Source organism: Streptomyces sp. CB02366, assembly GCF_001905905.1.
Taxonomy (GTDB): Bacteria; Actinomycetota; Actinomycetes; order Streptomycetales; family Streptomycetaceae; genus Streptomyces.
Genome location: NZ_LIVT01000003.1, coordinates 516244 through 573217, shown reverse-complemented (window position 1 = coordinate 573217; position 56974 = coordinate 516244). Strand labels below are relative to the sequence as shown.

49 protein-coding genes (2 of these 49 running past the window's edge) are annotated in these 56974 nt (G+C 72.7%); 29 read left to right on the top strand and 20 right to left on the bottom strand.

All coding sequences use genetic code 11. The features are described 5' to 3' along the window. Both AMK24_RS11075 and AMK24_RS35405 read right to left on the bottom strand, forming a co-directional pair. Positions 1-214, bottom strand: partial view of a helix-turn-helix domain-containing protein gene (locus AMK24_RS11075; RefSeq protein WP_242435128.1) — the 5' portion only. Its footprint begins 8 nt before the window's first position; 214 of the gene's 222 nt are visible here — the first part of the coding sequence; the start codon lies at positions 212-214; its stop codon lies off the left edge, out of view. Further along, the gene (locus AMK24_RS35405; RefSeq protein ID WP_073768771.1) at positions 150-425 is read right to left on the bottom strand and encodes a helix-turn-helix domain-containing protein; all 276 of its coding nucleotides are present in this window, start codon (positions 423-425) and stop codon (positions 150-152) included. The genes AMK24_RS11075 and AMK24_RS35405 overlap by 65 nt, the downstream gene beginning before the upstream one ends. 206 nt (positions 426-631) lie before the next feature. Here AMK24_RS35405 and AMK24_RS11065 point away from each other — a divergent pair, with 206 nt between their 5' ends. The 3 genes from AMK24_RS11065 (at position 632) to AMK24_RS11055 (ending at position 3018) form a co-directional block, all read left to right on the top strand. Next, a complete protein-coding gene (locus AMK24_RS11065; protein WP_073767573.1) occupies positions 632-1090 on the top strand; it encodes a helix-turn-helix transcriptional regulator in 459 nt (152 codons plus the stop codon). Positions 1091-1357: 267 nt separating this feature from the next. Further along, entirely contained in the window at positions 1358-2686 is a 1329-nt protein-coding gene (locus tag AMK24_RS11060) for a tyrosine-type recombinase/integrase (RefSeq protein ID WP_073767571.1), read from the top strand. Positions 2687-2823: 137 nt separating this feature from the next. Continuing rightward, positions 2824-3018 carry a CsbD family protein gene (locus tag AMK24_RS11055; RefSeq protein WP_073767569.1) on the top strand — a complete coding sequence of 65 codons (195 nt, stop codon included), beginning with the start codon at positions 2824-2826 and terminating at the stop codon, positions 3016-3018. Between the two features lie 737 nt (positions 3019-3755). Here AMK24_RS11055 and AMK24_RS34680 read toward each other — a convergent pair. From AMK24_RS34680 to AMK24_RS11035, 3 genes are all read right to left on the bottom strand, one after another. Then, positions 3756-3929, bottom strand: a complete 174-nt coding sequence (locus AMK24_RS34680) for an SDR family oxidoreductase (protein ID WP_242435127.1) — start codon at positions 3927-3929, stop codon at positions 3756-3758. A gap of 246 nt (positions 3930-4175) precedes the next feature. After that, a complete protein-coding gene (locus AMK24_RS11040; protein WP_073767563.1) occupies positions 4176-5090 on the bottom strand; it encodes a DNA-formamidopyrimidine glycosylase family protein in 915 nt (304 codons plus the stop codon). Positions 5091-5158: 68 nt separating this feature from the next. Next, positions 5159-9835 carry an Lhr family ATP-dependent helicase gene (locus tag AMK24_RS11035; protein ID WP_073767561.1) on the bottom strand — a complete coding sequence of 1559 codons (4677 nt, stop codon included), beginning with the start codon at positions 9833-9835 and terminating at the stop codon, positions 5159-5161. Positions 9836-9937: 102 nt separating this feature from the next. On the opposite strand from AMK24_RS11035, the gene AMK24_RS11030 reads away from it, so the two are divergent. From AMK24_RS11030 to AMK24_RS11020, 3 genes are all read left to right on the top strand, one after another. Then, positions 9938-10786 (top strand): AraC family transcriptional regulator, encoded by an 849-nt coding sequence (locus AMK24_RS11030; RefSeq protein ID WP_073767559.1) that lies wholly within the window; start codon positions 9938-9940, stop codon positions 10784-10786. Positions 10787-10888: 102 nt separating this feature from the next. Next, a complete protein-coding gene (locus AMK24_RS11025) occupies positions 10889-11740 on the top strand; it encodes an AzlC family ABC transporter permease (RefSeq protein WP_073767557.1) in 852 nt (283 codons plus the stop codon). Continuing rightward, on the top strand, positions 11737-12042 hold the full coding sequence (locus AMK24_RS11020; protein ID WP_073767555.1) for an AzlD domain-containing protein: 306 nt from the start codon (positions 11737-11739) through the stop codon (positions 12040-12042). Before AMK24_RS11025 ends, AMK24_RS11020 begins: the two co-directional genes overlap by 4 nt. A 62-nt stretch (positions 12043-12104) precedes the next feature. Here AMK24_RS11020 and AMK24_RS11015 read toward each other — a convergent pair whose 3' ends face one another. Next, the gene (locus tag AMK24_RS11015; RefSeq protein ID WP_073767553.1) at positions 12105-13019 is read right to left on the bottom strand and encodes a hypothetical protein; all 915 of its coding nucleotides are present in this window, start codon (positions 13017-13019) and stop codon (positions 12105-12107) included. A 79-nt stretch (positions 13020-13098) separates the two neighbouring features. Here AMK24_RS11015 and AMK24_RS11010 point away from each other — a divergent pair, with 79 nt between their 5' ends. From AMK24_RS11010 to recX, 4 genes are all read left to right on the top strand, one after another. Continuing rightward, positions 13099-13293, top strand: coding sequence for a DUF3046 domain-containing protein (locus tag AMK24_RS11010; protein ID WP_073768769.1), 195 nt, complete (start codon positions 13099-13101; stop codon positions 13291-13293). A 298-nt stretch (positions 13294-13591) separates the two neighbouring features. Then, positions 13592-14749, top strand: a complete 1158-nt coding sequence (locus AMK24_RS11005) for an AI-2E family transporter (RefSeq protein WP_073767551.1) — start codon at positions 13592-13594, stop codon at positions 14747-14749. A gap of 300 nt (positions 14750-15049) precedes the next feature. Beyond that, positions 15050-16171, top strand: a complete 1122-nt coding sequence (recA, locus tag AMK24_RS11000; RefSeq protein ID WP_073767549.1) for a recombinase RecA — start codon at positions 15050-15052, stop codon at positions 16169-16171. 3 nt (positions 16172-16174) lie between these two features. Beyond that, the gene (recX, locus tag AMK24_RS10995) at positions 16175-16939 is read left to right on the top strand and encodes a recombination regulator RecX (protein ID WP_073767547.1); all 765 of its coding nucleotides are present in this window, start codon (positions 16175-16177) and stop codon (positions 16937-16939) included. Positions 16940-17136: 197 nt separating this feature from the next. On the opposite strand, the gene AMK24_RS10990 is transcribed toward recX, so the two are convergent. The 9 genes from AMK24_RS10990 to AMK24_RS10955 all read right to left on the bottom strand — a co-directional run bounded on the left by AMK24_RS10990 (position 17137) and on the right by AMK24_RS10955 (position 24956). Beyond that, positions 17137-17733: a DUF6197 family protein gene (locus AMK24_RS10990; protein ID WP_073767545.1), complete on the bottom strand. Its 597-nt coding sequence runs from the start codon at positions 17731-17733 to the stop codon at positions 17137-17139. Between the two features lie 194 nt (positions 17734-17927). Continuing rightward, positions 17928-18350, bottom strand: coding sequence for a rhodanese-like domain-containing protein (locus AMK24_RS10985; RefSeq protein WP_073768767.1), 423 nt, complete (start codon positions 18348-18350; stop codon positions 17928-17930). Positions 18351-18550: 200 nt separating this feature from the next. Next, positions 18551-19180, bottom strand: a complete 630-nt coding sequence (locus AMK24_RS10980; protein ID WP_073767543.1) for a cysteine dioxygenase — start codon at positions 19178-19180, stop codon at positions 18551-18553. Positions 19181-19252: 72 nt separating this feature from the next. After that, positions 19253-19339 (bottom strand): putative leader peptide, encoded by an 87-nt coding sequence (locus AMK24_RS35320; RefSeq protein WP_311605579.1) that lies wholly within the window; start codon positions 19337-19339, stop codon positions 19253-19255. A gap of 170 nt (positions 19340-19509) precedes the next feature. Then, on the bottom strand, positions 19510-21261 hold the full coding sequence (locus AMK24_RS10975) for an FAD-dependent monooxygenase (protein WP_073767541.1): 1752 nt from the start codon (positions 21259-21261) through the stop codon (positions 19510-19512). A gap of 166 nt (positions 21262-21427) precedes the next feature. Beyond that, positions 21428-22357: an amino acid ABC transporter permease gene (locus tag AMK24_RS10970; RefSeq protein WP_073767539.1), complete on the bottom strand. Its 930-nt coding sequence runs from the start codon at positions 22355-22357 to the stop codon at positions 21428-21430. Then, positions 22354-23001 (bottom strand): amino acid ABC transporter permease, encoded by a 648-nt coding sequence (locus AMK24_RS10965; protein WP_073767537.1) that lies wholly within the window; start codon positions 22999-23001, stop codon positions 22354-22356. The genes AMK24_RS10970 and AMK24_RS10965 overlap by 4 nt, the downstream gene beginning before the upstream one ends. Before the next feature lie 212 nt (positions 23002-23213). Beyond that, the gene (locus AMK24_RS10960) at positions 23214-24137 is read right to left on the bottom strand and encodes a glutamate ABC transporter substrate-binding protein (protein WP_073767535.1); all 924 of its coding nucleotides are present in this window, start codon (positions 24135-24137) and stop codon (positions 23214-23216) included. Positions 24138-24170: 33 nt separating this feature from the next. Beyond that, positions 24171-24956, bottom strand: a complete 786-nt coding sequence (locus tag AMK24_RS10955) for an amino acid ABC transporter ATP-binding protein (protein ID WP_073767533.1) — start codon at positions 24954-24956, stop codon at positions 24171-24173. A gap of 440 nt (positions 24957-25396) precedes the next feature. On the opposite strand from AMK24_RS10955, the gene AMK24_RS10950 reads away from it, so the two are divergent. Then, positions 25397-26089, top strand: a complete 693-nt coding sequence (locus tag AMK24_RS10950; protein WP_073767531.1) for a response regulator transcription factor — start codon at positions 25397-25399, stop codon at positions 26087-26089. Positions 26090-26107: 18 nt separating this feature from the next. After that, a complete protein-coding gene (locus AMK24_RS10945; RefSeq protein WP_073767529.1) occupies positions 26108-27505 on the top strand; it encodes a sensor histidine kinase in 1398 nt (465 codons plus the stop codon). 39 nt (positions 27506-27544) lie between these two features. On the opposite strand, the gene AMK24_RS10940 is transcribed toward AMK24_RS10945, so the two are convergent. Next, positions 27545-28546 (bottom strand): TAXI family TRAP transporter solute-binding subunit, encoded by a 1002-nt coding sequence (locus tag AMK24_RS10940; protein ID WP_073767527.1) that lies wholly within the window; start codon positions 28544-28546, stop codon positions 27545-27547. A 146-nt stretch (positions 28547-28692) separates the two neighbouring features. Here AMK24_RS10940 and miaB point away from each other — a divergent pair, with 146 nt between their 5' ends. Together miaB and AMK24_RS10930 are read left to right on the top strand one after the other, a co-directional pair. After that, the gene (gene miaB, locus AMK24_RS10935; RefSeq protein WP_073767525.1) at positions 28693-30213 is read left to right on the top strand and encodes a tRNA (N6-isopentenyl adenosine(37)-C2)-methylthiotransferase MiaB; all 1521 of its coding nucleotides are present in this window, start codon (positions 28693-28695) and stop codon (positions 30211-30213) included. A gap of 119 nt (positions 30214-30332) precedes the next feature. Beyond that, the gene (locus AMK24_RS10930) at positions 30333-31073 is read left to right on the top strand and encodes a class III extradiol dioxygenase subunit B-like domain-containing protein (protein WP_073767523.1); all 741 of its coding nucleotides are present in this window, start codon (positions 30333-30335) and stop codon (positions 31071-31073) included. A 63-nt stretch (positions 31074-31136) separates the two neighbouring features. Here the strand turns inward: AMK24_RS10930 and AMK24_RS10925 are convergent, their stop codons facing one another. After that, complete coding sequence (locus tag AMK24_RS10925) at positions 31137-31430, bottom strand: antitoxin (protein WP_073767521.1); 294 nt, start codon at positions 31428-31430, stop codon at positions 31137-31139. 196 nt (positions 31431-31626) lie between these two features. On the opposite strand from AMK24_RS10925, the gene miaA reads away from it, so the two are divergent. From miaA to hflX, 6 genes are all read left to right on the top strand, one after another. Then, positions 31627-32565 (top strand): tRNA (adenosine(37)-N6)-dimethylallyltransferase MiaA, encoded by a 939-nt coding sequence (gene miaA, locus AMK24_RS10920; RefSeq protein WP_073767519.1) that lies wholly within the window; start codon positions 31627-31629, stop codon positions 32563-32565. Between the two features lie 107 nt (positions 32566-32672). After that, a complete protein-coding gene (locus AMK24_RS10915) occupies positions 32673-33125 on the top strand; it encodes a hypothetical protein (RefSeq protein WP_073767517.1) in 453 nt (150 codons plus the stop codon). Positions 33126-33268: 143 nt separating this feature from the next. After that, a complete protein-coding gene (dapF, locus tag AMK24_RS10910; protein WP_073767515.1) occupies positions 33269-34135 on the top strand; it encodes a diaminopimelate epimerase in 867 nt (288 codons plus the stop codon). 170 nt (positions 34136-34305) lie between these two features. Further along, on the top strand, positions 34306-36477 hold the full coding sequence (locus AMK24_RS10905; RefSeq protein WP_073767513.1) for a RelA/SpoT family protein: 2172 nt from the start codon (positions 34306-34308) through the stop codon (positions 36475-36477). A 254-nt stretch (positions 36478-36731) separates the two neighbouring features. After that, positions 36732-38177, top strand: a complete 1446-nt coding sequence (locus AMK24_RS10900) for a M1 family metallopeptidase (RefSeq protein ID WP_073767511.1) — start codon at positions 36732-36734, stop codon at positions 38175-38177. Positions 38178-38308: 131 nt separating this feature from the next. Continuing rightward, a complete protein-coding gene (gene hflX / locus AMK24_RS10895) occupies positions 38309-39829 on the top strand; it encodes a GTPase HflX (RefSeq protein ID WP_073767509.1) in 1521 nt (506 codons plus the stop codon). A 414-nt stretch (positions 39830-40243) separates the two neighbouring features. Here hflX and AMK24_RS10890 read toward each other — a convergent pair whose 3' ends face one another. Then, the gene (locus AMK24_RS10890; RefSeq protein ID WP_073768765.1) at positions 40244-41470 is read right to left on the bottom strand and encodes a trypsin-like serine peptidase; all 1227 of its coding nucleotides are present in this window, start codon (positions 41468-41470) and stop codon (positions 40244-40246) included. A gap of 300 nt (positions 41471-41770) precedes the next feature. Here AMK24_RS10890 and AMK24_RS10885 point away from each other — a divergent pair, with 300 nt between their 5' ends. The 5 genes from AMK24_RS10885 to AMK24_RS10865 all read left to right on the top strand — a co-directional run bounded on the left by AMK24_RS10885 (position 41771) and on the right by AMK24_RS10865 (position 50021). Continuing rightward, entirely contained in the window at positions 41771-43165 is a 1395-nt protein-coding gene (locus AMK24_RS10885) for a diaminobutyrate--2-oxoglutarate transaminase family protein (protein ID WP_073767507.1), read from the top strand. A gap of 28 nt (positions 43166-43193) precedes the next feature. Beyond that, positions 43194-45098 carry an IucA/IucC family protein gene (locus tag AMK24_RS10880; RefSeq protein WP_073767505.1) on the top strand — a complete coding sequence of 635 codons (1905 nt, stop codon included), beginning with the start codon at positions 43194-43196 and terminating at the stop codon, positions 45096-45098. A gap of 82 nt (positions 45099-45180) precedes the next feature. Continuing rightward, positions 45181-45900, top strand: coding sequence for a GNAT family N-acetyltransferase (locus AMK24_RS10875; RefSeq protein ID WP_073767503.1), 720 nt, complete (start codon positions 45181-45183; stop codon positions 45898-45900). 60 nt (positions 45901-45960) lie between these two features. Then, entirely contained in the window at positions 45961-48012 is a 2052-nt protein-coding gene (locus AMK24_RS10870; protein ID WP_073767501.1) for an IucA/IucC family protein, read from the top strand. A 38-nt stretch (positions 48013-48050) separates the two neighbouring features. Further along, complete coding sequence (locus tag AMK24_RS10865) at positions 48051-50021, top strand: ATP-dependent DNA helicase (RefSeq protein ID WP_073767499.1); 1971 nt, start codon at positions 48051-48053, stop codon at positions 50019-50021. Between the two features lie 229 nt (positions 50022-50250). Here AMK24_RS10865 and lexA read toward each other — a convergent pair whose 3' ends face one another. Further along, entirely contained in the window at positions 50251-51048 is a 798-nt protein-coding gene (lexA, locus tag AMK24_RS10860; protein ID WP_073767497.1) for a transcriptional repressor LexA, read from the bottom strand. Positions 51049-51618: 570 nt separating this feature from the next. Between lexA and nrdR the strand changes: the two genes are divergently transcribed. Both nrdR and AMK24_RS10850 read left to right on the top strand, forming a co-directional pair. Beyond that, positions 51619-52131 carry a transcriptional regulator NrdR gene (gene nrdR, locus AMK24_RS10855; RefSeq protein WP_073767495.1) on the top strand — a complete coding sequence of 171 codons (513 nt, stop codon included), beginning with the start codon at positions 51619-51621 and terminating at the stop codon, positions 52129-52131. Between the two features lie 173 nt (positions 52132-52304). After that, on the top strand, positions 52305-55202 hold the full coding sequence (locus tag AMK24_RS10850) for a vitamin B12-dependent ribonucleotide reductase (RefSeq protein ID WP_073767493.1): 2898 nt from the start codon (positions 52305-52307) through the stop codon (positions 55200-55202). Between the two features lie 189 nt (positions 55203-55391). Here AMK24_RS10850 and AMK24_RS10845 read toward each other — a convergent pair whose 3' ends face one another. Next, positions 55392-55928, bottom strand: a complete 537-nt coding sequence (locus AMK24_RS10845) for a TerD family protein (protein ID WP_073767491.1) — start codon at positions 55926-55928, stop codon at positions 55392-55394. Positions 55929-56166: 238 nt separating this feature from the next. Between AMK24_RS10845 and AMK24_RS10840 the strand changes: the two genes are divergently transcribed. Then, entirely contained in the window at positions 56167-56772 is a 606-nt protein-coding gene (locus AMK24_RS10840) for a YdbC family protein (protein WP_073767489.1), read from the top strand. A gap of 29 nt (positions 56773-56801) precedes the next feature. After that, on the top strand, positions 56802-56974 hold the beginning of the coding sequence (locus AMK24_RS10835) for a histidine phosphatase family protein (RefSeq protein WP_073767487.1). Its footprint extends 487 nt past the window's final position; the window shows 173 of its 660 coding nt (coding positions 1-173); it begins with the start codon at positions 56802-56804; its stop codon lies beyond the right edge, outside the window.

Sequence of the window (56974 nt, the reverse complement as noted above, 5' to 3'; positions counted from 1 at the left end):
CCAAGGCGCGCTGCGCCAGCGGGTCCGCCTGCTCCCGGGCCTCCAGCCACGCCAGGACCACGTCCCGGCGGTAGAGGGTGTCCCTGCCGAAGCGCGTCCCCTGCGGGCCGATGCCCCGGTGCCGCATCTGGCGTACGGCGTGCGGCGTCTTACGGATGAGCGCCGCGACTTCCTTCGTCGTCATCAGGTCCGGCGCGGCGGTGGTCCTTGCCACTGTCGTCTCCGTTCGTTTTCGGTTCGAGGTCGCCGATGGTGCACCCCAGTTGGGTGGCGATTCTGGCGAGCGCCTCGGGCTGGGGGTCCGTCTCCCCTCGTTCGATGCGGGAGAGGTGTGATGCAGAGATCCCGGCAGCCTTTGCGAACCGGCGCAGCCCCTGGCCACTCGTTTCGCGTTGCTTCCGGATTCTCGGTCCGTCGGCCTTCATGAGAGAGACGATACGCAACGATGCGCAGGGATGCAAGGGGACGTGTTGAGACGCGTCGAGCCGGGTCACTGTCCGTAGACGCCTGATGGGTTTTCGGTCAATCTCTGGGGTCGGCATCGCGTGCCAGCCAGGGTGGCCTTACTCTGTTGCCGATCGTTGCGCGCCGTTGCGTGCATATGACATACACAGGGAGAGAGGCCACCCCCATGAACCGCGACCCACAGAGCTGGGCCCGGCTCGGCCAAGCCCTCCGAACCGCCCGCGAAGCACGCAGCCTCACGCAAGCCGAACTCGGAGAACTCGCCGGCGTATCCAGCCGCAGCGTCCAGGAAGCAGAAGGCGGCACCGTCCCGAAGAAGCGGATGCCCTACACCATCGCCCGCATCGCCGCCGCGCTCGGCTGGCCCGAAGGTGCGATCGACGCCGTCCTCGACGGGGCCGCGCCGCCAGGCGAAGGGTGGCGCGACGTGCCAGCCGACCAAGGGCACATCGACGCCGAGCACCTAGCCGGGATCATGGCGAACGCGATGGTCCGCGCCACCGAGCACGCCACCGCCGCTGAGATCCGCGCCGCCACCCAGATCGCCGTGGACGAAATGCGCAAGCAAGGGCTCATCCGCGAGACGGATGGCGTGCAACCTTCAACAAAACGGGGGAACTCGTAGTCACCAAGTGGTGACGCGGCATATTCTCCTCTCTCACCCGGAGTCTGCCGCTCCGGAAGAGAACGGGGAACCACATGCCTGAGCCGAAGCCGAACATAATCTCCGCCGCACTTGGCCCGAACGTGGCCGCACTCACCGTCCGCCTCGACGGGCGGCCTACCGCCGTCATCAACACGCTGGCCAGCACCGACCCCCGAATGCGCACCCAAGCCGCACTCCACCTCCTCGGGGCCGGAGTGGACGCCGGCAGCACACTGGGAGCGCTCCATGGGGTACGTCGCTGACCGCTGGCACAAGACCCGCCCGGCCCCGGGCGAGCCCGAGTGCGGGCAGCACAAGGGCATGGTCGCCGCAGCCGTCCACGGGAAGGGCAAGCGCTGGCAGGCCCGGTACGACGACCCGAACGGCAAGGAGATCACCAGCCTCTGGGCGACGAAAGTCGAGGCCGAGCGGGAGATCAACAAGCAGGAGGCGGCGAAGCAGAGCGGCTCCTGGCTGGACCCCAAGGCCGGGCGCGTCACCGTCGAGCGGTTCGCGCTGGACACGTGGCTGCCAGCCCAGTCCATCAACGGGCGCTCCGAGGTCGAGTACCTCGGGGCGCTCCGCCGGTACCTGTTCCCCGAGTGGGGTCAGCGGGAGATCCGGTCCATCAAGCCGTCCGAGGCCGGGGCGTGGCAGAAGCTCCTCATCAGCAAGTACAAGCTGTCCGGCACCTACCCGAACCGGGTCGCCCGGTACGTCCGCGGCGTGTTCCGCCTTGCCGTCATCGACCGCATTATCCCCGTGTCGCCGTTCGAGCAGATCCCCGCGCCCGCCATGGACGAGACCGCGGTCCAGCCGCCCGACATCGCCGAGGTGAGGCAGCTCATCGCCGCCGCCACGATCGACCGGTGGCGCACCATGCTGGAGGTCACCGCGCTGACGGGGCTGCGCTCGGGGGAGATCCGCGGCCTGCGGCTCGCGCGCGTCGACTTCCTGCGGCGCACCATGCTGGTCGACCAGCAGCTCGTGTACGAGCGGGGGAAGGGGCTGTACTTCGATGAGCTGAAGACGGGCGCCGGGCTCCGCACCCTGCCGCTGAACCGCCGGGTGGTCGACGTCCTCGCCGCGTACATCGAGCGGCACCCCGTGCCGGGCGACGGGCCCGGGGCCGGGCTCATCTTCACGATGCCGGCGGCCGGGCTGATCGGAGAGTCGACGATCGACGCCGCCCTGAAGTCGATCTGCAAGAAGGCGAAGGTGCGCCCTCGGCACTGGCACGAGCTGCGCCACCACTACGCCAGCGTCCTCATCGCGGGCGGGGAGAACCCGAAGGTTGTGCAGAAGCGCCTCGGGCACAAGGACGTCATGACCACGCTGCGCACGTACAGCCACCTCTTCGCCGAGGCGGAGGAGCGGACGCGGGACGTTCTGGATGCGGCGTGGGCCGAGCCGGGTGAGACTGGCGGCGCGGCGGAATCTTCTGCAGAACACCGCAGAACGCTGCACAGCGCTGACGATCACGCCAGGGCCAGCAAGGCGGAATCCTCGGAGACGGGCGGAAGGATTCCGGAATCCCGACCGGGTTCCGGGGTAGTAGCCCAGCTCAGAGCGTAGTTCGGCACATCACGCCTGGATGTTCCAAGCGGAAAGCGCCTGACCACCCGACCGGGACGGACGGCCGCACCCGACCGCTTCGGTCGGGGCCCGGCCGACGACCGCGAGGTGTCCGACGAGCGAGAAGGAGCGACATCATGAGCGACGGAGCCATGGACAAGCTGAAGGGCAAGGGCAAGGAAGCGGTCGGCAAGCTGACCGGCGACCACCGCAAGGAGGCCGAGGGCAAGACCGACCAGGCCAAGGGCGGAGCCAAGGACACCGCTGACGGCCTCGGCGAGCGTGCCAAGGGCGTCAAGGACTCCCTTCGCCGGGACGACGACGCCACGTAAGCCGCCCCACGGCTCCCGTAGCCGTCACCCCCGGATGTGAGCGCCCCCGCCGTCATGGCGGGGGCGCTCGTGTCGTGTGCGGGGGCGCTGTGGGGCGGTCGTTCGACCGGGCGTTCTGGATGCACCCCTGCACCCATCAGGGGAAACTGCCGGAAAGGACGTCGGCCGTGGGAGGCAGCGATGATACGGCGATGGATGCCGGCGCTGGTTCTCGGGGGGCTGTGGTGGTGGGCGGTGCTCCGGCTGGTCCTGCGTCCGGATCAGGCTGGCTGGGTGGAGGGGGCGGTGGCGGCGGGCGGCTGGGGACTGAGCCTGTTGCCGGTCCACGTCGCGTCGGTGGGGCCGATGGGGCTGCGGGGGCAGGAAGGCCCGGCGGGGTCGCCGGGGCAGGAGGGTCCGGTGGGGTCGCCGGGCTCCACGGTGCCCGCCGGGGGTGGGCGGTCCGGGGCCGGCCGGTGGTTCAGCGGGGCGTCGGGCGCCGCCCGGTGGCTCCGCCGGGAGGGTGCCGGGCGGTGGCTTGGCAGGGCGTCGGAAGCCCGCCGGCGGTTCACCAGGGCGTGGCGTCGCCGCCGGTCGGCCGGAGGGCCCGGCCGGTCGTGAAGACCGAGGCGGCGGAGGCCGGATGGGGCACCGGGCGGGCGACGCCCTCGGGTCCGCCCGCCCGGCCCGACAGTGAGCCCCGGGCCCTCGTCGCTTCCCCCTAGTCTTCATCCGCCTTCACCCGGTGTCGTTCCGCCTCACCGTGCCGGGGGCATCGGGGTACGGATCCCGCCGGGGGCGACGGCGTTCACTCGTATGGCGTGCGCTCCCGGCTCGGTGGCCGGGGGCTTGGCGCGCTGCACCACGGCGGCCTTCGCGACGCCGTAGCAGAGCCGGCCCGCGCTCGCGGCGTCCACCGCTCCGGAGGCCATCGCGATCAGCGAACCGGTTGTGGAGCGGGCCGCCGGGGAACGGGCCGCTTTCTGGCGGGCGTACAGCTTTTCGGTGAATTCTGGCCCCCAGCACCCGCTTCACGTTCTCGTCCGCCGTCCCCAGCCTGCTGCCGGTATGCATGATCTCGGCCGTGGCGACCAGGATGTCGAGCCGCCCGGCCGCCTCGACCGCCGCCCGGCCCCGCGCGGTCGGTGACGTCGAGGAGAGGGGGACGGCGACGGCCTTCAGGGGGTCGGTCCGGATTGGCAGACGGGACACCAGTAGGTGGGCCGGTCGTCCTGGTCGGCGCGGCGGATCGGAGTGCCGCAGCGCAGGCAGGGGCGGCGACCACGTCCGTACACGTACAACGGCTCCCGCACGCGGACGGGAGGGAGCGCTCGCGGACGGTCGGTGGCGGGGGCGGCCGAGGCCGGGCGCGATGGGGTGCTGGGGCCTGCGGGCGCGCCCGGGGCCGGAGGCGGGAGCCTGCTCGGCGGGGAGCGGAGTTCCGAGGCGATCGTCGTGGTGCGGGTGGGACGGTCGCGGTTGGCGTGCAGCAGGCGTTCGGCGGCGGTGACGAGCCGGGGGAGTACGCCGTCGGGAAGGGAGCCCACGGCGAGCCACGGGGTGACGCGGGCCAGGAAGCACAGCTCGCACTTGTAGACGTTGCCGATGCCCGCCAGGTTGCGCTGGTCCAGCAGGGCCTCGCCGATGGGGCGCTCCGGGGCGGCGAGCAGCCGCTCCAGGGCGAGGGCCGGGTTCCAGTCCGGGCCCAGCAGGTCCGGCCCCAGATGGCCCACGGCCCGGCTCTCCTCGTCGGTCCGCAGCAGCTCCAGCACGGGGAGCCGGTAACCGACCGCCGTGTGCTCCGCGTTGCCGAGGATCGCGCGGATCTGGTGCCCCGGGCCGCCCCGCCACCGTTCGTCCGGGGCGTACACCCGCCAGGCGCCGTCCATCCGGAGGTGGCTGTGGAGGGTCAGCCCGCCCTCGATCCTGGTCAGCAGGTGCTTGCCGCGCGCGACGACGTCCAGAACGGTGCGGCCGGTGAGGTCGGCGGTGGCGAAGCGCGGAACGCGCAGGTCCGACCGGACCAGCACCCGGCCCGCCAGCGCCGTGTGCAATCTGGTGGCCGTCTGCAGGACGGTGTCTCCTTCGGGCATGCCTCCATGATGGGTGCACGGGAGCGGGTGCGCGCCGGTCCGCTCCTCAGGAGGGGCGTCTGTCCGGATCAGGCGCGCAGGCGCAGGCCTTTGGGGGTGGCGAGGAACCCGGCGGCCTCCAGGGCGCGGCCCAGCGGCGAGGTGAGGGAGGAGACGCCGTTCGTCCGCTCCACGGTCACCGTGCCCAGGGCTCCGGCTCGGGCGGAGGCGGCCAGGGCTTCGGCCGCTGCTCGCAGGGCCGGGGAGTCGGGGTCGGACGGCCAGGCCAGGAGGGTCTTGCCGCCGCGCTCCATGTAGAGCGTCAACTCGCCGTCGACGAGGACCACCAGGGCCCCCGCCTTGCGGCCCGGCTTGTGTCCGGCGCCGTCCGGAGACTCGGGCCACGGCAGCGCCGCGCCGTAGGCGTTGGCCGGGTCGGCGGCGGCGAGCACCACGGCCTCGGGCACGGCCTCCGGATCGCGGCGGTCACGAGCCGCGGAGGCCGCCCGCAGCCGGTCCACCGCGCCGTCCATCGCGAACTGGGCGGCCCCCAGCCCCTCGACCACATAACCGCGACGCGCCTGCCCGTTGTCCTCGAAGGCGGCCAGCACGCGGTACGTCGCGGAGAAGCCGCCCTCCACCCCCTCGGCCTGCACCGCGCCGCGGGTCACCACGCCGTGCCGGTCGAGAAGGGTGCGGGCCAGGGCGTGGGCGCGATGGGTGCGCTCCGGCTCGACCGGAGGGAGCAGGGACCAGCGCCCGGAGACGGTCGGCGGGCCGGTACGGGAGGCGGTGCGGGCGTCGGCGGTGAGCGATCCGTAACGCCCGCGCGGAACGCTGCGCCGGGAGCGGTGGGCGGTGGCCCCGGCCGTCCGCCCCGAGCCCAGCAGCGAGCGCAAAGGGGCCAGGGTGTCGTTGGTGAGCCGCCCCGACCAGGCCAGGTCCCACACGGCGTCGGCCAACTGCTGGTCCGTGCAGTCCGGGTGGGTGGTGGCCCGGACCTGATCGGCGATCTGGCGGAAGAAGAGGCCGTATCCGCCGGAGAGCGTGGTGAGGACGGACTCGTGGAGCGCCGACAGCTCCAGAGGATGCGGCGGCGGCAGCAGCAGCGGCGCGCTGTCGGCGAGGTGGAGGGAGACCCAGCCGTCCTTGCCGGGCAGCGCCCCCGCCCCGGCCCAGAGGACCTCGCCGGTGGTCGTCAGCTCGTCGAGCATCGCCGGGGTGTAGCCCATGACCCGGCTCGGCAGAACCAGCTTCTCCAGCGCCGAGGCGGGAACGGGCGCGCCCTGGAGCTGCTCGACGGCGCGGGCCAGCCCGTCGATGCCGCGCAGCCGGTGGGAGCCGAAGTGCTGCCACTGGGGGAGGAAGGAGGCGAGAGCGGCGGGCGGCACCGGCTCCAGCTCCTGGCGGAGGGCCGCCAGCGAACGGCGGCGGAGCCGGCGCAGCACCGTCGCGTCGCACCACTCCTGGCCGATGCCCGCCGGGTGGAACTCGCCCTGGACGGTCCGGCCGGACGCCGAGAGCCGTTGCAGCGCCCCGTCGGTGACGGCGGTACCGAGCCCGAAGCGCTCGGCGGCCCGGGCGGCGGTGAACGGCCCGTGCGTCCGCGCGTACCGGGCCAGGAGGTCTCCGAGCGGATCCTTCACCGGCTCGGTGAACGCTTCCGGAACGCCGACCGGGAGTGCGGTGCCCAGGGCGTCCCGCAGCCGGCCCGCGTCCTCGATCGCCGCCCAGTGGTCGGCGCCGGCGATCCGGACCTGGATCGCCCGGCGGGCCGTGGCCAGCTCCGGGGCCCAGGACGGCTCGGCGCCCCGCTCGGCCAACTCGGCGTCGGTGAGCGGGCCGAGCACCCGCAGCAGGTCGGCCACCCCTTCGACGTCCTTGATCCGCCGGTCCTCGGTGAGCCACTGCAGCTCCCGTTCCAGCTCGGCGAGGACCTCGGGGTCGAGGAGTTCGCGCAGCTCCGCCCGGCCCAGCAGCTCGGCCAGGAGACGGGAGTCCAGCGAGAGGGCGGCGGCGCGCCGTTCGGCGAGCGGCGAGTCGCCTTCGTACAGGAACTGGGCGACGTAACCGAAGAGGAGAGAGCGGGCGAACGGCGAGGGCTCCTGGGTGGTCACCTCGACCAGGCGGACCCGGCGTGCCTCCAGGTCGCCCATCAGCTCCGTGAGCCCGGGGACGTCGAACACGTCCTGGAGGCATTCGCGGACGGCTTCCAGAACGATCGGGAACGAGCCGAACTCCGAGGCGACCTGGAGCAGCTGGGAGGCCCGCTGGCGCTGCTGCCACAGCGGGGTGCGCTTACCGGGGGAGCGCCGGGGCAGCAGCAGGGCGCGTGCGGCGCACTCGCGGAACCGGGAGGCGAACAGGGCCGAGCCGCCCACCTGGTCCGTGACGATCTGCTCGACCTCGCCCCGGTCGAAGACGACGTCGGCGGCGCCCACCGGGGGCTGGTCGCCGTCGTACGTCGCTCCCGGAGCGGGCGGCTCACCGGTCCCGGCGTCCGGGGCGTCGAAGTCGAGCAGGCCCAGCCCCATCATGTCCGCGTCGGGCAACCGCAGCACGATGCCGTCGTCGGCGTGCATGACCTGGGCGTCCATCCCGTACCGCTCACCGAGACGGGCGGAGAGGGCCAGGGCCCAGGGGGCGTGCACCTGGGCGCCGAAGGGGGAGTGCACGACGACCCGCCAGTCGCCCAGCTCGTCCCGGAACCGCTCGACGAGGATCGTGCGGTCGTCCGGCACATGGCCGCAGGCCCGGCGCTGCTCGGCGAGGTAGGCCAGGACGTTGTCCGCCGCCCAGGCGTCGAGTCCGGCGGCGAGCAGCCGCAGCCGGGCGTCCTCGTCCGACAGGCCGCCGATCTCCCGGAGGAAGGCGCCGAGCGCGCGGCCGAGCTCCAGCGGGCGGCCCAGCTGGTCGCCCTTCCAGAACGGCAGCCTGCCCGGGACGCCGGGGGCCGGTGAGACGAGAACCCGGTCCCGGGTGATGTCCTCGATCCGCCAGGACGTGGTGCCCAGGGTGAAGACGTCCCCGACGCGGGACTCGTAGACCATCTCCTCGTCCAGCTCGCCGACCCGGCCGCCGCCCTTCTTCGGATCGGCCCCGGCCAGGAAGACCCCGAAGAGGCCCCGGTCGGGGATGGTGCCGCCCGAGGTGACGGCGAGCCGCTGCGCACCGGGGCGGCCCGTGACCGTGCCCGCCACCCGGTCCCACACGACCCGGGGGCGCAGCTCCGCGAAGGCGTCGGAGGGGTAGCGTCCGGCGAGCATGTCGAGCACACCGGTGAACGCCGACTCGGGGAGCGAGGCGAACGGGGCGGCCCGCCGGGCCAGCGCCAGCAGGTCGTCGGCCTGCCAGCTGTCCAGGGCCACCATGGCGACCAGCTGCTGCGCCAGGACGTCCAACGGGTTGGACGGGATGCGCAGCGCCTCGATGGCCCCTTCGCGCATCCGCTCGGTGACGACGGCGGCCTGCACCAGGTCGCCGCGGTACTTCGGGAAGACCACCCCGGTGGAGACCGCGCCCACCTGGTGCCCGGCCCGGCCCACCCGTTGGAGGCCGGAGGCGACGGAGGGCGGGGACTCGACCTGGACCACCAGGTCGACCGCGCCCATGTCGATGCCCAGCTCCAGGCTGGAGGTGGCGACCACGGCGGGCAGCCGGCCCGCCTTGAGGTCCTCCTCGACCTGCGCCCGCTGCTCCTTGGAGACCGAGCCGTGGTGGGCGCGGGCCAGCAGGGCGGGGGCGCCCCTGCCCGCACCGGACTGGGCCATGACCTCGGCGGGGGCGTGGGCCTCCGGGAGCGCGGGGGCCGGGGCGTCGGCGTCGAACGCGGCGCCGGTCGCCCGCTCGTACGCGATCTCGTTCAACCGGTTGCACAGCCGCTCGGCCAGCCGCCGGGAGTTGGCGAAGACGATGGTGGAGCGGTGCGCCTGGACGAGGTCGGCGATGCGCTCCTCCACATGCGGCCAGATCGACGGCTTGTCCGCCTGCCCGGAGTCGCCGTCCGTGGCGGGGGAGCCGCCCAGCTCGCCCAGGTCCTCGACCGGGACGACGACCGAGAGGTCGAACTCCTTGGCGGACCGGGGCTGGACGATCTCCACCTTGCGCTGCGGCGACAGGAAGCGGGCCACCTCGTCGACCGGCCGGACCGTCGCGGACAGCCCGATGCGCCGGGCGGGACGGGTCAGCAGCTCGTCGAGCCGCTCCAGCGACAGGGCGAGATGGGCGCCGCGCTTCGTCCCGGCGACCGCGTGCACCTCGTCGAGGATCACCGTCTCGACACCGGCCAGCGCGTCCCGGGCGGAGGACGTCAGCATCAGGAACAGCGACTCGGGCGTGGTGATCAGGATGTCCGGCGGCCTGGTCGCCATGGACCGCCGCTCGGCGGCCGGGGTGTCCCCGGACCGGATGCCGACCCGCACCTCGGGCTCCGGCAGGCCGAGGCGCACCGACTCCTGGCGGATGCCGGTCAGCGGGGAGCGGAGGTTGCGCTCGACGTCGACCGCGAGGGCCTTGAGCGGGGAGACGTACAGCACGCGGCAGCGCTTCCTGGCGTCGGCGGGCGGCGGCTCGGCGGCCAGCCGGTCCAAGGAGGCCAGGAACGCGGCCAGCGTCTTGCCGGAACCGGTCGGTGCGACGACCAGCACGTCGCTCCCCTCGCCGATGGCCCGCCAGGCGCCCTCCTGCGCCGCGGTGGGGGCGCTGAAGGCTCCGGCGAACCAGCTGCGGGTCGCGGGCGAGAACGCGTCGAGCGCGGAACCGGTCATGCTCCCCATCGTGCACCCCGCCACTGACAACGGGCCGCCCGACGCCGCCGGCGGGGCCCGCCCGGCCGGGGGCGCACGGCCGGGACCTGCGAGGATGCCCCTATGGCGGGAGTGGACGGCACGGGGGAATGGGCACGGCACTGGCAGTACGCGGCGCTGCCCGGCCTCGATCTGCTGCGCGCCCGGTACGTCCGTCACACCTTCCCCCGGCACAGCCACGAGGGTTACGTCATCGGAGCGGTCACCGGCGGAGTGGAGGACGTGGGCCTGCCGGGCGGCACGATTCAGGCGGTCCCCGGGACCGTCGTCCTGATCAACCCGGAGGTGCCGCACACCGCCCGCTCCGGGGCGCCCGACGGCTGGGCCTACTCCACGCTCTATCCGTCGTACCGGGTGGTCAACGACATCGCGGCCGAGGTGACGTCCCTGCGCGGCACGGCCGGCTTCGTCGAGAGCCGGGTGACCGACCCGCAGGCGTCCCGGCTGATCACCGAGGTGCACCGGGCGGCGGAGGAGGGCAACGCGCTGGCGGCCGACAGCCTGCTGCGCATCGTGGTCGCCCGGCTCCTCGGCCACTGCGGCGGCCCTCTGCCCAGGCCCGCCGCGCACGCCGGGGGTGCGCGGAACGCCGTGCGCGCCCGCGCCGTCCTGGAGGAGCGGATGGCGGCCCCTCCCACGTTGGAGGCGCTCGCCGCCGAACTGGGCACTGGGCCGTTCGCGCTGCTGCGGGCCTTCAAGAAGGAGTTCGGGATGCCGCCCCACACGTGGCTCACCGACGCCCGGGTGCGCAGGGCGCGCCGCTTGCTCGACGCCGGGGTCGCCCCCGCCGAGACCGCGACCGCGGTCGGCTTCACCGATCAGCCGCACCTCAACCGCCATTTCACCCGGATCGTGGGGGTGCCGCCGGGTGCGTACCGACGCGGACGCGCAGTGCCCCGGCCCGGCCGGTGAGCGGCGGGCCGGGGCCGTCGGGAGTACAGGAGGCGTGTCCGCGGCCGGGGGGCGCAAGAACGTACAAGACCTGGTCCGAACGGTCCCCGTAGCGTTCCGGGCGTGGCAGAACAGACAGCACCCCCAGAGGGCACAGGCGCCCCCGGCGCCCCGCCCGCCGGACCCGGTCCGGCGGTGGAGGACCGGCCGGACAAGCCGGACGCGGCCGTCGTCCGGGACGCGCTCGGCGTCGGCGTCGCCGTCGGGCTCTCCGGCTTCGCCTTCGGCGTCACCTCGGCGGGCTCCGGCCTGAGCCTGCTCCAGACCTGCGTCCTGAGCCTGCTCGTCTTCACCGGCGCCTCCCAGTTCGCCCTGGTCGGCGCGCTGGCCGCGGGCGGCAACCCGTACACCGCGGCGGCCGGGGCGTTCTTCCTGGGCGTCCGGAACGCGTTCTACGGTCTGCGCCTCTCCCAGCTGCTCGCCCTGCCCCGTGCGGTACGGCCCTTCGCCGCCCACTGGGTCATCGACGAAACGACCGCGGTCACCCTGCCGCAGCCCACCCGGCGGGCCGCGCGCATCGGCTTCACGGTCACCGGTCTCACCCTGTACGTGCTGTGGAACCTCACCACCCTGGTGGGCGCGCTGGGCGCGGAGGCGCTGGGCGACACCGACGCCTGGGGGCTGGACGCGGCGAGCCCGGCCGTGTTCCTCGCACTGCTCGCGCCGATGCTCCGAAGCACCGTCGAACGCGTCACGGCCGCGCTGGCCGTCCTGCTCGCCCTGACGCTGCTGCCCGTCCTTCCGGCGGGTGTGCCCGTCCTGCTGTCGGCGCTCGCGGCGCCCGCCGTGCTCTTCCTGACGGGCCGGACGAAGCGGGGACCGGCCGACCGGGGCGACGGCGGCCCCGACGGCGACGGGGACGGCGGGAACGACGAGGACGTGGCGGAACGGCAGAAGGGTGAGCGGCGCACATGAACGTCTGGACAGCCATCGGGCTGACCGTGGTGGGCTGCTACCTCGCCAAACTCCTGGGACTGCTCGTGCCCGCCGGAGTGCTGGAGCGACCGCTCGTCCGGCGGATGGCCGCGCTGCTGCCCGTGGCGCTGCTGGCGGCGCTCACGGCTCAGCAGACCTTCGGAGAGGGCCCCCACCTCGTGCTCGACGCCCGCGCCGCCGGTCTCGGCGCGGCGGCACTCGCCCTGGTCCTGCGCGCGCCCTTCCTGGTGGTCGTCGGCGCGGGCGTGCTGGTCACGGCGGCTGTGCGCGCACTGGCCTGAGGGCCCGCGAACAGGCGGGGCGGGGCTCGCGGGGGAGGGGGCGAAGCGGCGGAGGGGCCCGGTCAGTCGAGCGGGCGGCCGTACGCGCGGAGCGTCCCCAAGGCCCTGAGCGTCACCAGGGGGCGTCCTTCCAGCGCGGTCCCCGGAGCCCACTGCCGCCAGGTCACGGGCCATCCGCCGTCGTCCTGCTGCTCGGCGGCCAGATGGTCGAGCGAACGTTCCAGCTCCTCGTCGGTGAACCAGCGGCGGGCCAGCGACCGGGGCGTACGGGCGTAGTCGTACGGGAAGTGGTGCTCGCCCGGTGCGTAGCCGGGCGCCACCGGGTAGTCCTCGCGCCGGGAGGGGTCGAGCACCGCGAGCCGCAGGCCGCGCACCAGGCGGCCGAGCCGGTCGGCCGCCGCCTCCGCGCGGGCCCGGTCCGGCGCGCCGTCCAGGAAGGCGACCGCGGCCTCGACCTCGTAGGGATGGGACTGCTCCAGGGCCTCGACGGCGCTCCAGCAGAAGTCCGTCGCCCGGAACAACCAGGCGTTCCACACCTGGTTGGCGTGCAGCAGCCCGACGATCGGACCGGTCGCGAGCAGCTCCGCCGGCGGGGCGTCCACGATCGGGATGAAGGGGGCCGCGGGGTAGCCGCGCTGCGAGGGGAGCAGGGCGGGCAGCGCGCCTTCCCTGGTCGACACCTCGGTCAGATAGCGGCAGATCCGCTCGACGCGCTGCCCCTCGCAGCGGCCGATCGAGTCGAGGACGCTCAGCGCGTGGGCGGTGTGCAGAGGCTGGCTGACCGGACCCCGGAGATCGGGTTCCAGCGCGTGGCCGTAGCCTCCGTCCTGGTTGCGATAGGCGGCGAGGGCCGTCTCGACGGTGTCGGGATCTCCGCCCAGGAAGTCATGGGCGAACCTCCGCTGTTCGAGCACACGGGCCGTGAGCCAGATGAACTGCTCGGCGCGGGCGAGGGTGTTTGCTCCGGTTCCAGCCATGGACCGACCGTAGAGCGGAACGGGCCCCGGCACATGCCGCGTGGGCATGCTGCACTCTCAGGGGCGGGATACTGATGGCATGCGGTTGACGATTTTCTGGGAGCGGATGGCCGACCACTTCGGCGCGGCGTACGCGGACTCCTTCGCCCGCGACCACGTGATGGCCGAACTCGGCGGGCGTACGGTCCACCAAGCCCTGGACGCCGGTTGGGAGACCAGGGACGTCTGGCGGGCGGTCTGCGCGGCCATGGACATCCCGGCGGACAAGCGCTGAGGAGGGGCCCGGCGACGGTGGACGAGCGCTGACGGGTGGACCTGTTTCCGGCGGACAGGCGTCGCACCGGAGAGAACCCGCGTTCCCGTGGGGCGGGTGCGCAAACCGGCGAGAGCCCGGTTCGGCGGAAGCGGAGCCGGAACGGCGGGCTCAGGGAGGGGGGCCGGTCGTCCGTGGCGTAGGCGAGACTTGTCGGGTGCCATCGACAGACGAGACCGCCCCGGCCCAGTCGTCCCCCGTCCCGCCCGTCCCGCCCGTCCCACCGGCCGCGCCGCCGTCCGGCGCCGGCGGGGTCCGCATGCCCGGCTGGCTTCCGCGGGCGATGGTGCTGGCCCTCGCGCTCTATGCGTGCTTCCTGCTCGGCAGCTGGGTGTTCGGCCGGCTCATCGGGTTGCTGACCAACGTGCTGATCGCGTTCTTCCTGGCGCTCGCCATCGAGCCCGCGGTCGGCCGGATGGCGGGGCGCGGTATGCGGCGCGGACTCGCCACCTTCCTCGTCTTCCTCGGCCTGACGGTCTTCGGCGTCGGTTTCGTCGTGCTCCTGGGGTCCATGCTCGCGGGCCAGATCGTCACCATGGTCGACGAGTTCCCCAAGTACATCGACTCGGTGATCCACTGGGTCAACCAGACGTTCAACACCAGGCTGTCCCGGGTCGAGGTCCAGGACAGCCTGCTGCACTCCGACTGGCTGCAGAAGTACGTCCAGAACAGCGCCACCGGGGTGCTCGACGTCTCCACCACCGTCCTCGGCGGTCTGTTCCGGTTGCTGACGATCTTCCTCTTCTCCTTCTACTTCGCGGCCGACGGCCCCCGGCTGCGGCGCGCCCTGTGCTCCGTCCTGCCGCCGGCCCGGCAGACGGAGGTGCTGCGCGCCTGGGAGATCGCGGTCGCCAAGACCGGCGGGTACATCTACTCGCGCGGCCTGATGGCGCTGGTCTCCGGCATCGCGCACTACATCCTGCTGATGATCCTGGAAGTGCCGTACGCCCCGGCGCTCGCGGTCTGGGTCGGACTCGTCTCCCAGTTCATCCCCACCATCGGCACGTATCTCGCCGGCGCCCTGCCCACGCTGCTGGCCTTCACGGTCGACCCCTGGTACGCCCTGTGGGTGCTCGGCTTCGTCGTGGTCTACCAGCAGTTCGAGAACTACGTGCTCCAGCCCAAGCTGACCGCGAAGACCGTCGACATCCACCCGGCGGTCGCCTTCGGGTCGGTGATCGCCGGCACAGCCCTGCTCGGCGCGGTCGGCGCCCTGGTCGCCATCCCCGCCGTCGCCACGCTCCAGGCGTTCCTCGGCGCCTATGTGAAGCGGTACGACGTCACGGACGATCCCCGCGTGCACGGGGGGAGCAGCCGCAGGCCCGGAAGGCCCCTGTCGTCACGGCTCCGCCGTCCGGCGAGCGGCGGCCCCGCCGGCGGCTCCGGGGGCCCGGCGGGCGAATCGTCCCGGCGGTAGCCGGGCGCATCGCGGCAGCGGGCCGCGTGGACGGCGCCGGCCCCGTGGCGGTCCGCCGGCCGGGGCCCGGCACCGGGGCTCCGGGGGTAGGGGAGGCCGCCGTGATCGGCCCTGTGGAGCCCGCGTGGTGCGCTTGACACGAAAATCGAACATCCATTCTGATGGAAGTCCGGGCCGGGTTTTCCCGGGCTCGGCCGTGGAGTTGTCCACAGGTCGGGCGGACGTCGAGGCCCATTGTCAGTGGCAGGGGTTAGCGTCTGAGACGTGAAGCGATCGACTCAAGCAAATCGGGTGGAACCCATGGCAGGAACCGACCGCGAGAAGGCGTTGGACGCCGCACTCGCACAGATTGAACGGCAGTTCGGCAAGGGCGCGGTGATGCGCCTGGGCGAACGGCCGAACGAGCCCGTCGAGGTCATCCCCACGGGATCGACCGCCCTCGACGTCGCCCTCGGCGTCGGCGGTCTGCCGCGCGGCCGCGTGGTGGAGGTGTACGGGCCGGAGTCCTCCGGCAAGACGACGCTGACGCTGCACGCGGTGGCGAACGCGCAGAAGCTCGGCGGCTCGGTGGCGTTCATCGACGCCGAGCACGCGCTGGACCCGGAGTACGCGAAGAAGCTCGGCGTCGACATCGACAACCTCATCCTGTCCCAGCCGGACAACGGTGAGCAGGCGCTGGAGATCGTCGACATGCTGGTGCGCTCCGGCGCGCTGGACCTGATCGTCATCGACTCCGTGGCGGCCCTGGTGCCCCGTGCGGAGATCGAGGGTGAGATGGGCGACTCCCACGTGGGTCTCCAGGCCCGCCTGATGAGCCAGGCGCTCCGGAAGATCACCAGTGCGCTCAACCAGTCCAAGACCACCGCGATCTTCATCAACCAGCTCCGCGAGAAGATCGGTGTGATGTTCGGCTCCCCGGAGACCACCACCGGTGGCCGGGCGCTCAAGTTCTACGCCTCGGTGCGCCTCGACATCCGCAGGATCGAGACGCTCAAGGACGGCACCGACGCGGTCGGCAACCGCACCCGCGTCAAGGTCGTCAAGAACAAGGTCGCCCCGCCGTTCAAGCAGGCGGAGTTCGACATCCTCTACGGCCAGGGCATCAGCCGCGAGGGCGGTCTGATCGACATGGGCGTGGAGCACGGCTTCGTCCGCAAGGCCGGCGCCTGGTACACGTACGAGGGCGACCAGCTCGGCCAGGGCAAGGAGAACGCCCGCAACTTCCTCAAGGACAACCCCGACCTCGCCAACGAGATCGAGAAGAAGATCCTGGAGAAGCTGGGTGTCGGCGTCCGTCCGGACGCCGCCGCTGCCGAGCCCGCCGCGGACGGTGCGGCACCGGCGGCCGAGGGTGCGGCGAAGCCGGCGACCGCGGCAGCCGCCAAGGCCAAGCCGGCCAAGACCGCGGCGGCCAAGAGCTAGGCCGTGACACGTCGTACGGAGTGGCCGGACGGCCCCGAGCCCGGCGGTCCCGCGTCCGGAAACGGGACCGCCGACGGGTTCGCCGCCGAGCGGGGGGCGGCAGCGGACGGCGTCGGGGCGCGATCCGGGCGTCGCTCACGCGGCGGACCGGGCGCCGGAGGCGGGTTCGGCGAAGGGGCGGGCCGCCGTGCCCGCTCCGACACCACAGGCAGCGGTTCCCCTTCCTCGTCGAGGGCCGGGAAAGGGGAGCCGCGCGGTTCGGGGGAGCCGCGTGACCCGGTCGAGCAGGCCCGCGGCATCTGCCTGCGGCTGCTCACCGGCACGCCTCGCACACGCAAGCAGCTGGCGGACGCCCTGCGCAAGCGGGAGATCCCCGAGGAGGCCGCCGAGGAAGTGCTCGCGCGTTTCGAGGACGTGGGGCTGATCGACGATGCGGCGTTCGCCGGGGCGTGGGTGGAGTCCCGGCACCACGGCCGGGGGCTCGCACGCCGTGCTCTGGCCCGTGAGCTGCGGACGAAGGGCGTGGACTCCGCGGTGATCGACGAGGCGGTCGGGCAGCTCGACTCGGATCAGGAGGAGGAGACGGCGCGCGAGCTCGTGGCCCGCAAGCTCCGCTCCACCCGGGGCCTGGACCGCGACAAGCGGCTGCGCCGACTGGCCGGGATGCTCGCCCGCAAGGGGTACGGGGAGGGCATGGCCCTCCGGGTGGTGCGCCAGGCGCTGGAGGAGGAGGGCGAGGACACAGAGGGTTTGGTCGAGCCCTTCTGAAGCGGCGGGCCCTGGAGCCGAGCGGTTCGCGGCTGAGCCCGAGGCGGGGCGGTCCGGGGGGCCGCCTCATCAAGCGGAGCGATCGGACTCCGATGGTCCCAAGCCGGACGGTCCGGCGTCGGACGCCCGGCGGTCGTGGACCGCCCGCAGCGTTTCGGCAGTCCGTGGCGGGTGGTCCGTGGCCCGGCGGCCGGTGGTCACTCTCCGGCCAGGGCGGCACGGCGCCCAGTGGCGTCGAGGAGGGCCAGAGCGTCCGCCGCGGTGCGGCCGGGATGGCGGTTCCAGGGGCCGATCAGCCCCGGCCACCCCTGGGCGCGCAGCTCCGTGATCAACCAGGCGCCGGCCCGGTCAACGGTGTCGAGGGAGCCGTAGCCGAGACGGTGTGCCGAGATCAGGGCGCCGCAGACGCAGCGTGCGCCCCGGGCGTTCCGCAGACGGTACGGCGCGTTCTGCCAGCCCCATTCGGCCAGGATCTGCCGGGCGTAGCCGAGATGGGCCGAGGGCCGCAGATCGCTCTGCCCGACCCGTCGCCAGAGGTGGAAGCGGTCGGGCAGCATGGCGCCCAGGCGGCCGGGCAGAGGGCGTTCGTGCGGAGACGCCGCGGGCAGAGCCCGGAGGGTGTCGTCGATCAGCTGCTCCACGGGGACGGACAGCAGGTCCCGCCAGTCGGAGGGGCGCGTCGGCTCGGCGGCCGTGCGCTCCCAACCCGCGACGCTCTGCTGCCACCCCCGGGTGTCGTGCAGCCGGGAAGCCTGGTCGTCCAGCTGGTCCGGGGTGAGAGCGGCGATCGCCATAGCGTGTCATCTCCGTACATTTCGTCCTCGGTGTGAGGCGAATGTCGGTCACGCACGGCGCTTGCTCCAGTGGAACGTGGCGTTCGGGTGGGTGACTGCCCGGAGCCCGGCCCCGAAACCCGGCCCTTGGAGCCGGAACAGAGTCCGGGCCCGGTACAGGGGCGTACGGGGTCGGGTTCCGGGGCGGCCGGGGCTCAGGCGCCGGGCGGAGAGACGACCGGCAGTCCTGCGGCGCGCCACGCCTGGAAGCCGCCGATCAGATCGGTGGTCCGGTGCAGCCCCAACCGCCGCAGCGAGGCGACCGCGAGGCTGGAGGCGTACCCCTCGTTGCAGACGACGACGATCGGCAGGTCGTGGCCGACCGCCTCGGGGGCACGGTGGCTGCCCCAGGGGTCGAGCCGCCATTCCAGCTCGTTGCGTTCGACGACGAGCGCACCCGGGATCACTCCGTCGCGGTCGCGGAGCGCCGCGTACCGGATGTCCACCAGCAGCGCACCGGCCTCCGCCGCCTCGGCCGCCTCGGACGGGCCGATCCGGCGGTAGCCGGCCCTGACCCGCTCCAGCAGCTCGTCGATTCCCACCGGCCGGGGAGCGGGGGGCACCGGCCTGGCCTGCACCGCCGCATCCTGCTCGGACGCGCTCTGCGCCGACGCCTCCCGCTCGGGCCCACCCGGCTCCAGCACGTCCTGCTCGGGCCCACCCGGCTCCAGCACGTCCCGCTCCGGAGCGGCCGGCTCCAGCACGTCGCGCGCCGGAGCGGGACGCATCGGGGTTACTGGTTCCGGGGCGTCCACCGCGGCCCCGTTCCGGTCCTCGCTCACTGCCAGTCCTGGGGGCGCTCGGTCTGTTCCAGCCGGAGCACCGCACCGGTCCGGCTGAACCGGCGGATCCGCGGCAGGGGCGGGTAGTAGGCATGGACGGAGACGGCGTGGGCGTTCTCGGACTCGTTCAGGACCTCATGGACGTGGTTCTGCCCGAAGGCCCTGCCCTGGCCGGTCGCCAACGCCCTCGACCGGTCCACCCCCTCCGTCAGTTCCAGCGTCCTCCAGCCGTCGGTGGGCAGCCGCACGGCCAGTGAGTGCTCCTTGAGGACACCGGCCGCGGTGGTGAACGCGCCGAACGACTCGGCGTGGTCGTGCCAGCCCGTGCCGGTGCCCGGCGGCCAGCCGATCAGCCATGCCTCACTGCCGCCCGGCCCGTCGAGCCGGACCCAGGTGCGGTCCTCCGGATCGAGGGGGAGCGAGGCGATCAGCGCCTCGTCGCGCGCCGCGCCTCGGACGAAGTCCATCAGCTCCGCAAGCGTCGGCGCCACGGCGGAGGCAGGGGCGGATTCCGCGGAGGGCCCGGCCGAGGGGCCGAGGGCGGGGGGATGGGGAACGGGTGCGGCCGGGGGCCCGGGGAGGGGAACGGGGGCAGCCGTGGGCACGGCGGAAGGAAGGGAAGACACGAGGACCGTCCTGAGGGTTCGCGCGGTGATCCGGCCGTGCGGCGGTGGCACAGGCCGACGGAGAGGGACGCTTCAGCAGGACGGACGACACACGCAGCCCGCGTAACGGACGAGGTCCATATGGACCCTCCGCCACAGGCGCACATCGGTGTCGGTCATGATCTGGAGTACACCATGCGCGCCCGTGACGGTCAACGCGCCTTCGTGACGGCGGGCGGCGGGCGGCACGGAGAGCCGCACGGGCCCGGGGCGCGGCCGGCCGGGGGCGCCGGGCCCGGGGTGCCGGATCAAGGGCGTGGGATCAAGGACGCCGGATCAAGGGCGTGGGATCAAGGGCGTCCGGCGGTCCCGTCCGCGGGGATCCGCGTCCTGGGCCGCTGCACGCGCCGTGCGCTCCGCTCGCTTCCGCTCCGTTCCCCCGGCTCGGCATCCGCGTCCGACCCCGCATCCGGCCCGGCCCCGGGGTCGGACCGTGACTCCGATTCGTCGTGGGGCGCATCGCCCAGCGCGGCCCGTGCCGCGGCGTACAGCTCCCCGGACCGTACGCCGCCGAAGGCCGCCACCAGGTGCCCATCGGGCCGGACCAGCAGGACGGTATGGGCGGAGGCCCCCGGGTAGCTCTCGGTGACCAGCAGTTCCGTCGTCCCCGGGAGCGCCGCCACCGCGTCCGTGAGGCGGGGCATGATCCCCGCGGTCTGCCAGTGCCGCCGGTCCCACACACCGGTCCCCGGCGCGACCAGGACCACCAGCAGACGGCCCTGCCCGAGCCGTTCCCGCAGCCGTGCCCTCGCCCCGTCCGGCGCGGTCACCGTCACATCGGTCACCGGCGCGCCGGGGGGCGTACCGATGACGGTGTGCGCCTCCGAGTGCGGCGGTGCGAGGGGCGAGTGGGAGTACGAAGGGGGTGCACCCAGTGCTCCGCGGCCCAGATGGCCGTCGGCGACCAGGCTGTCGTGGCCGCGTGCCGCGCCGGGGACCAGGGTGCGCAGCCCACCGCCGCCGCGCAGTATCGGCAGCGACTGGTCGGCGGCGCGGAGCCGGGCGGCCACCGCGGCCCGGCGCTCCGCCTGGTAGCTGTCGAGCAGCTGCTCGGCCGGGCCGTGGTGCCAGGCGTGGGCGAGTTTCCAGGCCAGGTTCTCCGCGTCCCGGAGCCCCTCGTCCAGGCCCTGGGTGCCGAGCGCGCCCAGCAGGTGCGCCGCGTCCCCCGCGAGGAAGGCGCGCCGCTTGCGCCAGCGCCGGGCGAGCCGGTGGTGCAGCGTGTGGACCCCGGTGTCCAGCAATTCGTACGCCGGGGTCTCGCCGCACCACCCGGCCAGGGTGTCCCGGACCCGGCTGATCAGCGCTTCCGGCGTGACCAGTTCACGGCTCGGCGGCAGCAGCCAGTCCAGCCGCCACACGCCGTCCGGCAGGGGCCGGGCGGCGACCTCGGCGCCCCCGGTCCGCCAGGGGGGCTGCCGGTGCACAACGGCCTCGTCGGGCCAGGGCAGTTCGGCCCGGAGCGCGGCGACGGCGTGCCGTTCCACGGCCGTACGCCCGGGGAAGCGGATGTCGAGCAGCTTGCGCACGGTGGACCGGGCGCCGTCGCAGCCGACCAGATAACTCCCGCGCCACCAGGTGGAGCCCGGCTCCCTGGTGTGCACCGTGATGCCGTCGCGGTCCTGCTCCAGCGTGTCGATCCGGCTCATCGGCACCGGTCGGACCAGCGGCTCCTTGTCGACCGCCGCGCGCAGGGCCGCGGTCAGTTCGTGCTGGGGGAGGTGGAGGGGGGCGGGCAGCAGCCCGGGGAGCGGCGGGGCCTCCCCGTCGCGGGGGCCCCCGCTCAGCGGCACGTTCCGGACGAGCTGCTTCCGGCGCATCGAACGCCAGCCCGCCCAGCGCAGCCCGACCCGGTCCAGCTCCCGGCAGCCGAGCCGGGCCGCCAGGTCGGCGGTGTCCTCACGCAGCACGACCGTACGGGCGGGGCGGGGTTCCTCCGTGCCGGAGCCCTCGTCGAGGAGGACCGAGGGGACGCCCTGGGCGGCCAGGGCCAACGCCAGGGTGAGGCCGACGGGCCCTGCGCCGACGACGATCACCGGGTCCACGGCGCGTACCCTCCGGCCCGTACGGTCATGCGGAACGTGGCATAGGAAGCCGGGTGCGTGATCACAGAACGTATGCAACCCACTGGTGGTGCTTGCGTCAAGTGACCGAGGCAGCGACGCGTGCGCCGCTGCCTCGAATGCTCCCGCCGGGAAGACCCGGTGACGGTCAGTCCTTGCTCACACCGGTGCCGCCGCCCGCCGGGCCTGCGCCCCCTGCGCCCCCCGCGTCCGGGCCCGCGGCGTCCACGGTGGGGATGTCGGCGGTCTGGGCGCCGGGCGCCACCTTGATGCCGGTCTTGGCGCGGCGGCCGCGCTTCTCGATCCACGTCGCCAGGGCCGAGAGCAGCAGACACATCGCGATGTAGATCGTGCCGATGACGGCGATCGTCGAGACGTACGGGTACTGGCCGTTCACCTGGGTGTTGGAGGCGATCAGACGCGCGGTCTGGAGCAGCTCCGGGTACAGGATGATGAAGCCGAGCGAGGTGTCCTTGAGGGTCACCACGAGCTGGCTGATGATCGTCGGCAGCATCGACCGGACGGCCTGCGGCATCAGGACGGTCGTCATGACCTGCGTCTTGCTCATGCCGAGCGCGTACGCCGCCTCGCTCTGGCCCTTGGGCACCGAGTTGATGCCGGCGCGCAGCACCTCGGCCTGGACGCAGCCGTTGTAGACGGACAGGCCCGCCGCCAGCGCCCACATCGAGTAGTCGGTGAGGAAGCCGACCCAGATCGCGTAGATGGTGATCAGCAGCGGCAGGGAGCGGAACAGCTCGATGAACGTGGTCGCCGCCCAGCGGACCGGCCGGTGGTCGGAGAGCCGGCCCACCGCCAGGAGCACGCCGAGGACCAGCGAACCGACCGCGGCCAGCCCGAACGCCTTGAGGGTCGCGAGCACCGCGTCGGCGATGTTCTGCCGGATGCCCGAGTAGTTGAAGATGTCCCACATCTCGGGGGCGAGGTGCCCCTTGTCCGCGAGCCGTACGAGGCTGACGGCGATCAGCGCCACGATGGCGAGGCTGCCGACGACGGCGTAGATCCGGTTGCGGACGATGGCCTTGGGGCCCGGGGCGTCGTAAAGAACGCTGGCGCTCATCGGGCGACCTCCATGCGACGCTCCAGCAGCCGGAAGAGGCCGCTGATGGTAAAGGTGATGACCAGATAGCCGATGGCCACCCAGATGAAGACGGGCACGATGTCGTAGCCCTTGTCGCTCATCAGCTTCTGCCAGCCGAACAGTTCGGCGTTGCTGAAGGCGCCGGCGATCGCGGAGTTTTTCGTCAGCGCGATGAAGATGCTGCTGAGCGGCGGGATCACGGTCCGCGTCGCCTGGGGGAGCACCACGATCTTCAGGGTCTGCGCGAACGTCATGCCGATCGAGCGCGCGGCCTCGGCCTGCCCCAGCGGCACGGTGTTGATGCCGGAGCGGACCGCCTCGCAGACGAACGAGGAGGTGTAGAAGCCGAGGGCCAGCGAGCCGAGGACGAACGGGCTCATCCCCGGGAAGAGGATCTCGGGCACCACGAAGAAGAAGATCAGGAAGAGCAGTGTCAGCGGGGTGTTGCGCATCAGCGTGACCCACGCGGTGCCGAAGTACCGCAGCGGCGGCACCGGCGAGACGCGGAACCCGGCGACGACCACACCGAGGACCAGGGCGATGAGCGAGCTGACGGCGGTGATCGACACAGTTCCTATGAAGCCGTCGCGGAACGCTGGGAAGTTGTCGAGCAGTACGTTCATGAGGTCTCCGCGTCGGCGGTCATCGGCATCGGGGCAGGGGAAGCGGCGCCCCGTACGCCCGCCGCCCCCGGAAGGGACGGGACGGCGGTGGCGTACGGGACGCCCGAGTCACTCGCGGGGCGTCGTGACGGGTGGCGGCGCTCGGGCGCGCGACGGTTGCGGGCGCGCCCGGCATCAGCGGGCGCCCGGCGGTGCCGGGCGCCCGAGGAGCGTCAGTAGCGCTCGATGGCCGGCGGCTCGACGTAGTCCGAACCGGACAGGCCCAGCGTGGCCTCGTAGATCTTCTTGTACGTACCGTCCTTGACGCGCTCCTCCAGCGACTTGCTGATGGCCTCGCGCAGCACCTTGTCGTCCTTGTTCAGGCCGACGCCGTAGGGCTCCTCGGTGAACGGCTTGCCGACGACCTTGAGCTTGCCGGAGTTGGCGGCGGCGTAGCCCTTGAGGATCGAGTCGTCGGTGGTGACGGCGTCGATCTGCTTGGTCAGCAGCTGCTGCACGCAGTCGGAGTACTTGGCCAGCTCGACGACGCTCGCGCCGTACTCGGGCTTCTTGATCTCCTGGAGCGGCGTGGAGCCGACGATCGAGCAGACCTTCTTGCCCTTCACCGACTCCTTGCCGGTGATGGAGTCGTCGTCCTTGCGGACCAGGAGGTCCGCGCCGGCCTTGTAGTACGGACCGGCGAAGCCGACCTGCTTCTTGCGCTCGTCGTTGATCGTGTAGGTGCCGACGTAGTAGTCGACCTGGCCCTTGGAGATGGCCGTCTCGCGGACGCCGGAGTCGACGGTCTTCCACTCGATCTGCTTGTCCGAGAAACCGAGGTCGGCCGCGATCATCTTGGCGATCTCGATGTCGAAGCCCGAACGCTCCTTGGTCGACTGGTCCTCGAAGCCGAGGTACGGCTGGTCGGCCTTGGCGCCGAGGATCAGCTTGCCGCGCTCCTTGGCCTTCTTGAAGACCGGGGAGTCCAGGGCGACGTCCTTGGCCACGGTGTACGTGGGCAGCGCGGGGGCCTCGGAGGAACCCGGCTTCGTGCCGCCCGGCTTGTCACCGGCGGAGCCCTCCTTGCCACCGCACGCGGTCGCGGTCAGGGCGAGGACGGCGATGGCCGCGACGGCGGCGGACTTACGGAGCTTCATGTGAACAATCCTTAAGTTCGTAGGTCGTTGTCGTCAGTGGTGAAGGATCTTCGACAGGAAGTCCTTGGCCCGGTCGCTGCGCGGGTTGCTGAAGAACTGTTCGGGCGTCGCCTCTTCGACGATCTTTCCGTCCGCCATGAACACGACGCGGTTGGCGGCGGACCGGGCGAAGCCCATCTCGTGGGTGACGACGATCATCGTCATCCCGTCCCGGGCCAGCTGCTGCATGACCTCCAGGACCTCGTTGATCATCTCCGGGTCGAGCGCCGACGTGGGCTCGTCGAAGAGCATGACCTTCGGGTCCATCGCCAACGCCCGCGCGATCGCGACGCGTTGCTGCTGGCCGCCGGAGAGCTGCGCAGGGTACTTGTCGGCCTGGACGCCGACGCCCACCCGGTCGAGCAGCGTCCGGGCCTTCTCCTCCGCGGCCTTCTTGTCGGCCTTGCGGACCTTGACCTGGCCCAGCATCACGTTCTCCAGCACCGTCTTGTGTGCGAAGAGATTGAACGACTGGAAGACCATGCCCACGTCGGCACGCAGCCTGGCCAGCTCCTTGCCCTCCTGGGGCAGGGGCTTGCCGTCGATCGAGATCGATCCCGAGTCGACCGTCTCCAAGCGGTTGATCGTGCGGCACAGCGTGGACTTGCCGGACCCGGAAGGCCCGATGACGACCACGACCTCGCCACGGGCGATGGTCAGGTCGATGTCCTGGAGCACATGCAGCGCGCCGAAGTGCTTGTTGACGTTGCTCAGTACGACCAGATCGTTCGCCTCGGGCGCGGCATCCTCGGCGGCCTTGGTCACTGAAACTCCGCTCATCGGCTTCTTGCTCCGTCCTCCTCGGTTGAACAAGGACAGTAATGACGCAGTGCGATCAACGTCATTACATCTGAGCGGAAATTGAGCATAACGATCCGGCGGCAACCGGACACTCCGCGTGAAGGGGACGCCGCACCCCGTACCGGGGGCGTACCGGGTGCATAACGGAAACCCTGCTGTGACCGGCAGGGTCTTGACTGGTGTGCCGCTCATCGGCGTGGATGCCTTGAGGGGACGAGGTGAAGCATCGCCGAACGGAACAAGCCATCGACGTACGTGCTCGTGAAACGCGGGTTAATGTCGGGCTTCACCCGCTGACGCGGTGCGACGGTGACGCGGTGCGACGGTGACGCGGTGCGACGGCGTCCCCGGCCGCCGCGGGGACGCGAACGCACCCGGAGAGCCGTACGGCCCGGGAGACACGGAGAGGAAGGAAGGCCATGAGACTGCTGCTCGTCGAGGACGACGACCATGTCGCGGCCGCCCTGTCCGCCGTGCTCGCCCGGCACGGATTCCAGGTCGTGCACGCCCGCAACGGCGAGGAAGCCCTGCGCGCGCTGCTGCCCGCCGAGAAGGAGCCGTTCGGGGTCATCCTCCTCGACCTCGGCCTGCCCGACCAGGACGGCTACGAGGTGTGCGGGAAGATCCGCAAGCGCACCGCGACCCCCGTCATCATGGTCACCGCCCGCGCCGACGTGCGCTCGCGCATCCACGGACTCAACCTCGGCGCCGACGACTACGTCACCAAGCCGTACGACACCGGCGAACTCCTCGCGCGCATCCACGCGGTCGCCCGGCGCACCACCAGTGGCGAGGACACCGCGCCGAACCCCGCCGCGGCCCTGCGCCTCGGCCCCGTCGCCATCGAGCTGCCGACCCGCCGCGTCAGCGTGGACGGCGAGGAGGTCCAGCTCACCCGCAAGGAGTTCGACCTGCTCGCCCTCCTCGCCCAGCGCCCCGGCGTCGTCTTCCGCCGCGAGCAGATCATCAGCGAGGTCTGGCGCACCAGCTGGGAGGGGACCGGGCGCACCCTGGAGGTCCACGTCGCCTCCCTGCGCTCCAAGCTGCGGCTGCCCGCCCTGATCGAGACCGTGCGGGGCGTCGGCTACCGGCTCGTCGCCCCGTCCGCGTAACCGGCGGTACGTCCCCCGGTGCGCTCCCGCCTCCTCCCGCTGCTCATCGTCCTGATGGCCGCCATGCTGCTCACCCTCGGCTTCCCGCTCGCGGTGAGTGTGGCGGCGGCCGAGCAGCAGCGCCTGGTGATCGACCGGATCGACGACACCGCGCGGTTCGCCGGACTGGCCCAGGCGATCACGGACACCTCCCCGGACAGCGAGGAGCGCCGCCGCACCCTCCAGACCGACCTGGAGGTCTACGCCTCGGTGTACGGCATCCGCGCCGGCGTCTTCTTCCGCGACGACCGGGCCCTGGCCAAGGCCCCCGGCTCCTGGGCCCTGCCCGCCGAGGGGGAGGGGCGCACGGCGTTCGACGAGGCGCTGCTCGGCCGCCGCTCACACGATCCGCCGCAGGTGTGGCCCTGGCGCGACGGGCGCGTCGTCGTCGCCTCGCCCGTGGTGCGCGACGGCGACGTGGTCGCCGTGGTCGTCATCGACTCGCCCACCGGCGAGATGCGCTCCCGCACCCTGCGGACCTGGCTGTTCATCGGCCTCGGCGAGGCGCTGGCCCTGCTGGTGGCCGTCGGCGCGGCGGTCCGGCTCACCGGCTGGGTCCTGCTGCCCGTACGCACCCTGGACGCGGCCACCCACGACATCGCCGGCGGCCGGATGCGCTCGCGGGTCGCCGCGTCGGCCGGCCCCCCGGAGCTGAGACGGCTGGCGCGCTCCTTCAACGAGATGGCGGACAACGTCGAGGACGTGCTGGAGCAGCAGCGGGCCTTCGTCGCCGACGCCTCGCACCAGCTGCGCAACCCGCTCGCCGCCCTGCTGCTGCGCATCGAACTGCTCGCCCTGGAACTGCCCGAGGGCAGCGAGGAGATCGCCGCCGTACGCACCGAGGGCAAGCGGCTGGCCCGGGTCCTCGACGACCTCCTCGACCTCGCGCTGGCCGAGCACGCCGAGGCCGACCTCCAGTTGATCGACATCGTCCCCCTCACCGCCGAACGCGTCGCCTCCTGGCGCCCGATGGCGGAGCGGGAGGGCGTGCGGCTCACCCTGGACGGGGCCCCGGCGGCCACCGCGTGGGCCGACCCGATCGCCCTCTCCAGCGCCCTGGACGCGGTCATCGACAACGCCCTGAAGTTCACCCCCGCCGGCGAGGACGTCACCGTCACCGTCGCCACCGGGGCCACCGAGGCGACCGTCGTGGTCGCCGACCGGGGCCCCGGCCTCACCGAGGCGGAGCTGGAGCGCGTCGGCGACCGCTTCTGGCGCAGCACCCGCCACCAGAACGTCAGCGGCTCGGGCCTCGGCCTCTCCATCTCGCGGGTGCTGCTCGCGGCGGGCGGGGGCTCGATCGCGTACGAGCACCACGAGCCGCACGGCCTGCGGGTGACGGTCTCGGTCCCCCGCGACCTGCCGGGTCCGTCCTGAGCCGCCACCGGGCCCGGAAGCGGCGGGGCCGCACAGCGGTCACGGCTTCACCGAGCGGTAGTAGTCCTTGGCCCCGTCGTGCACGTCCAGCGGGTCCGTGTAGATCGCCGTCCGCAGATCCACCAGCTGCGCCGCGTGCACCTCGCGCCCGATCCGGTCCCGGCTGTTGATCACCGTCCGCGTGAACGCCTCGGTCATGGCCGCGTCCGTACGGTCCGTCGTGACGAGCAGGTTGGCGACGGCCACGGTGGGCACCGACTGCCCCTGCTGGGCCTCCGGATACGCGTCGGCGGGCATCATGGCCGACCGGTAGAAGCGAGTGGGACCGGTCGCCGCCTGCAGCTTCGCGACCAGTTCGGGTTCCATCGGCACCAGCCGGACCTCGAAGCGCCGCGACAGCTCCTGCACGGCCGCCGTGGGCAGTCCGCCCGACCAGAAGAAGGCGTCGAGCCGCCCCTGGGTCAGCCGTACGGGCATGGTGTCGATGCCCACCGGCACCGGTGTGATGTCGTCGGCCGGGTCGAGCCCCGCCGCGGTCAGCAGCCGGTCCGCCACCAGCCGCACCCCGGAGCCCTCCTGGCCGACGCCGACCCGCTTGCCGCGCAGGTCCGAGACCGTGCGGACGCCGGAGTCGCGGGGGACGACGAGCTGTACGTAGTCGTCGTACAGCCGCACGCAGCCGCGCAGCCGCTGGGCCCCGGGCCTTCCGTCGCGCAGGTAGGTCGCCACGGCGTCGGCGGTGGCGATCGTGAAGTCCGCCTCGCCCGTCGCCACCCGGGCCAGGTTCTGCTGCGACCCCTCGCTGGTCCGCAGCTGTATGGAGACCGCCGGCATGTCCTTGGCGAGCGCCCTCTCCAGCCGCTCCCCGTACCGCTGGTAGACGCCGCTGGGCACCCCGGTGGAGAAGGTGAGGGAACCGCGCGGGCCTCCGCCCTCCCCGCCGGGCCACAGCCACCAGGCGAGCAGCCCGAGCACGACCGCGAGGACGGCGCCCGTCCGCAGGGTGCGGCGGCGGTCGAATCGGGACGGAGCGCGGAACATGCGCGCGATCCTGCCAGCTCACGGGCCCCCTGACCAGGCTTCCCCGTGGGGCCCGCCCCACAACGGCCGGTGCCGGGGAGGGAGCGGGGAGGGGCCGGGGGAGGGGACCGGAGGGGCGCCGCCCGGCAACCGCCTACCCTTGACCCATGAGCAGCGGCAACCGGAGCGAAGCAGTGGACGTCCACAAGAGCTACGAGGTACGCACCTACGGGTGCCAGATGAACGTCCACGACTCCGAACGGCTGTCGGGTCTCCTGGAGGACGCCGGCTACGTCCGCGCCCCCGAGGGCTCCGACGGCGACGCCGACGTCGTCGTCTTCAACACCTGCGCGGTGCGCGAGAACGCCGACAACAAGCTGTACGGGAACCTCGGCCGCCTCGCGCCCATGAAGACCAAGCGCCCCGGCATGCAGATCGCCGTCGGCGGCTGCCTCGCGCAGAAGGACCGCGACACCATCGTCAAGCGGGCCCCCTGGGTCGACGTCGTCTTCGGCACGCACAACATCGGCAAACTGCCGGTCCTCCTGGAGCGCGCCCGCATCCAGGAGGAGGCGCAGATCGAGATCGCCGAGTCCCTGGAGGCGTTCCCCTCCACGCTCCCCACCCGCCGCGAGTCCGCCTACGCGGCCTGGGTGTCCATCTCGGTCGGCTGCAACAACACCTGCACCTTCTGCATCGTCCCGGCGCTGCGCGGCAAGGAGAAGGACCGCCGCACCGGCGACATCCTGGCCGAGATCGAGGCCCTGGTCGCCGAAGGCGTCTCCGAGATCACCCTGCTGGGCCAGAACGTGAACGCGTACGGCTCCGACATCGGCGACCGCGAGGCGTTCTCCAAGCTGCTGCGCGCCTGCGGAAGGATCGAGGGCCTGGAGCGCGTCCGCTTCACCTCGCCGCACCCCCGAGACTTCACCGACGACGTCATCGCCGCCATGGCCGAGACGCCCAACGTGATGCCGCAGCTCCACATGCCGATGCAGTCCGGTTCGGACCGCGTCCTGAAGGCGATGCGCCGCTCCTACCGCCAGGAGCGCTTTTTGGGGATCATCGAGAAGGTGCGCGCGGCCATGCCGGACGCCGCCATCTCCACCGACATCATCGTGGGCTTCCCCGGCGAGACCGAGGAGGACTTCGAGCAGACGATGCACGCGGTCCGCGAGGCCCGTTTCGCCAACGCGTTCACTTTCCAGTACTCCAAGCGCCCCGGAACCCCGGCCGCCGAGATGGACGGCCAGGTCCCCAAGGAGGTCGTCCAGGAGCGGTACATGCGGCTGGCCGCCCTTCAGGAGCAGATCTCCTGGGACGAGAACAAGAAGCAGGTCGGCCGCACTCTGGACGTCATGGTCGCGGAGGGCGAGGGCCGCAAGGACGGCGCCACGCAGCGCCTGTCCGGCCGCGCCCCCGACAACCGCCTGGTCCACTTCACCCAGCCCGAGCAGGCCGTGCGCCCGGGCGACGTGGTGACCGTCGAGATCACCTACGCCGCCCCGCACCACCTCCTCGCCGAGGGCACGCCGCTCGCCGTGCGGTCCACCCGCGCCGGCGACGCCTGGGAGAAGCGCACCACCGAGGCCGCCGCCAAGCCCGCCGGGGTGATGCTCGGCCTCCCCGGCGTCGGCGCTCCGGACCCGCTCCCGGCCGCCGCGGCCCCGGCCTGCGGTATCGGCTGACGTCGGGGCCCTCGGCACGCCAGGGTCCGCCGGACCCCCTCCGGGGGGCTCCGGCCCTCCGGGGCCGCACGGCCACGGCTCGCGGCCGGCCCCCGCGAGCGCCCAGTACGCTGACCGGCATGCTTGTCGCCGCCGCCGTGTGCCCCTGCCCGCCGCTCCTGGTGCCCGAGGTCGCCGCCGGAGCCGCCCCCGAACTCGACGCCGCGCGGGACGCGTGCCTCGACGCCGTGGGGGTGCTCGCCGCCTCGCGCCCGGATCTGCTCGTCGTCGTGGGACTGGGCGAGACCCCGCCCGGGCCGGGTGAGGGCTTCTCCGTCGGGCCCTTCCCGCCCGGGACGCGCGGCACCTTCCGCGGCGTCGGCGTGGATCTGGAGGTGACCCTCGGCCAGGTGCCCGAGGCGGCCTTCACACCGGGCCGGCCGCTGCCGCAGTCCCTCACGGTCGGCGCGTGGCTGTTGGACCGGGCCCGCTGGACGGGGGCGCCCGTCGAAGGGCTCGCGCTGCCCGGGACCGCCGCCGCGGAGGACTGCGCCGCGGCCGGAGAGGTCCTGGCCCGGCGCGCGGAGCGGGTCGCGCTCCTGGTGATGGGCGACGGAAGCGCCTGCCGCACCCTGAAGGCGCCCGGCTACCTCGACGAGCGGGCCGCCGACTTCGACGCCCGTGCCGCCCGGGCGCTCGGCTCCGCGGACCTCGGCGCCCTCGCGGCGCTGGACGTGACGCTCGCCCGTGAGCTCCAGGCGGCCGGCCGGGCCCCCTGGCAGCTCCTCGCCGGCGCCGCCCGGGGGGCCGGGCTCGCCGGACGGCTGCTGTACGAGGACGCTCCGTACGGCGTGGGCTACATCGTCGCCGCCTGGTCCTGAACAGGCCGGAGGCGGGTGCGGAGCGCTCGGCTCCGCACCCGCCTCCGGGCCCTGTCCACCGCCTCAGGGGGCGGGCGGCGGCGGGGGCGGGGTGTGGCCGGGGGTGCCGGGGCCGCCGGGAGTACGGGGGCCGCCGGGGGCGCCGCCGTCCTTCTGCCCCAGCTTGTCCACGGCCTCCTTGGCCTTGCGCGTACCCGCGTCGATCTTGTCGCTGTACTTGCCCTTGGTCTTCTGGTCGACCGTGCGCGCGGCCTTGTCGAGGCCCTGTTCGATCTTGCCCCCGTGCTGCTGCGCGAGGTCGCCGACCTTCTCCTTGGCCGGTCCCAGCTTGGCCTTCAGGTTGTCCAGGAGCCCCATGGGGTCACCTTCCGTGCAGTGCGGACGAGTGGGCGCGGGAGCGGTCTCCCGCCCCCATTGTCCGTCACCTGTCCGTTCCTGCCGTTTTCACACCCCCTTCGGCCCTTTCCGGGCGTGTCCTGGAAGTCGCCCGTCGCGCACGCCCCGCGGGCACCGCCGTGTCCCGACGGGGGCGGGCGTTTGGGAGACTGTCCCGGTGACCTCTCGCACCCCCGCCCCTCGCGTCATCACCGTCGTCGGCCCCACCGCGGCCGGAAAGTCGGATCTGGGGGTCTTCCTCGCCCAGCGTCTCGACGGCGAGGTGATCAACGCCGACTCCATGCAGCTCTACCGGGGGATGGACATCGGCACCGCCAAACTGACGCTCCCCGAGCGCGACGGCGTACCGCACCGGCTGCTGGACATCTGGGACGTCACCGAGGCCGCCAGCGTCGCCGAGTACCAGCGACTGGCCCGCCGGGAGATCGACCGCCTGCTCGCCGAGGGCCGCACGCCCATCCTGGTCGGCGGCTCCGGACTGTACGTGAAGGGGGCCGTCGACGCCCTGGAGTTCCCCGGCACCGACCCCGGGGTCCGCGCACGGCTCGAAGCGGAGCTGGCCGAGCACGGCCCGGGAGCCCTGCACGCCCGGCTCGCCGCCGCCGACCCCGCCGCCGCGCGCGCCATCCTGCCGGGCAACGGCCGCCGCATCGTCCGCGCCCTCGAAGTGATCGAGATCACCGGCAAACCGTTCACCGCCAACCTGCCCGGCGAGAAACCGGTCTACGACGCCGTGCAGATCGGCGTCGACGTGGACCGCCCCGAACTCGACGAGCGCATCGCCCGGCGCGTCGACCGGATGTGGGAGGCGGGACTCGTGGACGAAGTGCGCGCCCTGGAGGCGTCCGGGTTGCGCGAGGGCCTCACGGCGTCCCGGGCGCTCGGCTACCAGCAGGTCCTCGCGGCGCTCGCGGGGGAGTGCACCGAGGACGAGGCGCGGGCCGAGACCGTGCGCGCCACCAAGCGCTTCGCACGCCGTCAGGACTCGTGGTTCCGCCGGGACACGCGTGTCGTCTGGCTCGGCGGGGGAGACCGCGACCGGGGAGAACTCCCGCAGCGGGCGCTGGCGTTGGTCGAACGAGCGGTCACAGCCTGATCACGTGATGGCATCGGGACGCTCCGGCCGTCAATTCGGCGCCCATGCTCGTGCCATCATCAAACATCGATCCACAGGTGGAGTCCGAGTTGGGAGGGCGCGTGGCGATGGAGGCCGGCCCTCGCGACACGGAGCAGCGCGACAGCGAGCACGAGGTGCCGTCGCCGCGGGAGACCGCGGGACGGCTGAGCCCCGACGGTCCCGACGAGCAGGACGTGGGCCCCGAGGTCGAGGTCGAACTGCGCCCCACCCGCAAGCTGCGGATCTGGCAGCTCGCCCCCATCGTCACGCTGGCCGCGGTCGGCTCGCTGATGTTCGCCTTCCCCCTCGCTTTCGAGTTCGGCGACGGCGGGGCCATCGTCGCCATGCTGGGGCTCCTGATCAGCTGCTGCGCGGCCGGCTGGGGCATGATGGCGGCCCGCCGCGTCGGCCACACCTGGCCCGGACTGCCCTCCCGGGGCTCCGGTGAGCGCCCCGACTGGCGGGTGATCGCCCTGTACGCGACGACCGGCATCGCCCTGGTCGCCCTCGCCGTCTGGCGCGTCGCCCGCCTGCGCTGACGCCCCGGACCCGCCGGGCCGCGCTCGGACGCCCCGGGCGCTCCGCCGCCGCGCACCGCTCGTACGGGACGCGTACCCGGCCCCGGGACGGCCGCCCGGGCCGACTCGCACGGGTTGTCGGCGCAGCCTCGTACAGTGGGTCCGTGACCACCTCGCAGATCGCCTTCCTCAAGGGCCACGGCACCGAGAACGATTTCGTGATCCTCCCGGACCCGGACAACGCCCTCACCCTGCCCGCCGACGTGGTCGCCCGCCTCTGCGACCGCCGGGCCGGCATCGGCGGGGACGGCCTGCTGCACGTCGTGCGGTCCGCCGCGCATCCCGAGGCGCGGCACATGGCGGACGAGGCCGAGTGGTTCATGGACTACCGCAACGCGGACGGCTCGGTCGCCGAGATGTGCGGCAACGGCGTCCGCGTCTTCGCCCACCACCTCCAGCGCGCCGGACTCGTCGAGGAGGGCGACCTCACCGTCGCCACCCGGGGCGGCCCCAAGCGCGTCCATCTCGCCAAGAACGGCGAGGTCACGGTCTCCATGGGGCGCGCCCTGCTGCCCGAGGAGAGCGCCACGGTCAGCGTGGGCGGCCGTAGTTGGCCCGCCCGCAACGTCAACATGGGCAACCCGCACGCGGTCGCCTTCGTCGACGACCTGGCCCACGCCGGAGACCTGCACACCGCCCCGCCCGTCAGCCCCGCGACCGTCTACCCCGAGGGCGTCAACGTCGAGTTCGTCGTCGACCGGGGCCCGCGCCACGTCGCCCTGCGCGTTCACGAGCGGGGATCGGGCGAGACCCGTTCCTGCGGCACCGGGGCCTGCGCCGTCGCCGTCGCCGCCGCCCGCCGGGACGGCGCCGACCCCGCCGCGACCGGCCTCCCCGTCACGTACCGGGTGGACCTCCCCGGCGGCACCCTCGTCATCACCGAGCACCCCGACGGCGCGATCGACATGACCGGCCCCGCCGTGATCGTCGCGGAGGGCCTCATCGACCCGGCATGGCTCGAAACCTCCTGAGAAATGGCTCAAGGGAAACGGTGACCCGCCCGGGCTTCGCTCGAATGGGTGATCCGTTTCACGCTGGGCGAGAGCTGGACTGCGCCACGTGGTGGGCTCGGTAGCATCAAGCACCGGCCCCGAGGGGCATCCGCCCCCGCCCAGCGCCGGTCGACGTCGCGGAGGTGCCCATGAGTGCAGAGGCCGCCGATCCGGGCGCCCCCCTTCGCAGGCGGAGCCGCCCCCGGATCGATCTGCGCAGACTGGGCCGGGTGGCGCTGCGCGGACCGGTCTCCCGCGACCGGCTGCCCGCCGCCATCGGCCACGTCGCGGAGGCGCACCGCGCCCACCATCCCGACGCCGACCTGAGCATCCTGCGCCGGGCCTACGTCCTCGCGGAGTCCTCGCACCGCGGCCAGATGCGCAAGAGCGGCGAGCCCTACATCACCCACCCGCTGGCCGTCACGCTGATCCTCGCCGAGCTGGGCGCGGAGACCACCACGCTCACCGCCTCCCTGCTCCACGACACCGTCGAGGACACCGAGGTGACGCTCGATCAGGTCCGGGAGCAGTTCGGGGACGAGGTCTGCTACCTCGTCGACGGCGTGACGAAGCTGGAGAAGGTCGACTACGGCGCCGCCGCCGAGCCGGAGACCTTCCGCAAGATGCTCGTCGCCACCGGAAACGACGTCCGGGTCATGTCGATCAAGCTCGCGGACCGGCTGCACAACATGCGGACCCTCGGCGTGATGCGTCCCGAGAAACAGGCCAGGATCGCCAAGGTCACCCGGGACGTCCTCATCCCGCTGGCCGAACGGCTCGGCGTCCAGGCGCTCAAGACCGAGCTGGAGGACCTGGTCTTCGCGATCCTGCACCCCGAGGAGTACGAGGAGACCCGCGCCCTGATCGCGGCGGCGGACCGGGACGCCCCCCTCGAAGCGATCGCGGACAACGTACGGCACACCCTGCGCGAGGCGGGGATCAGCGCCGAAGTCCTCATCAGACCCCGCCACTTCGTCTCCGTGCACCGGGTCCGCAGGAAACGCGGCGAACTGCGCGGCACCGACTTCGGACGGCTCCTCGTCCTCGTCGGCGAGGACGCCGACTGCTACGCGGTCCTCGGTGAACTGCACACCTGCTTCACCCCGGTGGTCTCCGAGTTCAAGGACTTCATCGCCGCCCCCAAGTTCAACCTGTACCAGTCGCTGCACACCGCCGTCGTCGGCCCGGCGGGCGCGGTCGCCGAAGTCCTCATCCGTACGCACCGGATGCACAAGGTCGCCGAAGCGGGCGTCGTCGCCCTCGGCAACCCGTACGCCCACGACCACGCCTCCGCACCGGCCGAGCCGTCCGACGAGCGTGCCGACCCGACCCGGCCCGGCTGGCTCTCCCGGCTGCTGGACTGGCAGGAGTCGGCCACCGACCCCGACACCTTCTGGACCACCCTCCGCGACGACCTCGCCCAGGACCGCGAGATCACCGTCTTCCGCACCGACGGCGGCACGCTCGGGCTGCCCGCCGGGGCCACCTGCGTCGACGCCGCCTACGCGCAGTACGGCGACCGAGCCCACGCCGCCATCGGCGCCCGGGTCAACGGCCGCCTCGCCACCCTGAGCACCGTCCTCGGCGACGGCGACACCGTGCAGCTGCTGCTCGCCCAGGACACCGCCTCCGGGCCCTCGCCCGACTGGCTCGACCACGCCCGCACCCCCGCCGCCCGGATCGCGATCACCGGTTGGCTCACCGACCATCCCGAGCAGGCGAAGCCCGACCCGGAGACCGTGGACGCGGCCGGTTCCGGGCGGCCCGGACCGGGCCGCCCGGAACCGGCCGCAGCGCAAGACGGGGGCCCGGGGGTCTTCGCGCCGCCGCGCACGCGGTCCGGCCCCCGCGCCCGGGGCGTCGTCGTGGAGGGCCCGGACGCGCCGGTGCGCCTGGCCGGCTGCTGCACGCCGGTGCCTCCCGACGAGCTGACCGGCTTCGTCGTCCGGGGCGGCGCGGTCACCGTCCACCGCCGCGAGTGCCCCGCCGTCGCCGCCATGCGGGAGATCGGCCGCGCCCCGGTCGCCGCCCGCTGGGAGGAGACCGGGGGCGGGGAGTCCGACGCGGGCTGCCGGGTCACCCTCGTCGCCGAGTCCTTCGGCCGCCCCCGCCTCCTCGCCGACCTCACCGAGGCCATCGCCACCGCCGAGGCGGCGATCGTCTCCGCCACGGTGGAGCCGCCCAGCGAGCAGCGGGTGCGCCACACCTACACCCTCCAGCTCCCCGACGCGGCGGGCCTGCCCGCCCTGATGCGCGCCATGCGCGATGTGGCCGGGGTCTACGACGTCAGCCGCGCCCAGCACCCGGCCCCGACGGGCTGACGCGGCCCCGGAAGCGCCCCGGCGGAAGCCCCCCCTCGGGGGCGGAGGCCCCCGGGCCCGCCGGGCGCTCCGGAAACGGGGCCGGAGCCCGCCCGAGGACCGTCGGGCGGCCCCCGAGTCCGTCAGGCGGGCCCCGCCGCGGCCACGGAGCCGGCCGACGGGTGCCTCGCGCGGGCCGCCGCCGTCCGTCCTCGTTCGGGTGGTGCGGCGCGCGGCTCCCCTGCCACGCGGCACCGCGCTGATAGCGGTAGTCCATGCCGTTCCCCACCCGCCGCCTGCGCGCCGTTCTCCTGGCGACCTCCTCGGCCGCCCTCGTCGCCGCCGTCCTGCCCGCTCCCGAGCCCCTGGGCATCGGCGACCGGCTCTTCCCCGAACTGGGCAACCCCGGTTACGACGTCCTCGCGTACGACATCGCCCTCACCTACCACGGCGACAACACCGAACCCCTGGACGCCGTCACCAGGATCAGGGCCCGCACCACCGCCCCGGTGGACCGGATCAACCTCGACTTCGCCCGGGGGACCGTCCGGGGCGTCGAGGTCGACGGGCGGCCCGCCGACTTCGGCAGCAAGAACGAGGACCTGGTCGTCCAGCCCCCGCACCGCCTCCCCGCGGGCGTACCGGTGGACATCACCGTCCGGCACACCAGCGACCCGAGCGGCTCCGGGGACGACGGTGGCTGGGTGCGCACCGCCGACGGTCTCGTCATGGCCAACCAGGCCGACGCGGCCCACCGCGTCTTCCCGAGCAACGACCACCCCTCCGACAAGGCGTACTTCACCTTCCGCGTCACCGTCCCCGGGAAACTGACGGCGGTCGCCGGCGGCCTGCCCGCGGGGAGGACCCGGCACGGGGCCGCCACCACCTGGACCTACCGCACCGAACACCCCATGGCCACCGAACTGGCCCAGGTCTCCATCGGCGGCTCCGCCGTCGCCCACCGCACCGGCCCGCACGGCCTGCCGGTGCGCGACGTCGTCCCGGCCGCCGACCGGGAGAAGCTGGAGCCCTGGCTGAAGAAGACCCCGGCCCAGCTGGAGTGGATGGAGAAGCAGGTCGGCCGCTACCCCTTCGAGGCGTACGGGGTACTCGTCGCCGACAGCCCGATCGGGTTCGCCCTGGAGACCCAGACGCTGTCGCTGTTCGGGAAGTCGTTCTTCACCGAGCCCGCCTACCCGCAGTGGTACGTCGAGTCGGTGATGATCCACGAGCTGGCCCACCAGTGGTTCGGCAACAGCGTCTCGCCCGCGAGCTGGTCCGATCTGTGGCTCAACGAGGGCCACGCCAGCTGGTACGAGGCCCGGTACGCCGAGGAGAAGGGGGGCGGGACCTTGGAGCGGCGGATGCGCGAGGCGTACCGGCTCTCCGACCGCTGGCGCGCGGCCGGCGGCCCGCCGGCCCGCCCGGACGGCCCGGCCCCGGGGCAGAAACTCAGCCTGTTCCGCCCGGTCGTGTACGACGGCAGCGCGCTGGTCCTCTACGCCCTGCGCCAGGAGATCGGCGAGGCCGCCTTCGACCGGCTGGAGCGCACCTGGGTCCGGGCGCACCGGGACGCCACGGCGGCCACCGCCGACTTCACCCGCCTGGCCTCCCGTCTCTCCGGCCGGGACCTGACCGCCTTCTTCGAGGGCTGGCTGTACGGGAAGAAGACCCCGCCGATGCCCGGCCACCCGGACTGGAGCAGCGAGAAACCCGCGTGACGGGGCCGGCGGGCCCGTGCCACTATCGAGGCGTCGGCGCGGCGGACCGCACCGGAACCCCCGGCGGGGAATCATCCGGGAAGATCACGCGTTGTGACTGACGTAAAGACTTCTATCGACGTAAGGATCCAATGACCTCCTCTTCTTCCCTTCCCCAGGACGCGCAGGACGCGCAGAGCGCCACGGAGGACACCACCGAGAGCCTCACCGAGGCCCGCCGGGCCGACGCCCTGATGGAAGAGGACGTCGCCTGGAGCCACGAGATCGACGGAGCCCGGGACGGCGACCAGCTGGACCGCTCCGAGCGCGCGGCCCTGCGACGCGTGGCCGGTCTCTCCACGGAGCTCGAGGACGTCACCGAGGTCGAGTACCGCCAGCTGCGCCTGGAGCGCGTCGTGCTGGTGGGCGTCTGGACCTCGGGGACGGTGCACGACGCGGAGATCTCCCTCGCGGAGCTCGCCGCACTCGCCGAGACGGCGGGCGCACAGGTGCTGGACGCGGTGTACCAGCGGCGCGACAAGCCGGACCCGGCCACCTACATCGGCTCGGGCAAGGCGCTGGAACTGCGCGACATCGTGCTCGAATCCGGCGCCGACACCGTCGTCTGCGACGGTGAGCTGAGCCCCGGCCAGCTGATCCACCTGGAAGACGTCGTGAAGGTGAAGGTGGTCGACCGCACCGCCCTGATCCTCGACATCTTCGCCCAGCACGCCAAGTCCCGCGAGGGCAAGGCGCAGGTCTCCCTGGCGCAGATGCAGTACATGCTGCCGCGGCTGCGCGGCTGGGGCCAGTCGCTCTCCCGTCAGATGGGCGGCGGCGGTTCCAGCGGCGGCGGAGGCATGGCCACCCGCGGCCCCGGTGAGACGAAGATCGAGACGGACCGGCGCCGGATCCGCGAGAAGATGGCGAAGATGCGCCGGGAGATCGCGGAGATGAAGACCGGCCGCGACATCAAGCGGCAGGAGCGCAGGCGCAACAAGGTGCCTTCCGTCGCCATCGCCGGATACACCAACGCGGGCAAGTCCTCGCTGCTCAACCGCCTGACCGGGGCCGGCGTCCTGGTGGAGAACGCCCTGTTCGCCACCCTGGACCCGACCGTCCGCCGGGCCGAGACCCCGAGCGGCCGCGTCTACACGCTGGCCGACACCGTCGGATTCGTCCGGCACCTTCCGCACCACCTCGTCGAGGCGTTCCGCTCCACGATGGAGGAGGTCGGCGAGTCCGATCTCATCCTGCACGTGGTGGACGGCTCCCATCCGGTGCCGGAGGAGCAGCTCGCGGCGGTGCGCGAGGTGATCCGGGACGTCGGCGCGACGGACGTGCCGGAGATCGTCGTGATCAACAAGGCGGACGCGGCGGACCCCCTGGTCCTCCAGCGACTGCTGCGCAACGAGAAGCACGCCCTCGTGGTCTCGGCCAGGACCGGCGACGGCATCGACGAGCTGCTGGCGCTCATCGACGCCGAGCTGCCCCGGCCGTCCGTCGAGATCGAGGTGCTCGTGCCGTACATCCAGGGGGCCCTGGTCTCCCGGGTGCACGCCGAGGGGGAGGTGCTCTCCGAAGAGCACACCGCCGAGGGCACCCTGCTCAAGGCCCAGGTCCACGAGGAGCTGGCCGCCGAGCTGGAGACCTTCGTCCTCGCCGCGCGCTGACGGCGCGAGGCCCGCACCACGGCCGAAGGCCCGGTCCGAACTCTCCGGAGAGTTCGGACCGGGCCTTCGGCCTGCCGTCACCGCCCGGCGGACGTGCCGGTCGTCGTGCGGCCGATCCGGTACCCGGCGGGGCGCCCGGCGCGGCCGGGAGCCGACCGCACCGGTCCGCGCACCGGTGCGTCAGCGGCCCGTCGTACGGCTGCCCGGCCGGGCGGCCCGGCGCGCCCATGCCGCTGATCCGCCGGGTCGCCGGGGCGTCGAAGGAGACCGGCGGCGCGGCGGCCGCCGTCTCCTCCGGGGACTTCGGGCCGTTCTCCGGTTGCACGCGCAGCCGTCCGCAGCCGCCCGCGGTCCCCGGCAGTCGCCTGCCGCGGGCCGCCGGCCGCGGGCCTCATGGTTCTGCGTACGCGCCGGCTACCGGCCCGCGTACTTCTGGCTCACCGCGCGGTAGACGCCCTCGGCCTCCTCGCCGAGTCGCGGTCCGGCCAGCCAGCCGGCCGTGACCGGGCCGATCGAGGTGTTCGAGACCAGCGCGGGCTTGCCGTCCCGGCCCGCCGCGACCCAGCCGCCGCCGGAGGAGCCACCGGTCATCGTGCAGCCGATCCGGTACATCGTGGGCTGGTCCCGGAAGACGGAGAGCCGGCCCGGCCTGTCCTCGCACTGGAGCAGCTTCTGGCCGTCGTACGGCGGCGCGGCCGGGTAACCCGTGGCCGTCATCTCCGCGATCTTCGGCACGGCCGGGGCGTCGAACTCGACCGGCAGCGCCGAACCGACGGTCTCCTCCAGCGACTTGCCGCCCGCGCCCTTCTCCGGCGTCACGTGCAGCACCGCGAAGTCGTACGGGGCGCCCTGGCCGCCGACCGCCGCGCCCTCGGCGATCCACTGCTCGGAGGTCTGGGCCCAGTCGCCCCACCACACGCCGTACGGAGCGATCTTCTCCTTGGACGCGGTCTCCAGCTCGGCCGGTGACAGTCCGTCGTTGTTGTACGCCGGGACGAAGGCGATGTTGCGGTACCAGCCGCCCTTCTTGCCCGCGTGCACGCAGTGCCCGGCGGTCCACACCATGTTGGACCTGCCGGGGTTCGCCGGGTCCTTCACCACGGTCGCGGAGCAGACCATCGAACCCTGCGGACCGTCGAAGAGCAGCTTTCCGGACTCCGGGGCGTTGTCGTGGTACGGCGTCGCGACACCGGCGGCCCGGACCGGGGCCGGCGTCGGGTCCGTCACGCCGTCGTCACCGGAGATGTCCTCGTCGACCGGGTTCTCCGGAGGCTTGTCGGCCTCCCGCATCCGGTCCGGGTTCCACAGGTCCTCGATGACCGGGTTGACGAAGTCCTTGGCCTCACGCAGCCACTTGTCCTTGTCCCAGTTCTTCCACTCGCCGTCCCGCCACTTGTCCGGGTCGATCCCGTGCTCCTTGAGCCGGTCCTTCAGCTCGTCCGGGATGACGACCTTGCCGTCGGCCGACCGGTCGGCGGAGGCGCTGGGCGTCGTACCGCCCGCGTCGTCCTCCTCGGGACCGCACGCGGTGGCGGTCAGCGCCAGCACGGCGGCGACGGCCGTCGCGGCGAGCGCGGTGGAGGGCCCGCGGCGTACGCGCCTGCCGCGGCGGGCGGTATCGGTCGGGCGTATGGGTCGCATCTGGTGATCCCCCTGGGACTTCGTCACTCGGTACTCGTACTGCCTTGCGGATGTCTCCGGCGCCGGAGCAGGTGCTTCCGCCGCCGCTGCGGCCCCCACTATGCCGGTGCCGATGGTGACGGTGCGCGGCAGGTCCGCGGTTCCGTCGCCGCGAGGATCTTCCGGGGCACCCGTGATCCATCGTGGACGGCGTCGTTGGTACGTACGGGGGACACCAGGACAGCGTTCACCGCCGCGGTGCGTCCGCGCGAAATCGTATCCACGTGCAACGCGACTGTTACCGCAGGAGGATCAAGAGCCGTGTCCGTGACCGAACCCGCTCCGGTGGCGCCGCCGCCCGCGCACGAGGGCATCCTCCGCCGCCAGACCCTGCGCGAATCGGCCGCCCGCACCTACGCCCGGTCCCTGCCGATCGTCCCGGTGCGCGCCCGCGGGCTCACCATCGAGGGCGCCGACGGACGCCGCTACCTCGACTGCCTCTCCGGCGCCGGCGCCCTGGCGCTCGGGCACAACCACCCCGTCGTCCTCGAAGCGATCCGCAAGGTCATCGACTCCGGTGCGCCCCTGCACGTGCTCGACCTGGCCACCCCCGTCAAGGACGCCTTCACCACCGAGCTGTTCGCCACCCTGCCGCGCGGCCTCGCCGAGGACGCCCGTGTGCAGTTCTGCGGCCCCGCCGGAACCGACGCCGTCGAAGCCGCGTTCAAGCTGGTCCGCGCCGCGACCGGCCGCACCGGTCTGCTGGCGTTCACCGGCGCCTACCACGGCATGACCGCCGGAGCCCTGGCGGCCTCCGGCGGCGCGAGCGACGTCCAGGTGACCCGGCTGCCCTTCCCCCAGGACTACCGCTGCCCGTTCGGGACCGGCGGCGAACGGGGGGCCGCCCTCGCCGCCCGCTGGACCGAACACCTGCTGGACGACCGCAAGGGCGGCGTCCCGGCCCCCGCCGGGATGATCCTGGAGCCGGTCCAGGGAGAGGGCGGCGTCAACCCCGCCCCCGACGCCTGGCTGCGCCGCATGCGCGCCATCACCGAGGACCGGTCCATCCCGCTCATCGCCGACGAGGTGCAGACCGGGGTCGGCAGGACCGGCGCCTTCTGGGCCGTCGACCACAGCGGCGTCGTACCCGACGTCATGGTCCTGTCCAAGGCCATCGGCGGCTCCCTGCCCCTCGCCGTCATCGTCTACCGCGCTGAGCTGGACCTTTGGCGGCCGGGCGCGCACGCGGGTACGTTTCGTGGCAACCAGCTCGCCATGGCGGCGGGCGCTGCCACGCTCGCGTACGTCCGGGAGAACCGCCTGGCGGACCGCGCGGCGGTCCTGGGATCCCGGATGCTCGCCCGTCTGAGGGAACTGAGGGCGCATCACCCGGGAATCGGCGACGTACGGGGGCGCGGACTGATGATCGGCCTGGAGCTGGTGGATCCCGAGCGCGCGCCCCTGCCCGCCGAAGCCGGCGACCACACCCCCGCCCCGCCCCCCGACCCGGCTCTCGCCCGAGCCGTGCAGCAGGAATGCCTGCGGCGCGGCCTCATCGTCGAACTGGGCGGCCGTCACGACGCCGTGGTGCGCCTTCTGCCGCCCCTCACCCTCACCGACGAGCAGGCGGACGCCGTCGTCGACCGTCTCGCCGACGCGCTGGCAGCGGCGGAACGCTCCCCGCACTGCCACACCCCCGCCGGGTCCACCACCTGAACCCGGAATCCCCACAAGGAAGAACGCCGTGAACCCCACCCCCGCGCCCGAGGCCGAAGGCCCCGGCACCCCCCAGCACCGAGGGCAGGACGGACCGGCCGCCCCCGGCACGGTCGAGGCGATGATCGTGCCCCGCCAGAAAGCCCCGCGCGCCGCCGTCCCCTCCGCGTACGCCCCCGGCCCGGTGTCCGCCGTCCCGGCCGACCAGCACCTGATCCCCGACGTGCTCGACGACCCGAACCCCCTGCGGGCCGCCGACGCGGCGGGCACGGAGAGCCTCCTGCGCTGCTGGGCCCGGGAGAACGACCTGCCCCGGCCCGAGGGCGACACCCTGCGCATCGCCTTCCCCGCCAGCGGCACCGCCCTGCTCGTGCCCGTGCGCTACTGGTCCGCCACCGGGGCCCACCGCTTCGGCGCACCCGCCCTGGAGACCGCCCCCGCCGGCGCCCCGCCCGTCGACGCGGCCACCGTCGCCGTCCTCATCGGCCGCGAGGGCGGCGAGAGCGGCGCGGGGGACCTGGTCGCCCGGGTGGCCGACTCCGTGCGCCACACCGCCGGCTTCGTCGAAGAGCGGCGGCGCGCCCCGGCGGACCCCGCCGAGGCCGACCTCTTCCTCACCGCCGAACAGTCCCTGCTGCTCGGCCACCCCCTCCACCCCACGCCCAAGAGCCGCGAAGGGCTCTCCGAGTCGGAGTCCCGCCGCTACTCGCCCGAACTCCACGGCTCCTTCCCGCTCCACTGGTTCGCCGTCGACCGGTCGCTGACCGCCACCGACTCCGCCTGGACCGAGGACGGACCGGCCACCGCGGAGGAACTGCTCGCCCCGCACGCCGAAGGGCTGAAGACGCCCTCCGGCACCGTCGCCGTCCCCGTGCACCCCTGGCAGGCGGCCGACCTGCTGCACCGCCCCCGGGTCCGGGCCCTCGCCGAGACCGGCCTGCTGCACGACCTCGGCCCGCACGGCGAGCCCTGGCACCCCACCTCCTCCATCCGCACCGTGCACCGGCCCGGGGCGCGGGTGATGCTCAAGCTCTCCCTCGGCGTACGCATCACCAACTCCCGCCGGGAGAACCTCCGCAAGGAGCTGCACCGGGGCGTCGAGGTCCACCGCCTCCTATCGACCGGACTGGCCGAGAGCTGGCGGCGGGAGCACCCCGGCTTCGACATCGTCCGCGACCCCGCCTGGCTCGCCGTCGACGACCCCGCGGGCGCCCCCGTCACCGGGCTCGACGTCGTGCTCCGCCACAACCCCTTCGGGCCGGGCGACGACGCCGCCTGCATCGCCGGGCTCACGGCGCAGCGCCCCCGGCCCGGCCACCCCGGCATGCGGTCCCGGCTCGCGGAGGTCGTCTCCGGCCTGACCGCCCGTACCGGCCTCACCGCCGGAGCCGTGTGCGCCGAATGGTTCCGGCGCTACCTCCACCACGTCGTACGCCCCGTCCTCTGGCTCGACGCCCACGGCGGCGTCGCGCTCGAAGCCCACCAGCAGAACACGATCGTCCTGCTCGACCCGGACGGCTGGCCGGTCGGCGGCCGCTACCGGGACAACCAGGGCTACTACTTCCGCGAATCCCGCCGCGCCGAGCTGGACAAGCGGCTCCCCGGCATCGGCGCCGTCAGCGACACCTTCGTCTCCGACCCGGTCACCGACGAACGGTTCGCCTATTACCTCGGCATCAACAACGTTCTCGGACTGATCGGGGCGTTCGGATCCCAGCGCCTGGCCGACGAGCGGGAACTCCTCGCGGTCCTGCGTCAGTTCCTCACCGAGACCGCTGAACTGGGTTCGCCCTTGCCCGCGTACCTCCTGGAGAACCGCCGACTGCGCTGCAAGGCCAACCTGCTGACCCGGCTGCACGGACTCGACGAACTGGTCGGGCCGGTCGACACCCAGTCGGTGTACGTCACCATCGCCAACCCGCTGCACAGCTGAACACCCGCACCGGGCAGACTCCGAGCCACCGTTGTGGAGCAGCCCGCCGACCGAGACCCGGTCCAGAGAGGAGAGCGCCACCGTGCCTCCCGCCGACGCCTCAGCGGAACCCGGCGCCGCACCCGACGGCGGGAGCACCGGTGTCGAGGACACCCTCGACCTGCGGCTCACCGAAGAACTCCTCGCGATGATCGCCGAGGAACGCGGCGCCGGGGCGGCACACGCCCCCAGCGAGCTGCTGGGCGACCCGGGGAGCTGGGCGCCCGCCCGCACGGCGGCGGGGGAGTTCGCCCTCCTCCCCGTCCGGGCGGAACGCGACCTCCCCCTCCTCAGCCGCTGGATGAACGATCCGGCGGTGGCGGCCTTCTGGGAGCTCTCCGGACCGGAGTCCGTCACCGCCGACCACCTCAGGCCCCAGCTCGAAGGAGACGGCCGCAGCATCCCCTGTCTCGGGGTGCTCGACGGCATGCCCATGAGCTACTGGGAGATCTACCGCGCCGACCTCGACCCGCTCGCCCGCCACTACCCGGCCCGGCCGCACGACACCGGCGTCCACCTCCTCATCGGGGGCGTACGGAACCGGGGCCGGGGCGTGGGCGCCACCCTCATCCGCGCCGTCGCCGACCTGGTCCTGGACCACCTTCCGCGGTGCGGGCGGGTCGTCGCCGAGCCGGATCTGCGCAACACCCCGTCCGTCTCCGCCTTTCTCAGCGCCGGCTTCCGCTTCTCCGCCGAAGTGGACCTCCCCGACAAGCGCGCCGCGCTGATGATCCGCGACCGAACCCACCGAGACCAGCTGTGACCTGCTCGCCGCACCTTCCATACCGCTCGAACCCCAGAGGTTCTCTCCGGAGGAGTCCCCGTGCCGATATATCCCGCGAGCCGTGACGCAGCCCGGTCCCCGCAGCTGTTCAGCCCTCCGGAGCTGAACCGACAGATCTGGGACCGGGCCGCCGCACGGCTCCTCGCCAAGATGCTCGGCGAGTTCGCCTACGAGAAGATCATCGAGCCCGTCCCCGACCCCGGGACCGACGGGCTCCACCGGCTGGCCCTCGACGACGGGGGAGTGCTCGCCTTCACGGCCCGGCGCGGCGCGTACGGCAGTTGGCGCGTCGACCCCGACTCGATCGAGGTCACCGGACCGCCCCCGGCCGCCCACGCCGGCCGCGCACCCGCCACCGCGCCCCCCGGGGCCGCCGAGAGCGCTCCCACCACCGCGTACGCCGACCGGACCTCGCGCGCCGGAACGCGCGCCGTCGCGCCGTCGCGAGCCGACGCGCACGCCGTGGCACCGCCGCGCGCGGACGTGCAGGCCCCGGCCCCCGTCAACGGCTCCGCCACCCCCTTCGGTCCGGCGCTCGGCCCCCGGCCGTTCCGCGACCCGCTGACGTTCCTCGCCCGGGCCCGCGCCCTCCTCGGGCTCGACGGCACGACCCTCGGCCACCTCATCCGCGAGCTGACCCGGACGCTCTCCGCCGACGCCCGGCTCGACCACACCGCGCTCACCGCGGACCGACTCGCCGCGCTCGACTACGCCGAGCTGGAGGGCCACCAGACCGGCCACCCCTGGCTGGCGGCCAGCAAGGGACGGCTCGGCTTCTCCGCCTCCGACGCCGACCGTTTCGCCCCCGAGGCCCGCACCCCCCTCCGGCTGCCGTGGATCGCGGTCAGCACCCGCATCGCGCGGTACCGGGGCGTGGGCCGCGTGGGCACCCCCGAGGAGCTGTACGCGGGAGAGCTCGACCAGGACGTCCGGGACGCCTTCGCCGACGTCCTGCGGGCCCGGGGACGCGACCCGCAGGACTACTTCTACCTTCCCGTGCACCCCTGGCAGTGGGACGAGTGGATCGTGCCGCTCTACGCCCCGGCCATCGCGGACGGCGACATCGTCGCCCTGCACACGGACGGCGACGCCCGCCTCCCGCAGCAGTCCATCCGCACGTTCGCCAACGTGGACCGGCCCGAGCGGCACACGGTGAAGCTCCCGCTCTCCATCCTCAACACCCTCGTCTGGCGCGGCCTGCCGACCGAGCGGACTCTCGCCGCCCCAGCGGTCACCGCCTGGGTCCAGGGACTGTGCGAGGACGACCCGTTCCTCCGCGACGTCTGCCGGGTCGTCCTCCTCGGCGAGGTCGCTTCCGTCACCGTCGAGCACCCCCTGTACGACCACCTCCCCGAAGTGCCCTACCAGTACAAGGAGATCCTCGGCGCGATCTGGCGGGAGCCGCTGCCGCCCCGTCTCGCCCCGGGCGAACGCGCCCGTACGCTCGCCTCCCTCCTGCATACGGACCCGGCGGGCCGCGCGTTCACCGCCGAACTGGTCGAGCGCTCCGGCCTGGCCCCCGAAACCTGGTTGAAGCGGCTCTTCGCGGCGCTCCTGCCGCCCCTGCTGCACTTCCTCTACCGCTACGGCACCGTCTTCTCCCCGCACGGCGAGAACGCCATCGTCGTGTTCGACGCGGACGACGTGCCCGTGCGGCTCGCCATCAAGGACTTCGTGGACGACGTCAACGTCAGCGCCCACCCGCTGCCGGAGCACGACGCCATGCCCGAGGAGGTGCGCACCGTCCTCCTCACCGAGGAGCCGTCCTTCCTCACCCAGTTCATCCACTCCGGCCTCTTCGTGGGCGTCTTCCGCTACCTCTCACCGCTGTGCGAGGAACAGCTCGGCGTCACCGAGGACGCCTTCTGGTCACTCGTCCGGGCGGAGATCGTCCGCCACCACGCCCGCTTCCCGGAACTGAAGGAGCGGTTCGCGCTGTTCGACATGCTCACCCCCGAGATCGAGCGCCTCTGCCTGAACCGCAACCGCCTGCTCGTCGACGGCTACCGGGACCGTGCCGACCGCCCGCACGCGGCGATCCACGGGACCGTCCCCAATCCGTTGCACCCCTCCGTCCGCGTGGGGGAGTGATCGCCGTTGTCAGTGGTGCGCCGTAGGGTGGTCGGGCTATGACGAAGCCATCCCTCCCCGAGCTCCTGCACGCCGCCGTCGCCGCCGTCGGCGGTACGGAACGGCCCGGCCAGGTCGCCATGGCCGAAGCCGTCGCCGAGGCCGTGGACGACCAATCCCATCTGCTCGTCCAGGCCGGCACCGGTACGGGCAAGTCGCTCGGCTACCTGGTGCCGGCCCTGGCGCACGGGGAGCGGGTCGTCGTGGCCACGGCCACCCTGGCCCTCCAGCGGCAGCTCGTGGAGCGCGACCTTCCGCGTACGGTCGAGTCCCTGCACCCGCTGCTGCGCCGCCGTCCGCAGTTCGCCATGCTCAAGGGCCGGTCGAACTACCTCTGCCTGCACCGGCTCCACGAAGGGGTCCCGCAGGACGAGGAGGAGGGGCTGTTCGACCAGTTCGAGGCGGCGGCCCCGTCCAGCAAGCTGGGGCAGGACCTGCTGCGGCTGCGGGACTGGTCGGACGATACGGAGACGGGCGACCGGGACGATCTGACGCCCGGCGTCTCGGACCGGGCCTGGGCACAGGTCTCGGTCTCCTCACGCGAGTGCCTGGGCGCGTCCAAGTGCGCGTACGGGGCGGAGTGCTTCGCGGAGGCGGCCCGGGAGCGGGCGAAGCTGGCGGACGTGGTCGTCACCAACCACGCGCTCCTCGCGATCGATGCCATCGAGGGCGCGCCGGTGCTCCCGTCGCACGAGGTCCTGATCGTCGACGAGGCCCATGAACTGGTCTCCCGGGTCACCGGCGTCGCCACCGGCGAGCTGACCCCGGCCCAGGTCAACCGCGCGGTCCGCCGGGCGGCGAAACTGGTGAACGAGAAGGCCGCCGACGCCCTGCTGACGGCGGCCGAGGGGTTCGAGCGGGTCATGGAGCTGGCGCTGCCCGGACGGCTCGAAGAGGTCCCGGAGGATCTCGGGTACGCCCTGATGGCGTTGCGCGACGCGGCGCGCACGGTGATCTCGGCCATCGGCGCCACCCGGGACAAGTCGGTGGAGGACGAGAACGCCGTCCGCAAGCAGGCCCTCGCCTCGGTCGAGACGGTCCACGGCGTCGCGGAGCGCATCACCCAGGGCTCCGAGTACGACGTCGTCTGGTACGAGCAGCACGAGCGCTTCGGCGCCTCCGTCCGGGTCGCTCCGCTCTCCGTGTCGGGGCTGCTGCGCGAGAAGCTGTTCGCCGAGCGGTCCGTGGTGCTGACGTCGGCCACCCTCAAACTGGGCGGCGATTTCAACGGGGTGGGAGCGTCGCTCGGGCTGGCCCCCGAGGGCACGGCGGGCGAGGACGTCCCGCAGTGGAAGGGCCTGGACGTCGGCTCCCCGTTCGACTACCCGAAGCAGGGCATCCTCTACGTCGCCCGGCATCTGAACACGCCGGGCCGCGAGGGCTCCCGTACGGACATGCTGGACGAGCTCGCCGAGCTGGTGGAGGCGGCCGGCGGTCGCACGCTGGGGCTGTTCTCCTCGATGCGGGCGGCCAAGGCGGCGGCCGAGGAGCTGCGGGGCCGCCTGGGCAAGCCGATCCTGCTCCAGGGCGAGGAGACGCTCGGTGAGCTGATCAAGAACTTCGCGGCCGATCCGGAGACCTGCCTCTTCGGCACCCTGTCGCTCTGGCAGGGCGTCGACGTCCCGGGGCCGAGCTGCCAACTGGTGGTGATGGACCGGATTCCGTTCCCCCGGCCGGACGACCCTCTGATGAGCGCACGGCAGAAGGCGGTCGAGGAGGCCGGCGGCAACGGCTTCATGGCGGTGGCGGCGACGCACGCGGCTCTGCTGATGGCCCAGGGGGCGGGGCGGCTTGTCCGGGCCACGGGCGACAAGGGCGTCGTCGCCGTGCTGGACCCCCGGCTCGCCAACGCCCGGTACGGCAGCTATCTCCGCGCTTCGCTGCCCGACTTCTGGTACACCACCGACCGGAACCAGGCGCGCCGCTCCCTGGCCGCCATCGACGCCAAGGCCAAGGCGGACGGCGCTTAGCCAAGGCGGACGGCGTGTGGAGGAGGGGGGTCGGGGCGGGAGAGGGCGGTACGGGACAGGACGAGAGGAAAGCGGCCGGGGCGGGCGCTGACCGGGAAGCGGTCGGCCGGTGTGAGGCACGGTATCGAAGAGGGTGGGACGCCGGGGCATGGCAGAGCCCCGGGGCCGACGTCGTGATCGACGCCCTAGGCAGAGACCCCGGGGCCGGAAGCCGTGACCGACGCGCTCCTCAAACCCGGCGCAGCACCGCCACCACCTTGCCGAGGATGGTCGCCTCGTCGCCCGGGATCGGCTGGTACGCGGCGTTGTGCGGGAGCAGCCATACGTGGCCGTCCTCCCGGCGGAAGCGCTTGACCGTCGCCTCGCCGTCGAGCATGGCGGCGACGATGTCCCCGTTCTCCGCGACGGGCTGGCGGCGGACGGTCACCCAGTCGCCGTCGCAGATCGCGGCTTCGATCATCGAGTCGCCGACGACCTTCAGCACGAACAGCTCACCGTCGCCCACGAGCTGGCGGGGGAGGGGGAAGACGTCCTCGACGGACTCCTCCGCGAGGATCGGGCCGCCGGCGGCGATCCGGCCCACCAGCGGCACATAGGAGGCGGCGGGCTTGCCCGTCGTGTCGGTCGGCTGGGTGCTGGGCTGGTCCGATCCGCGCACCTCGTAGGCGCGGGGCCGGTGCGGATCCCGGCGGAGGAATCCCTTGCGCTCCAGCGCCATGAGCTGGTGGGCGACGGACGAGGTGCTGGACAGGCCCACCGCCTGGCCGATCTCCCGCATGGAGGGCGGGTAGCCCCGCCGCTGCACGGAGTCGCGGATGACCTCGATGACCCGCCGCTGCCGGTCGGTGAGCCCGGAGCTGTCCGCCCGGATGCCCGGGGGCCTGCCGGGCATGGAGCGCCCGGAGCGTGCGGGATCGGGCCCGTCCGTGTTCGTGAGTGCGTCATTCATGGCATGCACCGGCTCAAGTCGGCTCGGGGAGCGGTGGTCCCGGGCGGTGATGGTGGCGCTGTCTGCGGTGGTGGTCACGTCGGCCCCTCTCGAATGTTCTCCCTAGCTGGACAACGGTAGTAGCTTTCGAAAGGTTGCGCCAAACACACGTTCGAGTGAAAAACGAATAAAGGGGTACTGCGGCGCTGTCGAGGGGTGTATGAGCCACGCGGGCACTCGGCCGCCCGGTGGTTCTCCGGGGCGGTCGCCCGGCTTTCCGGGGCCCCGCACGGCCTCCCCGGGGCGCGCCCCGCCCGGTCCCCGCGCCCAGTCTTCCACCCCGTCCGCACGTCTCCCTCGTTCGGCCCCCGGGACGGTGCCCCGGCGACTCGGCGGCCCCGCTTCTCCCGTACCCTCTTCCCTGGCCCGGGGCTCCTGTGGACGCCCCCTCCGACGACCTCCCGCCGAGGTCCGACGCGCGACACGCGATAGGGCCCAAAACGCGACTTGACCCTAGATCTAGTGGTTGGATTGCTTCGGTCGCCCAGAAGTTGTGGTCGCGGTGAAATCGCGCCGTGAGCATCACCTATGCTGGGGACTGCCTCCAGGGGCCCGAAGAGGGCCCTGAAGAGGCTATTCAGTCGTGCGTGTGAAGGAGGGTTGGGAGCCATGCACTGCCCCTTCTGCAGGCATCCCGACAGCAGGGTCGTCGACAGTCGCACCACCGACGACGGGACCTCGATCCGTCGCCGCCGGCAGTGCCCCGACTGCTCCCGCCGTTTCACCACGGTGGAGACCTGTTCGCTGATGGTGGTCAAGCGCAGCGGCGTGACCGAGCCCTTCAGCCGCACCAAGGTCATCTCCGGCGTCCGCAAGGCATGCCAGGGACGGCCCGTCACCGAGGACGCCCTCGCCAAGCTCGGCCAGCGGGTCGAGGAGGCGGTGCGCGCCACCGGCAGCGCCGAGCTGACCACCCACGACGTGGGACTGGCCATCCTCGGCCCCCTGCAGGAACTCGACCTCGTCGCGTACCTGCGCTTCGCGTCCGTCTACCGGGCGTTCGATTCCCTGGAGGACTTCGAGGCCGCCATCGTGGAACTGCGCGGGCAGCGGCCCTCCGAGAAGAACCGCGGGAGCGGCGAGACCTCTGAGGTCCCCGCGCCCGCCATCGCCGCCGACTGAGCGGTACCGGCCCCGGACGCCCGTGCCCGCAGACGTATATCCGCAGGCCGGCGCCAGGGCGACATGAGATGTGCTTCAGGCTGCCGTGCGCGGCGGCCGGAGTGTCGGACACACATTGTGCCTGGGAAGATCTGGGCACTTCAGGGCGTTTTCGCCCACATATGGGAGGCGGCATGACAGAGACGGCGAGCGGCCCGGCACGAGGTTCCCGCACCAAGGGCGCCAAGGCGAGCAAGGGTCTGCGTATCGAGCGCATCCACACCAACCCCGGCGTGCACCCGTACGACGAGGTGGCGTGGGAGCGCCGTGACGTCGTCATGACCAACTGGCGCGACGGCTCGATCAACTTCGAGCAGCGTGGCGTCGAGTTCCCCGACTTCTGGTCGGTGAACGCGGTCAACATCGTCACCAGCAAGTACTTCCGCGGCGCGGTCGGCACGCCGCAGCGCGAGACCGGCCTCAAGCAGCTGATCGACCGGATCGTGAAGACGTACCGGAAGGCCGGCGAGGACAACGGCTACTTCGCCTCTCCCGCGGACGCCGAGATCTTCGAGCACGAGCTGGCGTACGCCCTCCTGCACCAGATCTTCAGTTTCAACTCCCCGGTCTGGTTCAACGTCGGCACGCCCCAGCCGCAGCAGGTCTCCGCCTGCTTCATCCTGGCCGTCGACGACTCCATGGAGTCGATCCTCGACTGGTACAAGGAAGAGGGCATGATCTTCAAGGGCGGCTCCGGCGCCGGCCTGAACCTCTCCCGCATCCGCTCCTCCAAGGAGCTGCTCTCCTCCGGCGGCAACGCCTCCGGCCCGGTCTCGTTCATGCGCGGCGCCGACGCGTCCGCCGGAACGATCAAGTCGGGCGGCGCCACCCGCCGTGCGGCCAAGATGGTCATCCTCGACGTCGACCACCCGGACATCGAGAACTTCATCGAGACCAAGGTGAAGGAGGAGGAGAAGATCCGCGCCCTGCGCGACGCGGGCTTCGACATGGACCTGGGCGGCGACGACATCACGTCCGTCCAGTACCAGAACGCCAACAACTCGGTCCGCGTGAACGACGAGTTCATGAAGGCGGTCGAGGCCGGCGGCAAGTTCGGGCTGCGCGCCCGGATGACCGGCGACGTCATCGAGGAGGTCGAGGCCAAGTCCCTCTTCCGCAAGATGGCCGAGGCCGCCTGGGCCTGCGCCGACCCGGGCATCCAGTACGACGACACCATCAACGCCTGGCACACCTGCCCGGAGTCCGGCCGGATCAACGGCTCGAACCCGTGCAGCGAGTACATGCACCTGGACAACACCTCGTGCAACCTCGCCTCGCTGAACCTGATGAAGTTCCTCAAGGACGACGGCCTGGGCAACCAGTCCTTCGAGTCCGAGCGCTTCGCCAAGGTCGTCGAGCTGGTCATCACCGCGATGGACATCTCGATCTGCTTCGCGGACTTCCCCACGCAGAAGATCGGCGAGAACACCCGCGCCTTCCGCCAGCTGGGCATCGGTTACGCCAACCTCGGCGCCCTCCTGATGGCGACCGGCCACGCGTACGACAGCGACGGCGGACGCGCCCTGGCCGGGGCCATCACCTCGCTGATGACCGGTACCTCCTACCGCCGCTCCGCCGAACTGGCCGCGGTCGTCGGCCCGTACGACGGCTACGCCCGCAACGCCGAGCCGCACCAGCGCGTCATGAAGCAGCACTCCGACGCCAACGCCAAGGCCGTGCACGTCGACGACCTCGACTCGCCGATCTGGGCCGCCGCGACGGAGGCCTGGCAGGACGTGATCCGGCTCGGCGCGAAGAACGGCTTCCGCAACGCGCAGGCCTCGGTCATCGCCCCCACCGGCACCATCGGTCTCGCGATGTCCTGCGACACCACCGGCCTGGAGCCCGACCTCGCCCTGGTCAAGTTCAAGAAGCTGGTCGGCGGCGGCTCGATGCAGATCGTCAACGGCACGGTGCCGCAGGCGCTGCGCCGCCTCGGCTACCAGCCCGAGCAGATCGAGGCGATCGTCGCCCACATCGCCGAGCACGGCAACGTGATCGACGCCCCCGGCCTGAAGACCGAGCACTACGAGGTCTTCGACTGCGCGATGGGCGAGCGCTCCATCTCCGCGATGGGCCACGTCCGGATGATGGCGGCCATCCAGCCGTGGATCTCCGGCGCGCTCTCCAAGACGGTGAACCTCCCCGAGACGGCCACCGTCGAGGACGTCGAGGAGGTCTACTTCGAGGCGTGGAAGATGGGCGTCAAGGCGCTCGCGATCTACCGCGACAACTGCAAGGTCGGCCAGCCCCTCTCCGCCAAGACCAAGGAGAAGGAGAAGGAAGAGGTCACCGCGAAGGCGGAGGAGACCATCCGCGAGGCGGTCGAGAAGGTCGTCGAGTACCGCCCGGTCCGCAAGCGCCTCCCCAAGGGCCGTCCCGGCATCACCACCTCCTTCACCGTCGGCGGCGCCGAGGGCTACATGACCGCCAACTCCTACCCGGACGACGGTCTCGGCGAGGTCTTCCTGAAGATGTCCAAGCAGGGTTCGACCCTCGCCGGCATGATGGACGCCTTCTCCATCGCCGTCTCGGTGGGTCTGCAGTACGGCGTCCCGCTGGAGACGTACGTCTCGAAGTTCACCAACATGCGCTTCGAGCCGGCCGGCATGACGGACGACCCGGACGTGCGGATGGCGCAGTCGATCGTCGACTACATCTTCCGCCGTCTGGCGCTGGACTTCCTGCCCTTCGAGACCCGCTCGGCCCTCGGCATCCACTCCGCCGAGGAGCGCCAGCGCCACCTGGACACCGGCTCGTACGAGCCGGCGTTCGAGGCGGAGGAACTGGACACGGACAGCCTGGCCCAGTCGGCCCCGGTCCAGGCCGAGCCCCTGAAGGCGGTGCCGGCTCCCGTGGAGCCCGCCGTGAAGGCGGCGCCGAAGACCGCGCACACCTCGGCCGAACTGGTCGAGATGCAGCTCGGCATCAGCGCCGACGCCCCGCTCTGCTTCTCCTGCGGTACGAAGATGCAGCGCGCCGGCTCCTGCTACATCTGCGAGGGCTGCGGCTCGACCAGCGGTTGCAGCTGAACCCGGTGACAGCGCCCGGGACGCGCCGGTGAGCGGGTTCCGGGAGCGGTGCTGATCAGCGTGTGAGAGAGGGTGCCGGCCAGTGGCCGGCACCCTCTTCCGCGTCCGCGGCCCGCGGACTTCCCCCGTGCCCCGCCGGCCCCGCGGGGTCACCGGGGCCGCCGCCGGTTTGACCGGATCCGGCCGATGTCACCCTTCCGCGGCCCGGTTCCCCATCTCCGCGGCGAACACGTCGGGATCGCCCTCGAAACCGCGGACGACCGACCGGAACCCCCAGAGCCCCGCCCCGTCCCGGGTGAACTCCCCGACGACCGCGGCGGTCGCCCCCGCCACGCCGGAGAAGTCGTTCTCGGCCAGCTTCGTGTACCCCTCCACGATCTCCATCGCCGTACTCCCTATGTCACCGAAGGTCTTGCGGCCGTCGCGCTGCTGGATGGCGACGCCGACCACCACCCGCCCGTACCGCTCCGCCAGGCGGTACAACTCGATGGTCATGACCTCGTCGAAGCCGAAACCCTGCCCGGTCCGGCTGTCCCGGTTCAGCGTGATGGTGCCGTCGGGCGAGCGGCTGTCGAAGTGGACCAGGTAGGCGGGGGCGCCGTACGGCTCGTCGGCCGGATAGGTCGCCGCGATGATGTCGAGGTCGTTGGCGGCCGCCCCGTGGGGGCTCGGATCCCATTTGACCCGCACCTCGACCTTCTCGATGTCCTTGTTCGGAGTGCTCAAGGGACTCCCCTCCCGGCCGACGGCCCGCGGGCCGTGCTCATCACCCGACACACGATCACCCGATCATGTACGGAACCGGCCGCGGAACCAACTGCCTCGCTCCGGGACGACGGATTCGGGCCAACCGGCGGCGCCGCGTACGGCCGCGCCCGCGTACGGGGCACCGCACGCGGGGGCGGCCGGGGCGGGCTTCCCGGGAACGTGACGCGTGCCACCCTCCGCGCCGTACGATGGCGCGGTGCTGGTGAAGTGGATTCGCTGCTCCGTGGTGGACCGCCACGGTTTCGAACGGGGACAGCGGGAGTGGGCGGGGCTGACCGGGGAGCCGGGGTTCCGGGGTCAGAGCGGCGGGTGGAGCCGAACACGCCCCGACGTCGCCCATGTGTTCGCGTTCTGGGACAACCGCGTCTTCTACGACTCCTTCATGGCCCGCCGCCACGACCGGCCGCCGGTGGGGCAGTCGGGCATGTTCCGCGACATGCGGGTCACGCTCTTCGAGCGCCGCTTCGACGTGAAGACGGGTTTCGAACCGCACTTCGCGGGGGCGGACGTCGTCAGGGTCGCGCACAGCAGGGTGCGCGAGGAGCGTGCCGAGCACTTCGTCCTGATGCAGCAGCAGGTGTGGAATCCCGCCATGGCCGGATCGCCCGGCATGCTGCGCGGCGTGTTCGCGGAGGCGCCGGGCAACGAGTTCCTGGCGCTGTCCCTGTGGCAGTCGAGCGCCGAGCGCGGCAAGTACCGTGCGGCGGGGGCCGAGCGGCTGGCGGCCCGCGCGCAGACCGAGACGGACGTGATCGAGCTGACGGGGGACGTCGTGGAGCTGGAACCCTCCTGGACGGTCTGACCGGCGGGGCAGCCCTTAGGCTCGGACCCATGGCACGACCTCAGCGCATCGTCCTCGTCCGGCACGGCGAATCCGAGGGCAACGACGACGACACGGTGTACGAACGGGAGCCCGACCACGCGCTCCGGCTCACCCCCACCGGTCTGCGGCAGGCCCGGGAAGCGGGGGCGCGGCTGCGCGAGCAGTTCGGCGACGAGCGGGT

Excerpts from the sequence above, each read along its gene's own strand:
- AMK24_RS10965 (WP_073767537.1), bottom strand. The coding sequence starts at position 23,001 with ATGAACGTACTGCTCGACAACTTCCCAGCGTTCCGCGACGGCTTCATA.
- AMK24_RS35405 (WP_073768771.1), bottom strand. The coding sequence starts at position 425 with ATGAAGGCCGACGGACCGAGAATCCGGAAGCAACGCGAAACGAGTGGC.
- nrdR (WP_073767495.1), top strand. The coding sequence starts at position 51,619 with ATGCACTGCCCCTTCTGCAGGCATCCCGACAGCAGGGTCGTCGACAGT.
- recA (WP_073767549.1), top strand. The coding sequence starts at position 15,050 with ATGGCAGGAACCGACCGCGAGAAGGCGTTGGACGCCGCACTCGCACAG.
- AMK24_RS10970 (WP_073767539.1), bottom strand. The coding sequence starts at position 22,357 with ATGAGCGCCAGCGTTCTTTACGACGCCCCGGGCCCCAAGGCCATCGTC.
- AMK24_RS10900 (WP_073767511.1), top strand. The coding sequence starts at position 36,732 with ATGCCGTTCCCCACCCGCCGCCTGCGCGCCGTTCTCCTGGCGACCTCC.
- AMK24_RS10915 (WP_073767517.1), top strand. The coding sequence starts at position 32,673 with ATGGAGGCCGGCCCTCGCGACACGGAGCAGCGCGACAGCGAGCACGAG.
- AMK24_RS11040 (WP_073767563.1), bottom strand. The coding sequence starts at position 5,090 with ATGCCCGAAGGAGACACCGTCCTGCAGACGGCCACCAGATTGCACACG.
- AMK24_RS11065 (WP_073767573.1), top strand. The coding sequence starts at position 632 with ATGAACCGCGACCCACAGAGCTGGGCCCGGCTCGGCCAAGCCCTCCGA.
- AMK24_RS11020 (WP_073767555.1), top strand. The coding sequence starts at position 11,737 with ATGAACGTCTGGACAGCCATCGGGCTGACCGTGGTGGGCTGCTACCTC.
- AMK24_RS10890 (WP_073768765.1), bottom strand. The coding sequence starts at position 41,470 with ATGCGACCCATACGCCCGACCGATACCGCCCGCCGCGGCAGGCGCGTA.
- AMK24_RS10990 (WP_073767545.1), bottom strand. The coding sequence starts at position 17,733 with ATGGCGATCGCCGCTCTCACCCCGGACCAGCTGGACGACCAGGCTTCC.
- AMK24_RS10950 (WP_073767531.1), top strand. The coding sequence starts at position 25,397 with ATGAGACTGCTGCTCGTCGAGGACGACGACCATGTCGCGGCCGCCCTG.
- AMK24_RS11030 (WP_073767559.1), top strand. The coding sequence starts at position 9,938 with ATGGCGGGAGTGGACGGCACGGGGGAATGGGCACGGCACTGGCAGTAC.
- AMK24_RS10940 (WP_073767527.1), bottom strand. The coding sequence starts at position 28,546 with ATGTTCCGCGCTCCGTCCCGATTCGACCGCCGCCGCACCCTGCGGACG.
- miaB (WP_073767525.1), top strand. The coding sequence starts at position 28,693 with ATGAGCAGCGGCAACCGGAGCGAAGCAGTGGACGTCCACAAGAGCTAC.
- AMK24_RS10960 (WP_073767535.1), bottom strand. The coding sequence starts at position 24,137 with ATGAAGCTCCGTAAGTCCGCCGCCGTCGCGGCCATCGCCGTCCTCGCC.
- AMK24_RS10930 (WP_073767523.1), top strand. The coding sequence starts at position 30,333 with ATGCTTGTCGCCGCCGCCGTGTGCCCCTGCCCGCCGCTCCTGGTGCCC.
- AMK24_RS10925 (WP_073767521.1), bottom strand. The coding sequence starts at position 31,430 with ATGGGGCTCCTGGACAACCTGAAGGCCAAGCTGGGACCGGCCAAGGAG.
- AMK24_RS35320 (WP_311605579.1), bottom strand. The coding sequence starts at position 19,339 with ATGACCGACACCGATGTGCGCCTGTGGCGGAGGGTCCATATGGACCTC.
- AMK24_RS34680 (WP_242435127.1), bottom strand. The coding sequence starts at position 3,929 with ATGGCCTCCGGAGCGGTGGACGCCGCGAGCGCGGGCCGGCTCTGCTAC.
- AMK24_RS10955 (WP_073767533.1), bottom strand. The coding sequence starts at position 24,956 with ATGAGCGGAGTTTCAGTGACCAAGGCCGCCGAGGATGCCGCGCCCGAG.
- AMK24_RS11015 (WP_073767553.1), bottom strand. The coding sequence starts at position 13,019 with ATGGCTGGAACCGGAGCAAACACCCTCGCCCGCGCCGAGCAGTTCATC.
- AMK24_RS11005 (WP_073767551.1), top strand. The coding sequence starts at position 13,592 with ATGCCCGGCTGGCTTCCGCGGGCGATGGTGCTGGCCCTCGCGCTCTAT.
- AMK24_RS11035 (WP_073767561.1), bottom strand. The coding sequence starts at position 9,835 with ATGACCGGTTCCGCGCTCGACGCGTTCTCGCCCGCGACCCGCAGCTGG.
- hflX (WP_073767509.1), top strand. The coding sequence starts at position 38,309 with ATGACCTCCTCTTCTTCCCTTCCCCAGGACGCGCAGGACGCGCAGAGC.
- AMK24_RS10865 (WP_073767499.1), top strand. The coding sequence starts at position 48,051 with ATGACGAAGCCATCCCTCCCCGAGCTCCTGCACGCCGCCGTCGCCGCC.
- AMK24_RS11055 (WP_073767569.1), top strand. The coding sequence starts at position 2,824 with ATGAGCGACGGAGCCATGGACAAGCTGAAGGGCAAGGGCAAGGAAGCG.
- AMK24_RS10905 (WP_073767513.1), top strand. The coding sequence starts at position 34,306 with ATGAGTGCAGAGGCCGCCGATCCGGGCGCCCCCCTTCGCAGGCGGAGC.
- AMK24_RS11060 (WP_073767571.1), top strand. The coding sequence starts at position 1,358 with ATGGGGTACGTCGCTGACCGCTGGCACAAGACCCGCCCGGCCCCGGGC.
- AMK24_RS10850 (WP_073767493.1), top strand. The coding sequence starts at position 52,305 with ATGACAGAGACGGCGAGCGGCCCGGCACGAGGTTCCCGCACCAAGGGC.
- AMK24_RS11010 (WP_073768769.1), top strand. The coding sequence starts at position 13,099 with ATGCGGTTGACGATTTTCTGGGAGCGGATGGCCGACCACTTCGGCGCG.